This window comes from Halomonas sp. AOP13-D3-9, assembly GCF_052379125.1.
In the GTDB taxonomy this organism is placed as follows: Bacteria; Pseudomonadota; Gammaproteobacteria; order Pseudomonadales; family Halomonadaceae; genus Vreelandella.
Genome location: NZ_JBQSYH010000026.1, coordinates 1 through 56,767, shown reverse-complemented (window position 1 = coordinate 56,767; position 56,767 = coordinate 1). Strand labels below are relative to the sequence as shown.

Below are 56,767 nucleotides of genomic sequence, written 5' to 3'. Positions count from 1 at the left end.
ACCAACAGGGTATGGTGATCAACTGGGATAAAAGCGGTGCCACCATTAGCGCTGACGTCGAGGGCAGCGAGCTTTACCATGTGGCATTGAAGTTAACCAAGCGTGGCTTGACAGGGGGATGTAACTGCCCTGCCTCAGAAGGCATTGATTTCTGCAAACATTGCGTGGCCGTTGCCCTAGCCTACCGCGCCGAGCATGCCAAACAAGCACAGTTGGCAGAGGGCGACACGTCAGATCGCCTTCACGCTTACTTAGAGACGTTAGACAAACCCTCGCTGCTCGAAACGCTGCTAACGCTTATTGAAAATGACCCTGTGCTGCACCAACAGTGGTCATTGAAAGCGGATGCGGCACTTGGCGTCCTGGATCACAAGGCGCTGAAAAAACGCATCACCGCTGCGTTGCCCATCAATCGCGGGTTGTTCCGTTACTCTCAAGTGAGCCACTATTTCAGCAAAGCCGAAGCCGTTATAGAACAGCTTGCCGAGCAGGTGCCGCAACTGCCTGCAGAGAAAAGTTTGGCGTTGGTGGACTACGCACTCGCGCGCATGGATAAAGCCCTGGAAACCATTGATGACTCCGGCGGCTTCCGTTTCCACTGCGAACACCTCTTACACACTTTGCATATTCAGACCGTAAAGCGGCTCGACTGGCCTGCCGACAAGCTAGCAGGCTATCTCTATGAAAAATCGTTTGGCGGGGAAGAGGATCGATACCCACCCATTCCCGATGCCTATTTGGATGTGCTGAGCCAGGCGAGCCAAGATGCCTACCATGAGCGCCTGCAACAAGCCCTGGATGAGCTGCCGAACCAAGCGGCCACCATGGAATGGGAAGAGCGCTACCGTTTGATTCGCCTGCGCGATCCGTTACTCAAACGCGCACAAGCCGCAGGTGACCTGCCCGCTATACTGGCGCTATATCAGAAAACCATCAGCGATGAGAAGGATTGTCTAGCAGCCGCTAAACAGTGTATTGAGTATGAAGCCTGGGATCAGGTGGAAGCATGGCTAATTTCTGCTGCTAAGTGTGAGACAAAAAACGACTCTCGCTGGCGGCTTGAACGCAACCGGCTTGAGATCCGCCTAAAGCTGCACCGCGGCGAAGCAGACGCGGCGGCAGAGCAACAGTGGAATATCTATCAGCACACCCAACAGTTAGAAGATTACCGGCAGCTAGTAGCGCTAATGGAAACACATCAGCTAGCCAACGATTATCGCCAGCGGGCCTGTGACTGGCTATTAAAATGCATTTCCCAACCGTCGGAGAAGGTGCCCTTCTACCAATCACAGCGGGCAAAAGACAGCTTATTGGAAATTTACTTACACGAGGGACGTTTGGACGATGCCTATGCATTCTGCACTGAACACCAGGTATCTGCGCACCTGTTGCACCAACTAGCCCGAGCCCTGCCCTCCCCCGACGCTCGAATACAGCTGTACCAGAGGTTGGTACGGGTACATGTGGAACAAACCAATAAGCAGGGCTATCGACAAGGCATCGCGTTGCTTAAAGAGCTTAAAAAGGGCCTGGAAACATCGCCTCAATACGCCGCTTTTGCGCAACTGCTGACGCAGTTACGTAGCGAATTTAAGGCCAAGCGTAATTTCATCAAGTGGTTGGACGAAGCCTTTTCAGACACGCTCAAATAAGAGGTAGCCGTCAGCCAACTCAACCAGCGCGCCAAGCAACCCCTTAAGCGAATAGTATGGCTAAGAGGTGTATCATGCTGTTTATTATTAATAAAAGGGAACAAGGATGGCAGACCAACCTAGGCAGCTCTACTACAGCAATCCGGATAACATCACGGGGGCACGTGTTTCGCGCGATATGATGGTGACGTTATGCAGTGCTTTGGGGGAAGCGCTTGACGATCCAGATACGCGTCATTTCATTCGCAATACGCGTATTCCCAATGAGCGGGAACTCTACGGTACCTTTATCAAGGCGCTGCTCAGTGATGGCTTTAATAGCCAGATTGGCCACATTGCCACTGAAGTACAGGTATCTCGTCAGACAGATGAAGCAAGCGGCAAAGGCCGAGTGGATATCATTTTCGACTATCGCAGCACCAGCTTTCTCGTCGAACTGAAAGTCATTCGTGCTTCTGTGAATGGTCGTCAACCTGGTGAAGAAGATATAACCACTACACAGCGACTCGTTCGCCCGTGGCAGAAAGCCGTCAATCAGCTCATCGAGCTTGATGAAGCAAGCCTGGGAAAAGCACTAAAGAAGAAGGTTATCAAGCTTCCTATCGCCCTCTATCTGCATGTGGATAACAGACAGAAGGGCAATACGGATCAATGGGAAGCGCTCAGCTCTGCAACACACGAAAGAATCGTATCTCAGTTAGATACCGACGTGAATAACGATGTCCCAGCGAGCTACCACTTCAGCTACTTCCAGCCACTAACAGAGCCGGTAACCACATCACGCCGAAGAGGCTGCCTCGTTGAAGGAACGCCAGACGTAAGGCTTTACGGCTTTTCTATTATTGCGGCATGCCAGTAACAGTATCCGAATAATACCGTTTATTCCTTATGTGCCTCGCTCCAATACTGGATCGAGGCATTCGAGACGATTCCCTGCTCGGTACCAATACGTACCACGGCTTCCTGTACAGCTAACGCCAGATCGTACTGATGACAAAGTGCCAACGAACGAATCATCCGCGAGATACGTAGGTGATTATGCCCACCTGCTTTGAGCCAAATATGATCGCGGATATTGAGGCTCGGTTGGGCTGTAATGTTGAGCCCATCCCGCACTAAACCCAAAAAACTTAACATCACATCCAGCGACACACGCTGCTGCTCGCGTAACGCACTATCGTCTTGAAATACTTCACGCTCAACATCCGTCAGTAGCGGTGCAAAAGCGTTAAAACGGCCAGCCTCGGGAATGGGAAAAAGCCATTGAATATAATCATGGGTGTGCTCCAGCCAGAAGTGCGACAAGGCCCAAATGGCATTGATATAGCGCCCTTTATGATCCGGTGCCTCGCCACGGTAAAAAGCGATCAGCGGTGTAAGCTGGTGGCTCATAGCATTTCCTCGTGATTCCCTCAGTAATACAATGATACTTTGAAGTAACGACACCACTTTACGCGACTAGCTGTAAAGATTCCCGGATTCCCTAAAGCAAGGGATAGTAATGAACGCACCAACGCCCACAACGCTCTCCGTCAGCCAACTCAATCAGCGCGCCAAGCAAACCCTTGAGCGGGATGTGGGCGAGGTGTGGGTGGAGGGCGAGCTCTCTAACGTTTCCCGCCCCGCTTCCGGGCATGTCTATTTCACCTTGAAGGATGACCGAGCGCAGATCCGCTGCGCGCTGTTTCGTCAGCGGGCGCGGTTTGTTTCGGCGCCGATGCGCGACGGCGATCAGGTCAAGCTGCGCGGGCGGGTGTCGCTATTTGAACCCCGCGGCGATTATCAACTGATTGCCGAGGCCGTGCAGGCGGCGGGCCTGGGCGAGCTATTGGCGGCGTTTGAGCGCTTGAAAGCGCAGTTGGAGGGCGAAGGCGTGTTTGCCAACGCCCGGCCGCTCCCCTTTCCGCCGCGCAAACTGCTGATTTTGAGCTCCGCCACAGGGGCGGCCATTCGCGATGTGCTGGCGGTGCTGGAAGCGCGCTGGCCGCTGGCGGACGTGACGCTGATACCGGTGCCGGTGCAGGGTGCCGAAGCCGCCCCGGCAATGATTTCGGCTCTAGGGCTATTAAACCGCCAGACGAAGCTAGACCCGGATCGCGATGTCATCCTTATTACCCGCGGCGGCGGCAGCCTGGAAGACCTGTGGGCGTTTAATAACGAACATCTGGCACGAGCGATTTTTCACTCCCGACTGCCGGTGATGTCGGCGGTGGGCCACGAGGTGGATATCACCCTGGCGGATTTTGCCGCCGATATGCGCGCGCCTACACCATCGGCCGCCGCCGAACGCTTGGTGCCGGATCAAACCACCCTCAAGCGCCAGCTTGAACATCAACACGGCCGTTTACAGCGGGCCATGCAGGCACGCCTAGAGCGCGACAGCCAGCGGCTGGATACCCTGCGCGCTAAGCTGCGCCACCCAGGCGAGCAGCTCAACCGCCAGCGCCAGCATTTAACCGCCCTCAACCAGCGCTTAAACCGCGCTATGCAGCTAACGCTCACCCAGCAAAAAGCCCAGTTAACGCAATTGAGTAGGCGGCTAGCCAGCCAGGATATGGCCCGCTTGCACCGCGCAGAAAGTGAACGCGTGGGCCAGTTACAGCGCCGTTTGGGCAGTGCCATGCAGCGCCAGCTGGAAACTCGCCAAACGCGCTTAACCAGCGCCGCCCGTGAGCTAAACGCGGTCAGCCCGCTGGCGGTGCTAGGTCGCGGCTATGCGATTGCCCAGGATGAGCAGGGCCAGGTCATTCGTCGCGCGGAAGATACCCAGCCCGGCCAGAAGCTTAAATTGAAGCTGGGTGAAGGCAGGCTAAGCGTGGAAGTTAAGCGGCGTTTAAAGTCCGGGGGTTAAAGCGGGGGTTAAAGACCTAAGCTAAATGGCCGATACCTAATAACAATGAGGAGAGGATATCGCCATGAAGATTGGATTTTCGTCATTCACGTTTATTAATCAGCGCCAGGATAAGCCGCAGTTTTTAACGCCGACCCGCGTCGCCCCGCAAAAGAGCGAGCCTGCAGAAGACGACCCGTTCACAAAGCGTCTTAAAAAGCAGCAGGAAGCGTTGGAGAGTTTGGCGTCGCTACCGACTCCCAAGGAAGCCTCCCAGCAGCAGGCCAGCGATAAAGTGGGCTTCCTGCGCCAGCGGATTGAAATGCTGAAAGCCATGATGGCCTTCGCCTCGCCTGAACAGCTTAAAAACATGGCCAAGGAGCTCAAGAGCATCGCCCGTGAGCTTGCCGGTGCGGCTAAGCTGTTGAACAGCCAAGGGGGCGGTGGTGCTGGAATGACCGCGATCCCGTCAGTGATTTCGACGTCAGCAGTTGCATCGGCAGCAGCTCCACCAGCGGTCGCTCAACCCAGCGGCGCTGAATCAGCCGGGGCCCAGGCGGGTGGTGATGAGAGCGCCCAGGCAAGTGTGTCGAGCGACGCGCAGCAAGCCGAAGCCAATGCGCAAACAGCCGAAGATGATGCTGAAAAAGCCGCTGAGCAAGAGGCCGAGAAAGCAGCGGGCGAAACTGAAGGTGATGAAGCCACCGAGCTCGGCGTACTGACTGACGCGCAAAAAGAACTGCGCGAAGCCGTTAACATGCTCAAGATTAGGCTGAACGAAGAAGATAAAGAAGCCCGTCGTGAGCTAAAGAAAGCCGAAGAAGTCATGGAGAAGACGGATCACGCGGTTGCGGCATCAACCTCTGACGCCCTCTACTCTTCTTTGGGGCAATTGCTGCCTACCTCGCTAGGTGAGGTTTCCGTATTAACGCCCTCAATCAACATAGAGGTTTAGCGCTAATAGAAAAGGCGCTACTTGAAGCAGCGCCTGTGTTGTTTAGCTTATCGTTTGGAATCACTGCCTGACTTTTTATCGTCATCGGATTCCGGGTTCACATGATGGGTATCCGGCATCGGATTAGCCTCATCGTGATGATCGTCACGATCTTTAGGGGCTTTTTTGTCCTTCTCGGGAACTTGAGTCATCGCTTCTTCCTTACCGTGGTGGGTGAGCGAAAGAGTGGGAGGCGTTCGTGGTGCCTCCTATCCCTGGCTGACTTAACTGTAGCCCTTCCCCTTCAACTTGCAATTCACCCTCATAAGCACCCACGACATAACTGCAATTAAAAAATATTTAAAACAAACACTTAAAACAAGTAAATAGCTTTATAGCAGCTACATTAGCAATATTGATAGCATCAATAACCTGCCACTATCATTTCTCTGCATGACCAACCGTTTTATTGCTCAGCGTTCGCTTCCCGGTTTGCCGTTGTTACTACCTTGGTCTACGTTTACAGCGTGAAGGCACTCGAGGATACGAGGGTCTGAACAGTGGTTAGTAAGTGATGTTTTACGATAACTAATCCAAGTGCCAACCAGAGTGTGCCAACAATTGTGCCAACAATGGAGTGACCGCACATGAGTGATCAACACCAACCACCCCAGCACCAGGATAAACAGCCTGGTGATGAACACGCCATGCGCCCGGAGCCCGAATACATTCGTGAAAGCTACCGGGGCGCCGATAAGTTACTGGACAAGGTCGCGATTATTACCGGTGGCGACAGCGGCATAGGGCGTTCAGTGGCCGTTCACTATGCCCGCGAAGGTGCCGACAGCGTGATCGTGCACCTTAAAGAAACCCAAGATGCGGAAGAGACCAAGCGGCTGGTGGAAGCCGAAGGCCGCCGCTGTTTGGTGTTGAAAGGCGATGTAGCAGCACCAGCGTTTTGCCGTGAGATCGTTAAGCGCACCCTCAACCATTTCGGCAAAATCAATATCGTCATCAATAATGCCGCCGAGCAGTATGACTGGGATGACATTACCGAGATCCCTGATGATCAACTGCTGCGCACCTTCCAGACCAATATCTTTAGCCACTTCTATCTCACCAAATCTGCCCTGCCGCATCTCAGCGAAGGCGACACCATTATTGCCACCTCTTCGATCAATGCCTTTAAAGGCAACGATACGCTAATCGATTACACCGCCACCAAAGGCGCCATTCAAGGCTTGGTGCGCTCACTGGCGATGTCGCTGATGGATCGGGGCATTCGCGTTAACGCCGTAGCGCCAGGGCCGGTGTGGACGCCGCTGATTCCGGCCAGCTTTGAGGATGAGAAGGTGGCGTCATTCGGCGGCCAGGTGCCCATGAAGCGCGCCGGGCAGCCCAGCGAAATGGGGCCTGCGTACGTCTATTTGGCCAGCGAGGAGTCTTCCTATATGAGTGGCCAGACCATGCACCTGAATGGTGGCGTTATCTTAAATACTTAAGCATTTGTTATTAAGATATAGCGCGTATTACCGGGGTGGCTTTGAGCCACCCTTTTGTTAGAACACTGTGTATAAAATCTCGGCACCGCCAAATATTCCCGCTCGGGAATATTTCCTTCCAGAAAGCCTTTCTAAACACTAAAAATTACCGATCGGGAATAATCATAGCGTTTTGATCGCTAATATGGTCTATCATTACCGTACGGTAATTTTATCGGACAGTCGCTATGAGCTCCCAGATAGAGAGTGCAAAACGTATTCGCAACAGTGAAGAGCTGGGCAAGCTAGTTCAACAAACCCGGCGTGATCAATCATTGCTGCAAAGTGATGTTGCCGGGCTTGCGGGTACAGGCAACCGCTTTATCGTCGATCTTGAGCGCGGCAAGCCAACCCTGCAGCTACAAAAAGTACTCGATGTTTTGGATCTAATGGGATTGGAAGTGATTATACAGCGCAAAGGGAATCACCATGGCCGCCCATAGCGAAGCGCTTGACCTGTTCTGGGGGGAACTGCATGTCGGGCGTTTGCATAACACTCAGCCGTTGCGGTTTGACTATACCCAGGAATGGCTAGCCAATAACCAAGCGAATAGCCTTTCGCCCCAGCTACCGCTGACTCAACAACGTCATAGCGGCGATAGTGTGCTGGCATACTTCGAAAACCTACTGCCTGAAGGCGAGCTACGTCGCTATATTGAGCTACGCCACCACACCACCTCTGTTTTTGGTCTTTTAGGGTCGATTGGCGGTGATACGGCGAGTGGCTACACCTTGCTCCCACAAGGTGAAACGCCCCGCCCAGCCAGCTATCGCAAGACGCACTGGGAAGCTATAAACGACTTTCTGCATAACGACACCCAGAGTGAATTAACCGGGCAGCTTGCTCCCCAAGCGCGAATTTCATTAGCGGGCGCTCAAAATAAACTGCTGCTAATGGTACTCGCCGATGGCAGCCCAGCGTTGCCTGAAGGGGCCGCGCCTTCAAGCCATATTTTGAAGCCGGATATCCGTGGTTTGAAAGGCGTTTGGTGTTCTGCACTTAATGAAACGCTCTGTATGCAACTAGCCGCTGCATTAGCGCTAGGGGTAGCTGAAACTACCTTCCAGCCTCAAACACGCGCCTGTTTAGTTAAGCGCTATGACCGTTTTTATGATGAGCATGGCAACTTACAGCGTTATCACCAGCTAGATATTTGCCAGTTAGCAGGGACACCTTCCACCCTCAAATACGAAAGCGACGGAGGGCCTGGTCTCATTGAGTGTCGGCAGTTACTTCAGGCGGCGGGTGTTCCCGCTAAAGACCTGCTGCGTTTTTCGCAGTGGTTTTTTTTCAACCTGTTTATTGGTAACAATGACAGCCACGCCAAAAACCTCTCTATATTGCAAACGCCGCAGGGCGTTCAACTAGCCCCGTTTTACGATCTCATGTGCACGACGCTCTATAGCGGTCTCTCTAACCGCTTTGCTTTTCGAGTGTCAGGCATTGATCAGCCCGGCAGTATCGAACGCTCACACCTTGCGTCACTCGCCCAGGCGTTGGGATTTAAACCTGCTTACTTCATGAGTTTAGGCGCACGTCTCGCCGATGAGATACTCAGCGTTTTACCCGCTGTGATAGAGGCTCTGCAGGAGATCGCAACGCCAGGTACAGAGCATGTATTGTTAGAGCGCCTGTCTCGGCGCATCAAACAAAACTGCCAAAAAATGACAAAACGCTGGTCGGCTTAAGTAATGATCTACCCAGGGCAATATGCCTGACTGACCTCGCCTCTCACTGCCGCCTGGGAATAGCGGTCGCATAGGTATTGAGATAAGAGAGGTGTTCATCCGCCTGTTGCAACGCCTCTAGCGTCTTAGGCCGGTCGAATTCCGCCAATAAACTGCACAGCACTTCCGAGACTGCTAACGCGGGAGTTAACGTATGGAAGAAACTATCGCTTTCCGTGGGGCAAAAAACAGCCTGCTCTGACAGCGCTACCAGCGGCGACACTTCACTATCGGTGATCGAAACAATGCCCACCCCCTGCTCTTTTGCCAATTGGGCCAGTTCCAGCGTATCACTTGCATAAGGCTTGATGGAGATAACGAGCAATACATCCTCAGACATGGCACGAATTAGCCCATCTCCGCCGGTTCCTCCAGGCCCATCCAGGTGAACCGAACGCTCGCCCAGTAGGGTCATCACGTAATGGAAGTGCCAGGCAACGGCATGGCTGGAACGTAAACCTAACACATAGACCTTTCTCGCTGACCTCAGCCGGTTGGCGGTGGCTTCCAGCCGTCGCAGCGAATCAGGCTCGCAGAGCTTGGCAAGCTGGGCGCTTAGCCCTTGCAGCATATGCGAGGCGGTAGCGCTTGCCCCCCTTTCACAGCCTTTCCCCTCCCGCTGGCGAACCTTGGCCGCGAAGCCATCGCCTCCCTGACGCAGCGCCGCCGCATGCTGCGCCCGAAGCTCATCGTAACCTGGCAACCCCAAGTACTTGGCAAGCCTTGTCATAGTGGCGGGCTGCACACCCGCATAGCGCGCCACCTCACGCATGGAGACCAGCGCCACTTCTTCAGGATGCTCAAGCACATAGCGAGCCGCCTTTTGCAGCTGCGCAGACATGGCATCGTACTGGGCAATTATCTGCTCTCTTAGCGAATCGCTTGGCTGCATAGTGGTTGGCTCTGTGAAGAAATAAGGGTTGGCTTTGTGAGAAAATGATCCACATGATTCATACTATATTTAAATGATTTATTTGTTGCAAACATCTTTATGAGTGTGCCAATCTCATTGTCATATGAATTACTCACCGTCTGATAATGAGGGCCAGGGGCTATGACGCGTATTCTTCACCGTGGTATCGGCGGGGCACTGCCCCATGCAGCGTCGGCGCAGGGTGTCTATATCACCGATACCACCGGGCGTCGCTACCTGGATGGTTCGGGAGGTGCGGCAGTCACCAGCGTCGGTCACGCCCACCCGGAAGTGCTGGCGGCCATGCGCGCGCAGATCGATAGCCTCTGTTACGCCCACACCTCCTTCTTCACTACCGATGCCGCCGAAGCGCTTGCCGAAAAACTGGTGGCTTTAGCCCCCAAGGGGCTGGATTACGTCTACTTGGTGTCGGGTGGGTCAGAAGCCGTTGAAGCGGCGCTGAAAATGGCGCGGCAGTACTTTGTAGAGATTAATCAGCCCCAGCGGCGGCATATCATTGCCAGGCGTCAGAGTTACCACGGCAACACTATCGGTGCATTGGCCACCGGTGGCAATGCCATGCGGCGCCAGCAGTTTCAGCCCCTCCTGCCAGAGACCCACCATGTATCGCCCTGCTATGCCTATCGTGACAAGGGCACCGATGAGACGCCCGAGGCCTACGCGTCACGGCTTGCCGAGGAGCTTGAGGCAAAGATTCTGGAACTTGGCCCTGACGAAGTCATGGCCTTCGTTGCCGAACCCGTCGTTGGCGCCACTTTAGGGGCGGTGGCCTCTGAGGCAGATTACTTCAAACGCGTGCGCGCCATTTGCGATAAATATGGCGTACTGCTGATCCTCGACGAAGTGATGTGCGGCATGGGCAGAACCGGCACGGTATTCGCCTGTGAACAGGATGGGGTAACGCCGGATATCGTCACCATCGCCAAGGGGTTGGGCGGCGGCTATCAGCCTATCGGGGCGGTGATGCTATCGGCCAACATCTACGCCAGTTTTGCTAATGGGTCTGGGCTGTTTCAGCATGGTCATACCTACCTTGGTCACCCTGTCGCCGCCGCAGCCGCCAACAAAGTGGTTGAGATCATCGCCCGGCCGGAGACGCTGGCGAACGTAAACGCCATGGGCACGAGACTGCAAAGCGGCCTGGAATCGGCGCTCGGCGCATCGCCCCATGTGGGCGATATTCGCGGCAGAGGCTTGTTTCGCGGCATTGAGTTGGTGGCGGACAGAGAGAGCAAAGCGCCTTTCGATCCGGCTCGCAAGCTTCACGCCAAGATCAAGCGCCAGGCCATGGCCCGTGGCCTGATCAGCTACCCGATGGGCGGCACTATTGATGGCATTCACGGTGACCATATCTTGCTGGCACCGCCCTATATCATTGCGCCTGATGAAGTCGATCTGATGATTGAGCGTATTGCCGGGGCCATCGACGCGGCCATCGCTGAGTAATGATGAAAGAACAACGATCTCAAATAACGATCTGACTGGAGCTAACCCATGACACCCTCCCCCTGCCCGCCTGTTTCCGACGCTGATTGGCCTGAGGAGATCGCGGATTTACGCGAAGGCTTTGCTGGCGCACTCAACGTCTATCGCACCATGGCCCATCACCCGGCCCTGCTGGAAGCGTGGGCGCCCTTGCGCCAACACGTTGTTAAGGAGAATGCGTTAGGCCCGGAATTGACCGAAGTGGTGATTCTACGCGCAGGCCTGCGTATGGGGGCGGAATACGAGTGGGCTCACCATGTCAGTCGTGCACTCGCCCTGGGGTTTTCCGAACAGCGGATCAATGAGATTCGCGGTAACCCCGAAGGCATCGATGGTCTTATCGTTAATGCCGTGGATGCGCTGTTCGACGAGCGCATGCTAGCCCAGGAGCAGGAAGCAGCACTTGCTGAGGCGATCGGGCGTAAGGCGGTGATCGACCTGATCGCCATGGTAGGTTTCTATTCAGTGCTGGGCTATCTGCTTAACACCTACGACACGCCAATTGATGACAATATTCAGCAACAAGCGCAAAAAATGCCGGCGCTGTTTTCAATAGCGCCGGGTTCCAGCTCATAAAACAGCTGAGCTAACGGTTACCCCTTTTAAAAAGCGGGTTATGTTAGTTGCTTCACCAGCACCTTCGATTTGCGGGCGTGGTTGTAGGTTTCGCGTTTTAGCGGGGGTAGGTCTTCCAGGCTGGCAGCGCGGAAGCCGTGCTCTACAAACCAGTGGGCGGTATGGGTGGTGAGCACGAATATTTCCGTCAAACCGCGCTGGCGGGCGCGGCGCTCCATGGCTTCCACCAGGCGCTCGCCGCGCTCGCCGCCGCGGTAGCTGTCGTGCACTGCCACGCAGGCGAGTTCGGCAATGGTGGTATCCGTAAATACATGCAGCGCCGCGCAACCAATCACCATGCCGTCGCGCTCGATCACCATGTAGTCATCAATTTCGTGCTCCAGGCGCTCCCGGGAGCGCGCCACTAGCATCCCTCTCCGCTCCAGCGGCTCCAGCAGCTCCAACAAACCCGCCACATCGTTAAGCGTGGCCGGGCGCAGCTGTTCATAGCGGTGCTGAGTAATCATGGTGCCCACGCCGTCCCGGGTGAACAACTCACCCAGCAGGGCATCGTGGTTGCGCCAGGAAAGCAGGTGCGTGCGTGCCACGCCTTCCCTAGCGGCGGTGCAGGCGGCCTGTAAATGGCGGGCTAACTCGCTGCCTGGAACAGCGTGGGTTAAACGCGGCTCGGCTTCCGCTGGAGAGAGCTGGCGCAGCAGCGCGCCCTGCTCATCCTCCAAGCCTTCGGACTCACCCAGCAAAATCAGCTTGTCGGCTTTTAGCGCCACGGCGGCATGCTGGGCCACCTCGGAGGCGTCCAAATCGAACACCTCACCGGTGCTAGAGAACCCTAGCGGCGGCAGTAATACCAATGAGCCTTTTTCCAGCAAGCCTTCGATGGCGCTGGCCCGCACCCGGCGTACTTCACCGCTGTGGTCGAAATCGACCCCTTCCCTTACGCCGAGCGGCTTGGCGGTCACCAGGTTGCCAGAAATCACGCTGAGTTCTACGCCGTGCAACGGCGTGCTGGGCAGGCCAAGGGAGAGCCGCGCTTCAAGCCATAGCCGCTGGTGGGCAGCGACCTGCTCAACATGGGCCATCACCGCGCGATCCGCGACCCAGCGGCCATCGATACGCGTGGGCTCTACGCCGGAGGCAGTCAACGCTTCATGCACCTGAGGGCGAATGCCGAACACGACAACCAAACGCACGCCCAGGGTATGCAGCAGCGCCAAATCCTGAATCAGCTGCTCCCCTCGGCCAGACGCCATCGCTTCGCCTTCAATTAAGATGACAAAGGTTCGCCCCCGGTGAGCATTGATGTAAGGGGAGGCGTTACGAAACCAATCGACAAAGGGGAAGCGCTTATCCAAGGGCCGCTCTCCGGCAGCAGGTGAAAGAAAAATCAGACGTTTACCACATCCAATCAGGTTACTTTACCAGAGCACAAAAAACAGCGGCACCTTCTAATGCAAATCTGCTCAATCTAATGCAGATACATATGAAGATGCCGCTGTGATTTTATTGCTTAGGTCGTTCTTAATGCGTTCGAGCTTTGGCGTACTGCGCTTTTGTTAGTTTATTTATGAGCCGAACATGCCTTTGAACATAAAGAAGAACAGAATCGCGAGACCGGCCCCGGCGGGCAGCGTAATCAGCCACGACGCCGCAATTGTGCCGATAACCCGTAGGTTGAGGGCTGCCATACCGCGCGCAAGGCCGACGCCTAAAATGGCCCCTACCAGCGTGTGGGTCGTCGAAATCGGCAGGCCAGTGCCCGAGGCCAGCACCACCGTCGTGGCTGCCGCCAGGGTAGCGGCAAAGCCACGGCTGGGGGTCAGTTCCGTAATCCCGGTACCCACGGTAGCGATGACCTTATGACCGTAGGTGACCAAACCCACCACGATGCCGCTGCCGCCAAGTACCAGCACCCACCAGGGCACCAGCGCAGAGCCGCCAATTTCACCGCCGGTTTGCACCACGCTGATGACTGCCGCCAGTGGCCCAACCGCATTCGCCACATCGTTAGAACCATGGGCAAAGGCCATGGCGCAGGCGGTGAAGATCATCAGCACGCCGAACACACGCTCAACGTTGGCGTAGCCGAAGTGGTCGTTGGTATTGTGCTCGAACTTGATACGCCGCTGCATGATCAGGCCAATGCCCATGATCACCAGGCCCAGCAGGATCGACAGCAACAGGCTCTGATTGAAGGTTAGATCCAACCCCACATGAGATAACCCTTTGGTCAGCGTGACCATCGAAACAATGAAACCTACCAGAAACACATAGCCGGGTACGTAGCGTTTGGCGGCAGTGAACGGGTTGGCGTCCTCGAAAATCAGGTGGTGTACCGATTTAAACAGCACGAAACCGATGGTGCCTGCCAACAAGGGGGAGACCACCCAACTGGCGGCAATCTTGCCTACCGCGCCCCAGTCCACCGTGGCAGGGCCTAGCCCTGCGACCGCAAAGCCTACAATCGCGCCGACAATCGAGTGCGTCGTGGAAACCGGCCAGCCTTTCATGGAGGCTACCAGCAGCCATGTTCCCGCCGCCAGCAGTGCTGCCAGCATGCCGTAGACCAGCAATTGCGGGTCGTCCTGGAGCAGCTCGGGGTCGATAATACCTTTACGGATCGTATTGGTAACTTCGCCACCGGCTAGCCAGGCACCCAGGAATTCAAAAATGACCGCAATCAGGATGGCCTGCTTGATGGTGATCGCTTTCGACCCCACCGAGGTTCCCATGGCATTGGCGACGTCGTTGGCACCCACGCCCCAGGCCATGAAAAAGCCAAACAAACAGGCCAGGATGATAAAAATTTCACCGTGCTGGGCAATAATCAGCATGAAAGTCCCCTTAGCGGGCAGTCAGGATCTGCAGACGGCTACCTACGCGCTCGGCGCGGTCGGATAGTTCGCCAACCCATTCAATGATCTTGTACAGAAAGATCACATCCACTGGCGGTAGCTGGCTCTCAAGCGCAAACAGCTGACGGCGAATGGTGATCTGTTGATCATCGGCTTGGTGTTCAAGGGTATGCAGTTCACGGATCATCTTCTGCATCACATCGGAGACGTTTTTGCCAAAGCCGGACTCCAGTAGGTCTTTGAGCTCTTCCAATGCTTGGCGTGCTTGCGCCACACAGGCAATGCTGGTGCGGATGTAGTTGCGCATCGGCTCAGCCAGCTCATCCGGCACGCGCATTTTACGCCCCAGCATAATGCCGGTAATGTCACGCACCTTGTTGGCGATCTTGTCCTGCACGCTGATCAAATCAAGCAGATCGGAGCGCGACACCGGAAGAAACATGGTGTTGGGCAGGTTCAACCGCAGCTCTGTTTTCAGCGTATCGGCGTCGTGCTCTAAGCGGGTGACGTTTTCGCGCAGTTCTTCCGCTTTGTCCCAGTCATCAGCTAGGGTTGCTTCAAAAAATGGCAACAGCTGATCGGCACACTCATTGGCCTTGACGATATGCGCCAATAACGGCTGGAATGGCGAGCGGCCAAACATCGAAGAAAAAGGGTTGGAGGTAACCATAATGCCTTTGAGCCTGTTTTCGGGGAGCCTGGAAATGGCGGCGCCAGTATAAAGAGTGCGCCCGTCGCCGTCATGAAAAGTTCACAAATGTAATCAAATATTCATCTAAATGTCACGATAACGAGGTGGCTAGCGTCATGAAAAGTCCAACCCCCATGGAAGTGGAACTGAAATTAGCCCTTGCCCCTCAAGGGCCTGCGGCGCTTGCTCAACACCCCCATCTCGCTTCTCACCCCAAACGTAAGCAAGCGCTGACCAACACCTACTTTGATACCCCCCAGGGCGATTTGGCCAAGGCACGCATTGCGCTGCGCCTGCGCCAGGTGGACGGCCAGGTGCTGCAAACGGTAAAAACCGCCGGACAGGGCGGCGGCGGGCTCTCGGAGCGCGAAGAGTGGGAGTGGCAGGTGGCTGGCCCTCAGCTGGATCTCGCTTCAATCGCCAAACTCCCCCCTTTTCAAGGCGAGCTTCGTCATGTGCTGGATGCCCTGGCACCCCAACTCAGCACCGATTTCACACGGCGTAGCTGGCAGCTAAAAGCGGGTGTACAAGGCCAGGAGAGCCATATCGAGCTGGTGTTGGATGAGGGCGAGATTATTAGCGGTGGCCACCGCACGCCCATTCGCGAGGCAGAGCTGGAATTAAAAGGCGGCGAGCCGGAAGCGCTGTGGGAGTTGGCCTTAACGCTGGCTGAGCGAGTGCCGCTGCGGCCTTCGGACAGCAGCAAGGCATCCCGTGGCAATGCCCTTAGCGCCCAACACTGGCCGCTCCCCGAAGCCCACTCTCCGGCAGAGTGGCTACACCGCGCCACGCTGGCGCTGGACGCCTACCACGACAGCCAACAAGCCAGCTTTCTTAGCGATGCCCAGCAGGCGCTGAACACTCTCGCCGAGCACCCGGAACTGGATGATACCGCACGCGGCTATGCCCAGGCACTTTTCGGCGGGCTGGATAAGCATGGCCAGCCCAATACGGCCTACGGTAAAGCGGCGTTGGCACTCGCCCATCGCTTGGCGTACCAAACCGCGCTACGCTAGCGGTTTAGCGCTCTATTTAGAACGGCATTGAGGCCCACTTCAGGATGATGCAATGAATTTAAACTTAACCCCTGGCGCGGAAGGCCTGCGCACGCGGCTGTTTCATATTATTTTTGAGTCCGACACGCCGGGCGCTAAAGCGTTTGATATCGCTTTGATCGTGGCCATTCTCATCAGCGTTGGGGTTATCCTGCTGGGCAGCATAGAGAGCTATGCAGAGCGCTACGGGAGGCTATTTTTTTACGTTGAGTGGATACTTACGCTGCTGTTCAGCCTTGAGCTGATTGTGCGCATCTACTGCCTGGAGCGCCCGTTACTCTATTTAAAAAGCTTTTATGGCATCGTCGATCTGATCGCGATTCTACCCACTTGGCTCGTGCTGCTGGTGCCCGGCGCCCATGGGTTGGTGATTGTGCGCATCCTCCGCGTGCTGCGGATTTTCCGAATTTTGCGCTTGATGGAGTTTGTCGGCGAAGCCGGCCTGTTAATAGATGCCCTTAAACGCAGCCTGCGTCAAATACTGCTGTTTTTCTTCTCTATTTTTATGGTGGTGACGCTGTTCGCGGCGCTGATGTACACCATTGAATCCCCCGAAGCGGGCTTTACCAGTATTCCCATGTCGATGTACTGGGCCATTGTGAGCATGACCACGGTCGGCTACGGCGATATCGTGCCCGCAACATCGCTAGGCAAAGCGATTACCATGATTCTGATGCTACTCGGCTACTCGATTATCGCCGTACCCACCGGGGTATTCTCCGCCCAGGTAATCCGCTCGATTCGTGAGGATCGCTACTCAGAGGAAGCCTGCCCCGGCTGCGGGCATGACCGTCATGAGAAGCGTGCCCACTACTGCCTGCGCTGCGGCACTTGGCTAGACGAAGACAGCGAAGACCCGCGCAAGAAAGACGCCGACAAAAAAGACGACCAGGAAGACAAAAACGCGCCCCAGGACAGCTAAACCTAGGGCGCGCAGCGTTTATTCAGTGCGGGATGGAGTGGTTATTTAACCGATCACTCCACTTCGTGGGGAGCTTCCCAGGCGTCTAACTCGGCATCGCTCCAGGCGCCGTAGGTCGCGTTGGGGAACACAATCCAGTCATTGCCAAACCGCTCGGCATTATCCTCAACTAGCTCGTGCTGCTGATCCAGGTCGGCACCGGCGAAGTCACCCGCGAAATCGTGTAGCGAGTCGCCTAGCTGCATTACCAGGGTGTGGTTATCTACCACCTCTGCGCGGCGCTCCGCCTTAGCAGGCCCCAGCAACATCACGCTCTGTTCCGAGACTTGGGGCAGCTCTAGCGCTTCTAGGGTGGCGATGGTATCAGCCTCGTTCTCCTGGTAGCGGTCAGAGACGTAAAAAATGGCCACGCCCTGCTCGTCCGCAAAATCCAGAAACGCTTTGGCGCCCGGCATCAGACGCGGCTCGCCTTCACGCTCCCAATGCTTCCATGTATCCCAGGTGGTGTAGTCATGGCATGCCTGCATGTCGCGAACCAACAGCGCGCTGTTGTCCAGTACCGTTTCATCCAGGTCGGTAATGATCGCCAAGTCGTCGCTGCCGCCATGCGCTTCAATCTGATCCTCAAGCCGGTAGGTGGCGAGGGCAAACCCCTGACGCTGAAGAGCTGCGGCTTCAGCAGACTGCTGTTGATAACGCAGGCCCATTTTATAGGCTTCCTGGGCACACAGTTCTGCGTCATCGCTAGCCGCTTGGCTGGTCAGTGGTAAAGCGGTAAGACTGGCTAGGGCTGCAAGGGTGCAGAGGCGAGAAGGGAATGGCATCGTCATTGAATGATCTCCTGGGCTAGGCGATCTCAAAAAGACGAGGCGATTCCTCGCCTTAAAGGATCACGATTTATTATCGAAAAGAACCGTGAGGATCATATTTTATTTTCATTGAACATTCAAATAATGAAAAACAGGCAAACTCCCTGCTCATTAAAGCTAAAAGCAGGGATTTGCTCTGAAAAGTGTCTTAGACAACGAAAGGAGAAATATCGCCGCGCCCTTCACGGATGATTGTCGGCGGTAGTTCGCGCAGGTCGATGACGCTGGTGGGGTCTAAGTGGCAGGCGCCGCCGTCGATAATGGCATCCAGGTGGGCGCCAAAACGCTCGCGAATCTCTTCCGGGTCGTTCATGGGCAGGTCATCGCCTACCGGGATCAGCGTGACGCTCATTAATGGCTCGCCCAGTGCGGCCAGCAGCGCGTGGGTAATGCGGTGATCTGGCACACGCACACCAATGGAGCGGCGCTTGGGGTGCAGTAATAGGCGCGGCACCTCGGATGTGGCATCCAGAATATAGGTGTAAGGCCCAGGCGTGTGGGCTTTCAACAGCCGGAATACATCGTTATCCACTTTGGCGTAAGTGCCGATCTCCGAGAGGTCGGAACACACCAGGGTAAAGTTGTGTTTATCATCCAGCGAACGCAGCCATTTGATCTTCTCGATGGCTTTCTTCTCACCCAGATGGCAGCCAAGGGCATAGCCCGAATCAGTGGGGTAGGCCACAACACCACCTTTACGAATGATCGCAATGGCCTGATCAATCAAACGTTTCTGCGGGTTTTCCGGGTGAATCTGAAAATATTGACTCATGGGTATCTCCTGTCCGTAGGCCCTGAACATACAGCATAGCTGACTTATTTTTGAACTGGCCGTGCTGTGAAATGACCGGGCAGTGATTTAACCGACCGCCAGCAGGCCGGGTGACGCATCACGCAAGTGCACTAGCCGCGGGTGCTGCCATATAGGCGGCGCTGCGGTACGCGGCACTAAACTCATACTGCCGGGAGCCGCGTGGCTACCTGGGAAGTGAAAGTCGCTGCCCATGGAGGCGTAAAGGTCGCGCTCCACTAGCTGACGCGCCAGGTCGCGGGTGCTATCCGGGTTCTGCTGACCGCTGACCAGTTCAACCGCCTGGCCGCCCGCGGCCTGGAAAGTATCCATCAACAGGCCCCGCTTGCGCCGGGTTAGGCCGTGGCGCAGTGGATGGGCAATGACCGCGACGCCTCCGGAACCGACAATCCAGCCCACCGCTTCGCTGATTTCCGGCCAGTGGGCTTTAACATCGCCCTTTTTGCCGCTGCCCAAATAGCGCTTAAAGGCGCTGGCCCAATCGGGCACCACGCCTTCCGCCACCAGCGCGCGGGCAAAGTCCGGGCGGCCCAAGGGGCGGTCGCTGCCTGCGTGCAGGCGGGCTTTTTCCAGCGCGTTGGATAAACCGACTTTTTCCAACCTTTCAGCGATGACTTCAGCGCGCTGAATGCGCGCTTCACGCTGCTGAATCAGACCTTCTACCATTGCCCCCTGCAGGCCGCCAGGCATTAGCGCCACCACGTGGATATTGACACCCTGCCAGCGTGTGGATAACTCACAGCCGGGGATAAGACACAGCCCTGCTTGCTCCGCCGCGCGACCCGCTTCTTCAATGCCGTCCATGGTATCGTGGTCAGTGAGCGACATGTGCGTTAAACCACGTTCGGCACACAGGGTTACCAGCTCCGTGGGCGTTAACGCGCCATCAGACGCGGTCGAGTGCATGTGCAAATCAACCGGGTAGCGCTGATCGGCATCAAAGGTATAAGGAAGTCGAGGCATAAGCATGACGCCGTGTGGCCAGTTTGTCAGAATGCGCTTTTCAGCTGTGAATAAAGTCTTCGCAATGGGTAAGATATGGTGCGCGCTTATGCCAGTGCGGTCAATTAACGGTCACTTTGCATCCTCGTTTAATCAAGGAGTTATCCCCAAATGCTATATGCCATTATGAGTGAAGATGTGCCCAATAGCTTAGAGCGTCGCTTAGCGGCTCGGCCCGACCATTTAGCGCGCCTGGACGCGTTGCGCGATGAAGGCCGCATGGTACTGGCAGGCCCTCACCCTGCCATCGATGCTGAAAACCCCGGCGATGCAGGCTTTTCCGGCAGCTTGGTAGTGGCAGAGTTCGACAGCCTGGAAGACGCCAAGGCCTGGGCTGATGCCGACCCATACATTATTGCAGGGGTCTATGCCAAGGTAATTGTTAAGCCGTTCAAGAAAGTTATGCCTTGACGCCAATAGGCGAGTGTGGAGGGTTCGTCGGCTTTTTCACAGAGCCTGTGGAAAACTCTGTGCAAACCCGGCGGACGCTTTTCGCTAAGCCAGAGATTACGCCAGCGCTGACAAATTGATCATTTTTTAACCATCTCTACCTCAATACGGATAACCGTGTGACCCAACGTTCAAACGCCTTGCCTCCGCTGGCGGCATTAACGACGCCCGCGCTTACCTGGAACGAGGGCGCTCCCCACGCAACCGCCTTTGATGACATCTATTTCACCCGTGGCGATGGGCGCGCTGAGACCGAGCATGTGTTCCTGGGGGCCAACCACCTTCCCGAACGCTTTGCCGCCTGGGAAGCCGCGCGGCCTTTTGTGATTGGCGAAACCGGCTTTGGCACCGGGCTTAATATGCTCTGCGCCTGGGCCTGTTTTGAACAACACGCCCCTTCTTCTGCACGACTGCATCTGTTATCCACAGAGAAGTTTCCCCTCGAGCTTAGCGCCCTTGAACAAGCATTAGCGAGCTGGCCCTCCCTTGCCACTTATGCACAGGCACTTTGTGCCCAGTGGCCCGCTGCCGTTAGCGGTATTCATCGTCTGCACTTAACGGAGCGCGTCACCCTGGACCTGCATTTTGGCGATACCACTGAGCGCCTGGAGCAGCTGGATGGCCAGGTCGACGCCTGGTTTTTAGACGGCTTTGCGCCGTCTAAAAACCCCGATATGTGGCAGCCTGAACTGTTTAACGCCATGGCCGCCCGTTCGCGCCCCGGTGCTACTTTCGCCACCTTTACCTGTGCAGGCATCGTCAAGCGGGGCTTGAAAGCGGCGGGCTTTAGTTGGAAGAAAGTGCCGGGCTATGGCCGCAAGCGGGAAATGTTGGCAGGCAGCATCGAAACCCCGCCTGCGGATAACCGCCGCCAGGCCACGCCCTGGTTTACCCCACCGCCTGCGGCACCGGCCAAGCACGCTGTGATAATCGGCGCAGGGTTGGCGGGAAGCAGCGTAGCAGCAGCGCTGGCACGGCGGGGCATTAAGGTAACGGTGGTGGAGCGCGAAGCCCCCGGCGCGGGCGGTTCGGGTAACCGCCAGGGCGCGCTGTATGTAAAGCTCGCCGCCGAGACCAACCACCAAAGCCGGGTTTATCTCGCTGGGCTGCTATATAGCCAGCGCTGGCTAACGCAGCAACACGCTAAACAACCCTTGTGGCAGCCTTGCGGCGTGGTGCAGTTGGCAAGCAGCGATAAAGAAGCCCGCCGCCAGCAGCGCTTTATCGAGCAACACCCGCTGCCATCTGAAGTCGTCACTAGCATGGAGAACCCGACGTTAACCGAAACGGCGGCAATCACCATTAACGCTTCCCACGGGCTTTATTATCCACAGGCGGGCTGGGTAAGGCCCAAGGCGCTGTGTGAGCACTTGCTTAGCCAACCAATTAGCATGCAGCAAGGTGAGGTTAGCTCCCTTACCCAGCGAGAGAACGGCTGGAAGGTCAACTTGGCCGATGGCAGCACGTTGGAGGCAGATCAGGTGGTGATTGCCAGCGCGCATTTGGCTAGCCGTTTTGCGCAAACGGCTGAGCTGCCGCTGCAGTCGGTGCGTGGTCAGATTAGCGAGCTAACGCTACCCGATGCGGTGGCGGGCCCTAAACGCGTAGTATGTGCTGGCGGCTATGTGGCGCCAGCTCTAGATGGCGTGCTGACCTTCGGCGCCAGCTTTGTGCCCAATAACGCGACGACTGATGTGACGGTTGACGACCATCAGCGCAATATCGATGAGCTACGCCAAACGCTGCCCGCGTTGGTGGAGGAGTTGGCACAGGCAGGTATTGAGCTAACGCCGGAACAGCTTCAAGGCCGCGCGGCGGTTCGGGCAGCAAGCCCCGACAAAACCCCTTACGCGGGGCCGGTGCCGGTGGCAGCAGCATGGCGCGCTGACTATGCATTACTCAGCAAAGATGCCACCCGGGTGGCGGATACGCCAGGTGAGCACTACCCGGGCCTGTGGATATCCACCGCCCATGGCTCGCGGGGATTAGCCAGCGCGCCACTTTGCGCCGAGGTGATCGCCTCACGAATATGCGATGAGCCAATGCCGCTGGAAGCACCGCTGGTCGATCACCTACACCCAGGGCGACGAATTATCAGCGCGATCATTCGGGGCGAGAACATCTAGAAGAAGATTTAGATATCGCCCTCTTCCTCGTCGTCGGCGACATCGCGGCCAAACGACCGCCACTGGGCCAGGGTCATCACTTCGGTCATCTCTAGCTCAAGGTCATGGGCAATAATCAGCTCATTGCGCTCTAGCTGCTTTTTAAGCTCGACTACCCAGCCGTGCATGCCCTCGCCCGTGGTATCGGTGGTGTCGTAGCCCTGACGGGTCACAAACGCCTCTAGCAGGGCATTGAGGGTATCCGGTGGCAGCATTCTGGCGGGTACTTCAATAAAACGGCTCATTAGCGCTGCTCCCACTCTGCCAAACGTTCAATAAAGGTAGCTTCGTCGACGACTTCCACGCCCATCTGTTCGGCTTTGGTCAGTTTACTGCCCGCCGCTTCGCCAGCAACCAAACAGGTGGTCTTTTTCGATACGCTGCCTGCCACCTTAGCACCCAACGCCTGAAGCCGCGCCTTACCTTCATCGCGGGTCATGCTCTCCAGCGAGCCGGTGAGCACCCAGGTCTGGCCTTCCAGTGGCGTTGGACCTTGGGTGACCTCCGCTTCTTGCCAGGTAATGCCTGCGTCAATCAGCGCGGCAATGGTTTGCTGATTGTGGGGCTGACGAAAGAAGGTATGCACATGGGCGGCAACAATCGGGCCGACATCGTTAACCGCTTCCAGCGCTTCCAACTCAGCGGCTTGAATGGCGTCTAGGGTACCAAAGTGATTGGCCAGGTTGGCCGCTGTGGCCTCGCCTACTTCACGAATTCCTAACGCATAAATAAACCGCGCCAAGGTGGTCGACTTAGCGGTTTCAAGCGCGTTGACCAAGTTAGTGGCGGACTTCTCGCCCATACGCGGCAGGCTTTGCAACTGCTCGACGGTTAAGTGGAACAGCGCCGCGGGGGTTTCCACCCAGTCTAAATCGACCAACTGCACGATCAACTTTTCGCCCAGGCCGTCAATATCCAGCGCTTTACGGCTGGCGAAGTGCTTTAGCGCCTCTTTGCGCTGCGCCGCGCAATAAAGACCGCCAGAACAGCGCGCCACCGCTTCGCCTTCAAGGCGCTCGATATCCGAACCGCACACTGGGCAGTGTTCGGGAAAAACAATCGCCCTTGCATCCGCTGGGCGCAGCTCGGTATGGACACTCACCACTTGGGGAATCACATCACCGGCCCGGCGAATCGAGACCGTATCACCAATCATTACGTCTAAGCGCTTAATCTCATCAGCGTTGTGCAGCGTGGCGTTAGAAACCGTCACACCGGCCACGGTGACTGGTTCAAGTCGCGCCACGGGAGTAATCGCCCCGGTACGACCGACCTGGAATTCCACATCGTTAAGGGTGGTGACCTCTTCCTGCGCCGGATACTTAAATGCCACCGCCCAGCGCGGCGCACGGGCCACAAAGCCAAGCTCGCGCTGGTGGCGCAGATCGTTCACCTTGATCACTACGCCATCGATATCGAACCCGAGACCGTCGCGCTTCTCGCCCAACTGCTCGCAGTAGTCGGCAACGGCCTGGGGGCCTTTGACGACTTTTAGCTCTGCACTGGCACGAAAACCTAACGTGGATAACCGCGCCATTAATTCACTGTGAGTCGTATCCCCTAGATCCGGCTCCAAGCGCGCAGCCTGGTAGGCATGAAACTCGAGCGGTCGTTTTGCCGTAATGCGCGGATCCAACTGGCGCAGGCTGCCTGCCGCCGCGTTGCGGGGGTTGGCAAATACCTTACTGTCCTCTTGCCGGGCACGCTCGTTCAGGGCTTCAAAACCCGCATGGCGCATAATCACCTCGCCCCGCACTTCGAGCAGCGCGGGCACGTTGTTGCCCAGCAGCTTTAACGGTACCGAGCGCAGCGTACGCAGATTAGAGGTAATACCTTCCCCGGTACGGCCATCGCCTCTCGTTGCCCCGCTTACCAGTACGCCCTGTTCGTAGACTAGCGAGACGGCTGCGCCATCCAATTTTGGCTCGCAGGTAAACTCAACGTCGTCTGCGGCGCATTCAAGGCGCTCGGCAACTCGCTCGGCAAAGGCGTGGATATCGTCACGGCTAAAGGCATTATCCAGCGACAGCATGGGGATCGCATGGGCTACCGAGGGAAAGCCATCCGCGGGGGCAGCGCCAACGCGCTGGGTGGGCGAGTCAGGCGTGACCCGTTCTGGATGTTCGCTCTCCAACTGCTGCAAGCGCTGAAATTTGCGATCGTAGTCGGCATCTGTGAGCGTCGGTTCATCGAGCACGTAGTAACGGTAGTTGGCCTCGTCCAGGGCGGCCCGCAGTTGGGTAATCTCTTCCAGCGGTTGTGAATCAGACTGACTCATTTGAATGGGTTCCAGACTCGCAGCAAAAGTGCAAAAATTTGAAAATACAAAATGTGCTGCGTATTGAACAGAAACACCCGCCTTCTGGCAAGAAGGCGGGTGTTACGCAGCAAGTGAAGCGTCGTCGGTTAATGGTCGCCGTTTAGCGCGCTTGCATCTGACGATGCAGCCTATGGCGGCGCTCAAACTCACGCACCCGCTGACGGGCGAATTCGATTGTTTGCGCGGTCATTACGCTGCGGTTTTCGTCTTTCAGCTCACCGCCCATATGGCGTACCACGACCATGGCGGTTTCTACCATCGCCTCAAAGGCGGCTGAGCTATCAACAGCGCCGGGCAGCGGCATCAGCAGCGTGATACCGGGGGTCATAAATTCACCCATCTCTTCGATGGGGAAAGTACCCGGCTTAACTACGTTAACCATCGAGAACTGCAGTTCGCTGTCGTCGCTCTCGGTCTCAAAGCGGTGGAAAACGCCCATCGCACGACTGTAGCGCAACCCACACACCATCATCAGGTCGAGCAGTTTGGTGCCGTCGAAACCTTCTGGGTCTCTGGAGAGAACGCTAATCACCACGACTTCTTCTGCGTTGGTCAGCGTCTCTTTGGCATGTTCACCGTTTACGTCGTGACGTAAGGCTTTTTCTAGCGTTGGGTGAACACGGACTCTCTCATTGGCCTCACGTTCGCCGATAACTTGGCTGTCATCAGCGTCGAAACGTTCGTCAGAGTTGTGTGCGTAGTTCTCTGCGTCAGCAGCATACTCGCTTGCGTAGCGACGAGCCTCTTCGTCAGCGACACGCTGCTGGGCGGCGAGCCTGTCTGCGGCGGCCGCATTGGCCGCGGCTTCTTCTTCACGAGCTTGCGCCTGCTCTTGAGCAAGGCGCGCACGCTCTGCGTCTGCGGCTTCTTTGGCTTCACGCCGTTGCTCTGCTTCCAGCGCTTTGCGCTCAGCCTTCTGCTGCGCCAAGGCTTTATCACGCACTGCTTTTTCGGCTTTTTTGCGCTGCTTCTCTTTACGCCGCGCAATCAAACGACGCTTTAGTGAGCGCCCCATGCCTTCAAAGTCGACTAAGCGATACTCATCAACTTCATCATCGTCTAACTCATCTTCTTCGCCTGCTGTGTCAGAACGCAACTGACGCCGCTTAGGCGAGTGCTCATTGGCATGCTTGGCAAATACGGCGTCTTCTGGCTCCGCCCGCAGTACCGGCTCTTGCTCAGACTCTGATGCATGTTCTGGTTCAGAGCGATGCGGTGTCGCCATTTCAGTATCTGCTTCGCTGGCAGACAGCGAGATGGCGTCAGAAGCGGCGGGTTGAGTCGCTTCAACTTCAGTTTTAACAACATCAGTTTTAGCCGCTTCAGTTTCAGCCGCCGCTGCACTGGGCGTCGCAGCAGCGTATGCAGGCTGCTGAGGTGCAGCCGCCTTGTCATGAGACATTTCAGCGGGCGAAGAGTCAGTCATTGAGATACTTGGCTCGCGGCGCTCCTGTTCTGACGCCTGCGTAGTAACCGGCCGTTCTGCTTTAACCGCAACACTGGGCGATGGTTGCGCACTTGATGCCGCTTTATCTAGTTTGTCTGCCTTATCTGCTTTGCGCTTGGCCGCTTTAGCAGAGGCTGAACGTCTAAACTCGGAAAGCACTCTGGAGGGTCCAGGATGCTCTTGACGTTCTAACTTTGGTTTATTACCTAAGCCACTATAGTCTGCCGGTTTAACAACTCGAGCACCGCCATTAGGAAGTTCCCAATTGATCTCCGCGGCTTTAGCAGCCTCATCGGGATCATCTAGTGAACTGCCAGAAGGGTCTCTCTCCGCCTGATCTAGACGGGGTACACGTCGCTGACGTTGAAGCCTTCGCGCACCGTCAATAACGATGAGCGATACCAACGCCAGCCCTAATATGATTAGCCACTCTCTTAGTTCCATGTCGAACGTTCCATGGTCGTCTTGCCGTTTGCTAAGGCACTGGGTCTAAAAAGGCATGCCTGAATTTGGATAACTGTAACTGCTATTTAATAAGTACTTGTCACCAAGCATAGCGCGATTATGGTGAAAATGGCCAATTTTTGCTGCATTTAACGCGATTTTCACGCCTTGGCAAAATTCTGACACTATTTAAGGCGAAGAATTCTGACCTTAACTTCAAACAAAAGTGCCACGATCATTAGATCTAACATCTATGATTAGCTTTATAAAGGAATCCTAGATGCAAGAAAAGCCGTTTTGACAACCGCCTCATCCACCAGAGTATATTCCCTCTATAAGCCGTTTAACCATCTCGCCCGCGCTATTGATAGGGGTAATATAGTTAAGTTGAACGCTTTAGGACATTTTTTTACGCATTTAGCCAACAAAAGATTACCCACTTGGCGTTTGTCTCTCCCACTCTGTCGCTCGAAATACACTCTTCAGCGCTTACTCAGAATACTGCCACAGCTTTGCTTGGCGAGTTTGGGAGAGAGTGAGTTTAATCAACCAACGCCGCGGCTTCTTCAATACCCACGGAAACCATGCGCGAAACGCCGGGCTCCTGCATGGTGACCCCCATCAGGCGCTCGGCGGCTTCCATGGCAATTTTGTTGTGGGTGATGTAAATAAACTGAACGTTTTCAGACATCTCCTTCACCAGCCTAGCGTAACGCCCTACGTTGGCGTCATCCAGTGGGGCGTCAACTTCGTCCAACATACAGAACGGCGCGGGGTTAAGCTGAAAGATCGCAAATACCAGCGACAGCGCGGTCAGCGCCTTCTCGCCACCCGAGAGCAGATGAATGGTGCTGTTCTTTTTACCCGGCGGGCGAGCCATAATTGCCACGCCGGTTTCCAGCAGATCATCGCCGGTCAATGTCAGCCATGCTGCCCCGCCACCGAACACCCGGGGAAACAGGGCTTGCAGCCCGGCATTGACCTGATCAAAGGTTTCCCGGAAGCGCACACGGGTTTCTTGGTCAATGCGCTTTATCGCCCGTTCAAGCGTTTCCAGTGCTTCGGTAAGCTCAGCGTGCTGCGCTTCCAGATAGTTACGCCGCTCGGCTTGCTGATCGTACTCCTCAATGGCAGCAAGGTTAATCGCCCCCAAACGGCGAATTTTATCCGTGGTGCTTTCCAGACGTTCTTGCCAACGTGTCTCAGTGGCCTCCTGAGGCAGCTGTTCGGCAAGGGTTTCGACGTTATGGCCTAATTCAGCTAGCTGCTCGTCCTGAGTAGCGGCTTTGAGCGCCAGCGCCTGTGCATCCATTCGCCGCTGCTGTAATTGCTCGCGGCTCTGTTCCAGGTTGCGCTCGTGCTGCTGGCGGGCCAGTTCATCATTACGCAGTTGCTCTGCCAGTGCCTGGGCCTGTTGACGAGTCGCGTTTAAGCGCCCCTCCTGCTGCTCGCGCTGGTGCAGCAGCTCTTCGAGCTCTTCTCCCGCCAGTTCATCGGGCTCGATCAACATTTCCCGCGACTCTTCTAGCTCGGCAATACGCAGTGATAGACGCTCTTCAGAGTCGCTGGAGCGCGCCTGCTGGGAGCGCAGGCTATCGCGCTCGGCACTTAAACGCTCCCGCTCAAGTGCCAGCGCCTGCTGCTGTGCTTTGAGCGGGGCTAGTTGCTGAGTTAACTGGTCACGCGCTTCGCGCTGCCGGTTGCGCTGCTCAGCGCTGGCTTCCCGCGCTTGCGCTGCGCTTTCCAGCTGTTCCATCGCCACGTCCCAGCGGGCGCGTTGCTCGTCGATGGTAAGCGCTAACTCTGCTTCATCCTCTTGCAACTGGGCAAGTTCAGCATCAAGTTCAGTGGCACGACTCTCTAGATGTTCCAGGCGCTGAGCCAGGCTGCGCTCTTTGACCGCCAACTGCTGCAGGGTGGCAGCGTGGGCACGCTCCTGTTCGGCCTGCTGCTCACGGGCCTGTTCCAGGGTTTCAATGGTCTCACTGGCCGCCTCACACTGCGCTTCTGCCAGCGCCAGCGCTTCTTCTTCACTTTCGTGCTGGGCGGTCAGTTCTGCGTAGCGGCGGCGCGTTAATAGCAGCCCGTCGATACCTTCGCCGTTGGCCTGCTGGTTCAGCCAGCCGCGGCCCAGCCAAACGCCATCCTGGCTCACCACGCTTTCACCTGGGGCCAGGTGCGCTACCTGCGCCTCCGCTTGTTCTGCCGTTTGCGTATAGTGAATGCTTGCTAACCATTCGCCCAACGCACCGGCGCCTGTGACCAAACGGTCTAGTCGCTGGCCAGAGGTTGAGGCGGCTGGCGGCGTTTGATCAATCAGCCGCCACTCCGTGGCTAGGGCTTCAGGTAAAGCGGCCAGTTGGTGACGGTCCACCAGGCGGGCATTGAGCCAGGGCGCGAGCAGCCAGGACACCAGCGTTTCCCAGCCGGGCTCAACCTGCAGCGCTTCACCCAGCTGCGGGGCATCCGCCAAGCCATGCGCTTCCAAGCTCGTGCCAATAGCAGGATCGTGATCCACCAGGGCAGCATCAATCAACGCTTGAAGTGAGGCCAACTCACCCTGGCGCTGACTTAGCTCGGCGCGCTGGTTGTCCCGCGTCTGAGTGGCCTGCTGGTAGGCTGCTTTAGCATCGCCGTAGCGCTGTTGCCATTGATCGCGCTGGGTTTGAAAGCCTTCCGCCTGTTCCTCTGCTTCGGTTAACTGGGCCTGACACACCGCATGCTCTTCGCGCAGCGCAGTGAGATCGGCGACCTCGCTGCGCTGCTGGCGGCGGCGCTGATTTTCCGCCTGCAAGCGCGCAATACGTTGTTCAAGGTCTCGTAGTTGATCCTGACTGCGATCCGCATCGCGGCTGGCATCTCGCCAGCGCGTTTCGGCATCGGCCCACTGCTGCTCGGCGGTTTCCAGCGCGGGGGAAGCGTCGGCCAGCGCCTGCTCCAGGCTTTCGAGCTGCTCTTCCAGCGCTTCGTGTTCGGGGAGTAGATCGTCAAAGCGCTCGTCAATGGCGGCTAAACGCTCCTGATCGCCTTCGCTAACGCGGCGCTGCTCGTCCAATTCGCGCCGGGCCGTGGCGATATCGCTGGCCAGCTGGGTTTCACGGCTGCGGCGGTGGGCCTGATCCTGCTCTAAACGCGCAATCCGCGTGGTGGTTTCAAAGAACTGCTGCTGGTGGCGGTCAAGCACTTCCGAAAGTTCGTCGTGCTGCTCGCGAGCTTGTTCCAGCCGGGTTTCGCACTGGCGTACGCCGAAGACATCTTTTTCAACGGCTATTTCCAGTTCGCGGACGCGGCTCTCCTGGTGGGACTGCTCCGCCCGCAAGGTGCGACCACGCAATAGCGCAAGCTCGCCCTTGAGCCGATACTCCTGCTCCTTTAGGTCTTGATAGCGCTTGGCGGCTTCGGCCTGACGCTTGAGGCGCTCTAGCTGTTTATCCAGCTCTTCACGAATATCGTCAAGGCGCTCGAGATTCTCCTGGGTGCGCCGCATGCGGTTTTCGGTTTCCCGGCGGCGCTCTTTGTATTTGGAGATTCCCGCGGCTTCTTCCAGCGTCGAGCGCAGGTCGTCGGGGCGCGCTTCGATCAGCCGCGAAATCATCCCCTGGCCGATAATCGCGTAGGAGCGCGGGCCCAGGCCGGTGCCCATAAACAGGTCGGCGATATCCCGGCGGCGGCACTTCTGGCCGTTAAAGAAGTAGTTGGATTGTCCATCACGAGTGACCAGGCGCCTTACGGCAATTTCCGCATACTGGGCGTAAACACCGCCCATGCCACCGTCGCGATTGTCGAATTTGAGTTCTATAGAGGCTTGGCTAATCGGTTTACGGCCGGTGGAGCCGTTAAAGATAACGTCAGCCATGGATTCGCCGCGCAGGGTTTTGGCGGAGGACTCCCCCATGACCCAGCGCACGGCGTCAATAATATTGGATTTACCGCAGCCATTGGGGCCTACGATGGCGGTCATATTGCCATCGAAGGGCACCGTGACGGGGTCCACAAAGGATTTGAACCCGACTAAGCGAATCGACGTTAAGCGCATACCGAGGCGACGTTCCCGTTGCGGTTATTCAAAGACACGGTTAATCACCACTTCAGCCGCTTCATCTTCAGCTATCGGGCCGATGCTGACGCTCTCAAGGTCACCAAACAAATCCCCCGGCTGGGGCGTTGCTTGGCCGGAGGGGGAAACGCGCACCACTAAGCGCGCTTCACGTACCTGGGAGATCTGCGCCTGGGGTGACATCGCAGTGCTATCGTCTAGCGTTACCGTCATGGGCAGTTCAGAGACTTGCGCGCGCACCACAGCCAGAGGTGGCAACTCGCCTTCAAGATCGCGGGCAGTGATAAACACCGTGTCGTTATCGTTAACACGTCCAGCGAGCTGTTCGTCTAACGCAACGCGCACCCGAATGCCATTGCCTTCGGCTACAGCCTCTTCAGGTTCAATGCCCATGCGCTCCTGAGCCACACGAATACCGTCGCGCAGCGAAGACACAGTGTTAGGGTCTTCAATGTTGGCGATTGCCCGGCGCCAGTGATCGATGGCCTGCTCATAATCGCCGTTGTCGAAGGCATTAATGCCTAGCAAGCCCAGTACGGTAGGCTGGCGGGGATCCTGTTCCAGAGTTTCATCGACCAGCGCCTGCACGTCGTCGGTCAGTTGGCGCTCGGCCATAAAGAAACGAATTTGCGCCAGTTGCGCAAGCAGCGGCGGAATCCGCCCTTCAATCTCGATCAGGCGCTCCAGGGCGTCCACGGCTTTGGGCATTTGTCCGGTTTCGCGGTAGAGCGGAAACAGCGTGCTCCACACATTGGGATTATCCGGTTGGCGCTCGGCCTGCTCCTCCATGCGTTCGAGATACATGGTAAGCGAGCCATCAGGATCGTTCTGTACGTCTTGTTGCACTGCAAATAGCACCAGGTCGCCTTCCGCGCCTTCTTGCTGGTACCAAATGACGCTAACGGCCACGACAGCGAGCATCACTACGGGCACCACAATACGGCCAGCACTGGCTGACTTGAGCGGCCGACGCTCGCTATAGGCGGTATCTTCCAGCAGGCTACGTTCAAGCTCCAGACGGTCTTCGTCGAAGCGAGCAGCATCGATATCACCACGCTCCCGGGCCGCTTCCAAGGACGCTAGGCGGCGCTTAAAAATCGCCACGTTCTGCTCGGCGGAGGTGTCGTTGGCTTCAAAGTCGTGCTGCTGGTCGTGCAACGCACGCGCTTTTCTTAGCGGCGATACCAGCAGCCACAGCGCGGGGAGCAGTAAAACGGCAATCGCAATCCAAAGCAGCGTCATGAAGACCTCTTACGGTTAGTCAGCGCGTCTATACGCTGGCGCTCTTCGGCGCTCAATGCTTTAGCAGAGGCGTTACGGCGGGCACGAACCATCATGACGACCACAATAGCGCCCAGTAATACCAGGGCGATGGGCAGGCCCCACAAAAGATAGGTGCGGCTCTCTAAACGCGGGTTGTAGAGAATATATTCGCCAAACCGCTGCACCATGTGATTGATGATTTCGATATCCGACTGGCCATCTTGCAGCAGTTGATAAACCCGGTCGCGCATATCTGCCGAAATGGGGGCATCGGAGTCATTGATCGCTTGGTTTTCACACAGCGGGCAGCGCATGGAAGCGGTCAAGTCGTGATAACGCTTCTCGGTGACTGGGTCGTCAAACTCGCGCAGTTCGATACCCCCCGCCACTGCGCCAAACGCCATGACTAGCAGTAGTAGCGCTGTTAGGGTTCGCATTAGCGCCATTTTTCCACCTCCGGCAGAATCCGCTCGCGCACGTCTTGGGGTGATACATAGCCTTTATGGTGGTAGCGAATCACCCCGTCGGCATCGACCAGAAAGGTTTCCGGGGCGCCATAAACGCCGAGATCAAAGCCTAGATCGCCCTCTGGATCAAAAATATTAACTTCAAACGGGTCGCCAAATTCGCTGAGAAACTCCCGGCCCTTCTCGCGAGTGTCGCGGTAGTTAACCCCGACCATGCGAATGCCCCGGTCAGCCAACTCCAGCAGTTGCGGCATCTCCTGCTTACAGGCCGGGCACCATTCGCCCCATACGTTGACCAGCGTCACTTCTCCCTCTAACAGCGTTTGGTCAACGCGTCGATTCTCATCGCGCAGCGTGGCGGCTTCAAAGGCGGGGAACTCCCGTGCCATCAGCGCTGAATCTCGCTGGGAAGGGTCCAGCGAAAGGCCATGGAAAAAGAACAGCGCCAGCCCTAAAAAACACACTGGCAACAGCAGTAGCAATAGTCGTCGCTTCATACAGTCGCCTCCCGTGCGCTACTGCCCTGGCTGGCCACGTTCGGCGCTTCACGGGTGACCGTGGCGCGGCGGTAGCGCTTGTCGAGCACCGCCAGTACACCACCGAACGCCATCAGCAGTGCACCTAGCCACAGCCAGCGGACAAAGGGCTTGTACTGCACCCGCATCGCCCAACTGCCATCGCCAAGATTTTCACCCATGGCCACATAAAGGTCTCTGAACAGCCCAGGGCGCAGAGCCACCTGGGTCATCGGCATACCGGTCGCCAGGTAAAGGCGCTTCTCGGGCCGCATGGTAAAGCTGCGACCTGACTCGCCCCGCTGAACCTGAAGGATAGCGGTGTCCGCCAGGAAGTTAGCCCCGCGACGCTCGGTTAACTCGGTCATGGTGAACTGATAGCCCGCCACTTCGACCGTGGTGCCCGGCGACATACGTACATTGCGCTCGATGTTGTAGTTGGAAACAACCGTCACGCCAACAATCGTAACCGCAACGCCGATATGCCCCAACACCATGCCCCAGTAAGCCAGGGAGAGCTTGCGGGCACCGGCGACAAACGAGCCGGCATGGCGGGTTTTATCGAACACATCACGCACCATCGGCAGCACAATCCAGAGTGCAGCGACGATACCCAGCGAGACAAACAGGTTCCATTCACCGCGATACAACAACGGCATTAATATACCCAGCACCAGCGCGGCAACGCCTGCCAGCCACAGTTTACGGATAAGGTCACGTGCCGCCATGCTTTTCCAGCGTGTTACCGAGCCCAGCCCCATAAAGATGCACATCACCACGGTGAGCGGTACAAACAGGGCGTTAAAATAGGGCGGGCCTACGCTTATTTTACCCAACCCCAAAGAGTCCAGGATGAGCGGATAGACGGTTCCCAACAGCACGGTGACGGTCATAATCACCAGGAAGATATTATTGACCAGCAGCAGCGCATCTCGGGAGAGCCAGTTAAAGCCTACTTTATGGCTTACTCGCGGGGCGCGCAGGGCAAATATCAGCAGTGATAGCGTGACCGTAATGGCCAGCAGCATCAGGATAAAGAAACCTCGGGCCGGGTCGTTGGCAAACGCATGCACCGAGGTCAGCACCCCGGAGCGCACCAGGAAAGTCCCCATCAGCGATAGCGAGAAGGTCGAGATCGCCAACAGCACGGTCCAGCTTTTAAACGAGCCACGTTTTTCGGTGACCGCCAGCGAGTGAACCAGCGCGGTGCCCGTTAGCCAGGGCAGTAGCGAGGCGTTTTCGACCGGATCCCAGAACCACCAGCCACCCCAGCCAAGTTCGTAGTAGGCCCACCAACTACCCAGCGCGATACCTACGGTCAGAAACGCCCAGGCGATATTCGTCCAGGGCCGTGCCCAGCGCGTCCAGGCGGCGTCTAATCGCCCGCCCATGAGCGCCGCAATGGCAAACGCAAACACTACGGAAAAACCGACGTAGCCCATGTAAAGCATCGGCGGATGCACCACCAGCCCAAAGTCTTGCAGCAGCGGGTTAAGGTCGGCGCCATCCTGGGGCATATCGGGCAGTAGCCGCTCGAAGGGGTTCGATGTGATCAGAATAAATAGCAAGAAGCCGACGCAGACCATGCCCATCACGCCCATGACCCGCGCGACCATATCCCGCGGCAGGTTGCCGGTGAATAGGCTAGCCGCAAAGCCCCAGCCCGCGAGCATAAAGCTCCATAGCAGCACCGACCCTTCGTGGTTGCCCCACACGGCGCTGAACTTGTAGTACCAGGGCAGCAGCGAGTTGGAGTTATTGGCCACGTTGGCCACGCTAAAGTCGTCGAGCATATAGCTGGCGGTTAAGCAGCCGTAAGCAATGGCAATAAACACAAACTGCCCCACCGCCATGGGTTGACCGTAGGCCATCCACAGTGGGCGCCTAGTCGCCGCACCGGCCAGCGGCATCACTGCCTGCACCATCGCCATAAGCAGCGCAATGATAAGGGCAAAGTGGCCAATTTCAGGAATCAGTTTGATCAGCATGCGTGCTCCAAATTGGGCTATCTACCCTAATATTCGCTTGCCTGGGGTACGCCTTCTTCGTCCAGGCGTTTGCCCACCTCGGCGGCTTTAGCTTGGTAATCGGCAGGCGAGTAGCCCGCTTCTTCCAATGCTTGGGCCACTTCAGGGGGCATATAGTTTTCATCGTGACGGGCAAGGACTTTGTCGGCATACAAGCGACCATCGGCCTGAAGTTCACCCACAACAACAACGCCTTGTCCTTCACGGAACAGATCCGGCAGGATGCCGCTGTAATAGACCTCCAGGTCATCGACATAATCGGTGACGGTAAATTCGACGTCCAGGCTTTCAGGGTCACGGGAAACCGAGCCCTCTTTGACCATGCCACCGGCGCGAATCTGCCGCTCCATGGGCGCATCGCCCTGGGCAATCTGTACCGGGCTAAAAAACAGGTTAATGTTCGCGCGTAGCGCGTACAGGGTTAGCCCCACGGCAATCGCGGCCAGCGACACAATGCCCAGAATAACAAACAGTTTCTGTTTACGTTTAGGCGTCATTGGCCACTCCCCTCACTCTGTTTTCGCGTCTTGCGCGACGCTTCAAGCCTTTCAGCAGTTGGCGTTGCTCTGCACGTGCATGCCAAACGATGGCGAGCAACAGCAGCGCGGTAACGCCCCAGGCAGACCATACATAAGGCGCGTGGCCACCCATGGCGAGAAATTCAGCAAGTGAGTCAAATGCCATTAGCGAGCCTCCTCGGCCTGTACGTTAACCACCTGGCCGTTGACCAGATCCTGCACCCAGCGTTTGTTAGCTTCGCGGCGCAGAATCTCGCTGCGCGTGCGCATCAGCGTTAAGGCAATAAAAAAACTGTAAAAACCCAGCACCATAATCACCAGCGGCAGCCACATCTCGGTCGGCATACTCGGGCGCGACGTCAGGGTAAACGAAGCGGGCTGGTGCAGGGTGTACCACCAATTCACCGAGTATTTGATGATGGGAATATTGATCACCCCCACCATGGCCAGCACCGAGGCTGCCCGTGAAGCGCTATCGCGACGGGTAAACGCGCCGCGCAGGGCAATCACGCCCAAATACAAAAACAGCAGGATCAGCATGGAGGTTAGCCGTGCATCCCACATCCACCAGGTTCCCCAGGTGGGCACGCCCCACACGGCGCCGGAGAACAGCGCCACAAAGGTCATTGTTGCGCCAAGAGGGGCCATCACCGCCGCCGCCATATCAGCGACTTTAATTTTCCAGACCATAAACACCAGGCCGGATACTGCCATGGCGATAAAAATGGATTGGGCTAAAAAGGCCGCAGGCACATGAACGTATATAATTCGGAAGCTATTACCCTGCTGGTAATCCGCCGGGGCAAACGCTAGCCCCCACAGCGAGCCAACGACCAATAACAGCACCGCCGCGGCCCAGAACCAGGGCTGCAGCTTGGCGCTAATGGTGTAGAACCACTTGGGTGATCCCAGTTTATGTATAAAGGCCCACATAGCGTGTCCTGTCCTTAACCGTTGATACTGATACGCAGCGATGCGGCAATCGCCCACGGCGCCAACATGAGTGAGGCAGCGAGCAGCGCGCCCAGGATAGCCAGATGGGCAGCGACGCCGTCTCCGAAAATGGCGGCCTGCACCGCACCGGCGCCAAAAATGAGCACCGGGATATACAGCGGTAGCACCAGCAGCGAAAGCAGCACCCCGCCCCGCGCCAAGCCGACGGTTAACGCCGCACCAATCGCGCCAATCAAGCTCAAGCTTGCCGTGCCCAGGGCAAGCGACAGCGCCAGCACGGCGTAACTACCCGCTGGCAGCGCCAGCATAATACCCAATATTGGCGCCATCAGCGCCAACGGTAGGCCTGTCAGCAGCCAGTGCACGGCCACTTTGGCCAAACTCAGCGCGGCTAACGGCTGCGGCGCCAATAACAGTTGTTCCAGACTGCCATCGTCATAATCGCTACGAAACAGGCTGTCTAATGACAGCAGCGCGGCTAACAGCGCCGCCACCCACAGCAAACCCGGCGCAATGACCGCTAACAACTCAGGGTCGGGCGAAATCGCGATCGGAAACAGCGTGATCACCAGGGCAAAAAACACCAGCGGGTTGAGCACCTCGCCACGGCGTCTCAGCAACAGCGTTAAGTCACGCGCTAGCGTGGCCTTCACGGCGATCATCAAGCCACCTTTGTGCTCACGCAGTGGCACTGCTAGCACCTGTTGGGTGGTTTCTGAAACTTGTGAAGAGCTATTTGAAGTACCATGTGAAGCGCCATGTAAAGAGCTGTGCAACCCTTTCTCCTTTCCCCTTTACTCGAGGGATATCCGTCTCAACAACGGTGAGGCGGTTAATTCGTGGTGTGTCGTTACCAGCACACAGCCCCCCGCCTGCGCGTGGGCCACAAGCTGTCTTTCCAGCTCAGCGACGCCGTGACGGTCTATCGCGGTAAAAGGTTCATCCAACACCCAGAGAGACCGGGGCGTCAGCGTTAAGCGCGCCAGCGCCACGCGACGCTGTTGGCCAGCAGAGAGTTGCCCTGCAGGCACATCTTCAAAACCTGCCAGACCAACCCGCTCAAGGGCACCCAGGCGCTGATCCTCGTTACCGTTTTCCCCGCTGAGCGCCTGATACCATGCCAGGTTTTCTAACGGGGAAAGCCCCAACTTAATACCTGGGGTGTGCCCTAAATAGAGCAAATTAGCCAGGAAATGTTCACGCGCCTCTTTCATCGCAGCGCCATTCCAGAAAAGCTCGCCCTGATAGTCACTGAGCTGCCCGGAGAGGATTTTCAGCAGGCTGGTCTTACCACTGCCATTGGGCCCCTCGATACGCACAATTTCACCGCTGCGAATATCTAGATCCAGCCCTTGAAACAGCCAGCGGTCGTCACGTTCACAGGCAAGCTGTCGGGCTTGTAGACACAGGCTCAAGCGTCTCTCCTGGCATATTGATTTTGCGTCGAACTCTACACGTAAAGCCCCTTGCTCGCCACTCACACAATGCGGCGCTGGGTCGCAGCGTGATCCCCATCAAAGAGGGTTAAGACTAATTACTGCTAGCACTGTATGCAAAAACAGGTCTATACTAAAAACCACTGTATGAAAGAACATGCAATGGAGACTTCATAATGACCCTATCGATGGCAGCACCTACCGCTACGTTCGGCCGCATGCAAGCAGTACCACGTCCCTATGCGATGTCAGCTAACGTTACCCGACGCAATACCTATGCGCTCAAAGTGCGCGGCAATGCATTGTGTGATTGCAACTTATTCGATGGCGATGTCATTATTATCCGGCGCTATCAACACGATACCCAGATAGAAACCGCCGTTGCCGAAATTAACCAGCAAACAATCGCCTTGAAGCAGCTCTCTATCAGCCGCTTTGGCGTTGAGCTATGGCCAGAGGATACTCAGCAGCCAGCGCTTTTTTTGCATAACCGGGATATTCAGGTGCTCGGCATGGTAATGGGTGTGAAAAGTGAGACTACCTTCACGGAGCATTAATGCGCTATCGGGTTCCCGAGCTACCCCCTGCGTCATGGCATACGGCTGACATTGAAGTCGAAAAGAGCCAATTTATCACCTGGGTCTGCTACGCCCCAGATATCAATGCATTCACTAGTCTGTTGAATGCGGCAAAAACCGCGCACCCTAATGCCAGCCACCACTGCACTGCCTATATTGCCGGGCCACCCGGCGAGCAAAATCTGATTGGCTTTTCCGATGATGGTGAGCCAGGCGGCACCGCTGGCCGACCCATGTATCAGGTTCTCCAGGGCAGCCAACTGGGCCAGATTGGCTGTGTGGTGATTCGTTATTTTGGCGGCACCAAGCTAGGCACCGGCGGTTTAGCCCGCGCCTACGCCCAGGCGGTTAGCCATGCCCTTGAGACGCTACCTACACGGGAAGTGGTTGAGCGCGACAGCTACACCCTGCGACTCACCTTTGCTAATGAAGCGATTGCCCGCGCCTGGTGCGAAGAAGGTGCGATCCCTATTGAGCAAGCCGACTACGATGGTGATGGCGTGCGCCTGACCATTGGCTGGCCACGGGACTGTCCATTTGATCTTACTCCACTGGAAAACCGTTTAAAGAGTGCTATCCATATTATCACTGACTAGCTCCCTGACTAGAGCACCCATCTAAACTCAACATCCCCTCTAGACTAAACAATACGCCTATAAAAAACGCGACATACAGAAAGTGTCAGTATGCCGCGCTCTGTTGACCCACTATTAAAACAGGCGGTTAACACCTGCCTTAAGCGTTACCCCAGGTACTTGATCATTACGCCTGCGGCGACTGCCGAGCCAATCACACCCGCCACGTTGGGGCCCATGGCGTGCATCAGCAGGAAGTTATGCGGGTTCGCCTCAAGCCCCACCTTGTTAGCCACTCGCGCGGCCATCGGCACAGCAGATACCCCCGCGGCGCCGATCAAGGGGTTGATGGGCATTTTGCTCATCAGGTTCATCAGCTTGGCCATCAATACCCCGGCGGCCGTGCCAATGCCAAAGGCAACAATCCCCAAGCCTAATATCCCCAGCGTCTCGAACGACAGGAAACTCTCAGCCATCAGCTTGGAGCCTACCGACAGGCCGAGGATAATCGTGACGATATTAATCAGGGCGTTTTGCGCGGTATCCGACAAGCGCTCTACCACACCGCACTCGCGCATCAGATTACCGAAGCAGAACATGCCCAGCAGCGGAGCGGCATCGGGCAGAAACAGCGCGACCAGAATCAACAGCACCAGTGGGAAGACCACTTTTTCCAGCTTGGAGACCGGCCGCAGCTGAGTCATCTTGATCTCACGCTCTTTCTGGGTGGTCAACAGACGCATAATCGGCGGCTGAATCAGTGGCACCAACGCCATATAGGCGTAGGCGGCCACGGCGATAGCCCCCAGCAGCTCCGGCGCCAGCACGCTGGATACGTAGATGGAGGTCGGGCCATCGGCGCCACCAATAATACCAATGGCGGCAGCCTGATTAAGCGAGAAGTCCATCACCCCCATCGAGGTAAGCAACACGGCGCCAAACAGGGTGGCAAAAATACCGAACTGAGCCGCTGCACCTAAAAACAGCGTCCGTGGATTGGCCAACAGCGGGCCGAAGTCGGTCATGGCGCCCACGCCCATAAAGATAATCAGCGGTGCAATGCCCGAGCCAATCGCGACCTTGTAGAAGCTATAGAGCATGCCGTCGCTGTAGCCAACGCCCACGGCAATATCCCGTGCGGCGCGAAGTTCATCGGGCGCCGCAGCATCGTGAGCGATGATATGCAACGCCTCCCGCCATGCGTCTGCGTTCGATAACGGATCGAGACTAGCACCCAATGCTGCCGCCATCTGCTGCAGTACCGCAGGCTTGGCCACCTCAATCGCTTGGTCGAGCGCTGAAATGGCCAGCCCGGCCTCAGGAATATTGGCGAGAATGCCGCCAAAGCCAATGGGTACCAGTAGCAGCGGCTCAAACTTCTTATAGATCGCCAGGTAGAGCAGCAATAGCCCCACGACCATCATGACCGCTTGGCCAAGCTCTAGGTTGTACAGCCCCGAGCCTTCCCATAACGTTACTAATTTATCCATTACTTTTTATCCATTACCGGGGGCCCTTAGAGCTCGATCAGCGTGTCGCCTACGACGACGCTATCGCCTTCGCTGACGTTAACCTTAGACACAGTGCCTGCACTGCTGGCACGCACCTCGGTTTCCATTTTCATCGCCTCAAGGATGATCACCACATCGCCTTCTGCGACGTTGTCGCCGGGGCGTACATTAACCTTGAAAATATTACCGGCCAGCGGTGCATCGATGCTCTCTCCACTACCGCCACCGCTCGGCGCAGGCGCTTCGCTAGAGGATGGCTGAGCCGACGCCGTGCCAGAGGCAGTTTGCTCTTGCACTTCGCCCAGCTCACCGCCTTCAGAGACCTCTACCACGAAGGCTTTGCCGTTGAGTTTCACGGTATAAGTTTCCGGGCCTTGGCTTGCGACCGGCGCTTTGCTTTCCACCTTGGCGGGCGTCTTTTCGGCGTTTGCTTCAGCTGCTTGGGGGACAGGCTCAAAGGCGTCGGGATTGTCGCGATTTTTGAGGAACTTCAGACCAATCTGCGGAAACAGGGCATAGGTCAGCACGTCATCCACTTCGCGCTTACCTTCGGCCAAGCGGATGCCTTCAGCGCTGGCTTTGTCTTTCAGCTCGGTGGCCAGCCTGTCCATCTCCGGCGAAAGATTATCCGCCGGGCGACAGGTAATCGGCTCACCGCCTTCCAGCACGCGCTTTTGCAGCTCGGCATTAAAAGGCGCTGGCGCGGCACCATACTCCCCTTTAAGCAGCGCCTGAACCTCCTTGGAGATCGACTTATAGCGCTCGCCCATCATCACGTTCATCACCGCCTGAGTGCCGACAATTTGCGAAGTGGGTGTGACCAGCGGAATAAAACCCAGGTCTTCGCGGACGCGGGGGATCTCGCTTAGTACGTCGTCCAGCTTATCGCCCGCACCCTGCTCTTTGAGCTGGCCTTCCATGTTGGTCAGCATACCGCCCGGCACCTGAGCAATCAGAATGCGCGAATCAATACCGCGCAGTGAGCCTTCAAAAGCAGCGTACTTCTTACGCACTTCGCGGAAATAACCGGCAATATCTTCCAGTAGCTCAAGATCCAGCCCCGTATCGCGGCCGGTATCTTTCAGCATTGCCACCACGGACTCGGTGGGACTGTGGCCGTAGGTCATCGACATGGACGAAATCGAGGTATCGACGTTATCAATGCCCGCTTCCACTGCCTTCAAAATGGTTGAGGTCGAGAGACCAGTGGTGGCGTGGCAGTGCAGGTGCACCGGAATCGATAGCTCTTTCTTGAGCCGGGTGACCAGATCGAATGCCGTATAGGGCGTCAGTAGCCCCGCCATATCCTTGATAGCCAATGAATCCGCGCCTAAGCCAGCAATGGTTTTGGCGAGATCAACCCAGCTATCCAGGGTATGTACCGGGCTCACGGTGTAAGAGATGGTGCCCTGGGCGTGACCTTCGACGTTACGCACCGCCTGAATGGCGCGCTCAAGATTACGTGGATCGTTCATGGCATCAAAGACGCGAAAAACGTCAACGCCGTTGGTTTTCGCCCGCTCAACAAACTTATCGACAACGTCATCAGCGTAGTGGCGGTAGCCCAGCAGGTTTTGACCACGTAGCAACATGGCCTGAGGCGTATTGGGCATGGCCTCTTTTAACGCACGAATACGCTCCCACGGATCTTCGCCCAAATAACGAATGCAGGCATCATAGGTAGCCCCACCCCAGGTTTCCAGCGACCAGTAGCCAACGCGATCCAGCTTTTCGGCGATCGGCAACATATCGTCCAGGCGCATACGCGTGGCAAACAGCGATTGATGGGCATCGCGCAGCACGACATCGGTAATGCCTAGAGGGCGTTTTATTTCGTTCATGGTCTTGGCTCACAGTAGAGAGTTGTAAGTTTGTAGTAAAAATAACAAAAAAATAGCCAAAAGAGGGCTGAAATGGAAAAAATTGAGAAAGTTAGCGACGCCGCGTTGAGCGGTAACGGTGCACTGCAGCACTGATAACGGCCATGACCTCATCACTTTGATCAGAGGGAGCCGAAGGTTGCGACGTTTTTTTACCCGTATTAATAGCGACGGGAACAGGTTGAAAACGCCCGATAAGCTTCGACATCAGCGTGACGCTAATAACTAAAACAGTAAGAAAAACAAACACTACGCCCATACCGAGCGCCATCAATGCCAACCCATCTTGTAATAGTTCTAGATCCTGCATAAGACGCTCTCCTTTCTTAAAGTACCGTTCAAGCACTGTTTTACGCACATCATTACGCCAATACATCGAAAGGCGCTTGGCGCAGTAAGGGGAATACACTAACCTGCCACACTCAGAATAGAATGCAATGGCGCGATAGTGGAAGTCATGGTTGTTAATTTACTACAAAACGGCAGAATCGGCCTAGCCCCGATGGAAGGGGTAATCGACGCGCTGACTCGTGACCTGTTAACCCGCCATGCCGGGTTCGACTGGACGGTTACCGAGTTTGTCCGCGTTGTGGATGCCCGCCTACCACCAAGAGTGTTTTATAAGCACTGCCCCGAGCTTACCCAACCGCCTGTCGCAACGCCGAGCGGCATTCCCGTGCACTTACAGCTGCTGGGCTCAGACCCTGCTGCTCTGGCCGCCAACGCGCGCCAGGCGCTTAGCTTAGGCGCAGTGAGTGTCGACCTTAATTTCGGCTGCCCTGCCAAGCTGGTTAATCGGCACGATGGCGGCGCTTCGCTACTACGCCAGCCGGATCGCGTCTATAAAGCGGTTAAAGCCGTTCACGACGCTTTAGAGGGAGCCATCCCGGTGACCGCCAAGATTCGCCTGGGCTTCGCCAATCGCCGCTTAGCGGTTGCTTGCGCCCAGGCCACTGAAGCGGGCGGCGCCGCGCAGCTAGTAGTCCATGCGCGCACCCGAGACGAGGGCTACCGCCCACCGGCGCACTGGGAGTGGATCGGCAAAATTCGCCGACAGGTGAATATCCCGGTTGTCGCCAATGGCGATATCTGGACGTTGGAAGATTACTGGAAGGCCCGCACGCTGTCCGGGTGCCGCGATGTGATGCTAGGGCGTAGCGCACTGGCCGACCCTTGGCTGGCGCCCCGTATTCGCCACTGGCTGCAAACCGGCGAGCGACTGCCCGCAAGCAGCTGGGCCATGCGCGCCAGCGTACTCAAAGAGTACGCCGCCCTGCAGCGCCAGCAGCTGCCTGACCGGGTCGTTGTCTCGCTAGTGAAGCAATGGCTCGCCCAAATGCGCCAAGGCAGCAGTGAGGCCGAAGAAAATTTTCAGCGTGTGAAGCGCCTCACCGAGTTGGATCAGTTGCTCGACAGCCTAGTGGTTGACGATCACCACGTCGCGCTAGCTTAGGCCACCACTTGATCGGGCAAAAAAAAGCGCCCTACCGCAAAGCGGGGGCGCTACACACGATCGCAAGACCGGGGTGCGAGCCTTATCCGGTCAGGCTTGAAAATAGGCGGTTAGGCTAAGAACAGGTAATAAAGCTGGAAACAGAAAACCCGCCCTCAAAGAAAGAGAGCGGGTTTTGGAATCTGGCGCGCCCGGGAGGATTCGAACCTCCGACCCCCTGATTCGTAGTCAGGTACTCTATCCAGCTGAGCTACGGGCGCGTAATAGTTTGCTAATACTTAAATTTACCAAGCAACCACTTATCGAGACACTGGCGATTTATCAAGACACTGACAATGGCTAATAAGCAGCTAACAGAAAGGTGGCGCGCCCGGGAGGATTCGAACCTCCGACCCCCTGATTCGTAGTCAGGTACTCTATCCAGCTGAGCTACGGGCGCATACCTTCTAACATGCAATTGGCGGAGAGAGAGGGATTCGAACCCTCGATAGGGCTATAAACCCTATACTCCCTTAGCAGGGGAGCGCCTTCAGCCACTCGGCCACCTCTCCTTAACGGCACGGCGCGAATATTACCGATTTAGCTTTCTTGTGTCTAGTCCCCTAAGGTTTTTTTTCGCACCGGCCATACCTTACATATAAACTTACGCTTTAAGCATCGTTTCATCATGCAAGCCTGCAAGTCTTATTCCACTTCGTTTTCACTGTCTCGTTCACGCTGAATTCGCTGGTAAATCTCTTCACGGTGAACTGCCACATCTTTCGGCGCATTGACGCCAATACGTACTTGATTGCCTTTCACACCTAGCACGGTGACGGTGATTTCATCACCGATCATCAGGGTTTCGCCAACACGGCGAGTTAGGATGAGCATGGCTGATCTCCTTTTCAGACGTTTTATGCAACGGGATATGTCAGCCGGAGGCAACACCATGCCATTATGCGGCATAGCGCTGCCTGTCACCAATGTCCGGCTCCATGACACCTTAACCTCCCGTTGAAAGAAAGCTCACCACCACACGGCAGCAAGTACCCCTTCAGCGTAGAAGGTTTAAGGCATTAATGTTATTCAGATTCGATATCTGACTTATCTAAACCAAAAGCTTTGTGCAATGCGTTAACAGCCAGCTCCATATGTTTCTCATCAATCACGACTGAGATTTTAATCTCAGAAGTGGAGACCATACGGATATTGATATTCTCGTCGGCTAGAACGCGGAACATTTTAGACGCCACACCCGCATGAGAACGCATCCCAACACCGACCAAAGACACTTTAGCAATATTGTCGTCGCCGCGCAGCTCACCGCCGCCCAAATCAGGAATCACCGTCTCTTCAAGCAGTTTCTTAGTGGCCTTGTAATCACCCTTAGCAACGGTAAAGGTAAAGTCGGTATAGTCACCGGCCGGCGCCACGTTCTGCACGATCATATCAACTTCGATATTGGCATCGGCAATGGGACCTAGAATGCGCGACGCTACCCCTGGTACATCCGGCGTATTGAGTAGGGTTAGTTTTGCTTCATTCTTGGTAAAGGCGATACCGGAGATCAGTGGTTCTTCCATAGCGTCCTCGTCTTGGTCAGCTTCTGCAACAATTAGGGTACCGGGGCCATCTTCAAAGCTCGACAGCACCCGCAGGGGTACGTTGTACTTACCGGCAAACTCTACCGCGCGGATCTGCAGCACTTTAGAGCCGAGACTGGCCAGCTCCAGCATCTCTTCCACGGTGATGCTGGTTAAGCGCTGCGCCTTGGAGCATACGCGGGGGTCGGTGGTGTATACCCCGTCAACATCGGTGTAAATCTGACACTCATCGGCGCCGAGAGCAGCGGCTAGCGCCACACCCGTGGTATCGGAACCACCGCGACCCAGCGTGGTGATATTGCCGTCTTCATCAACCCCTTGGAACCCGGCCACAACCACTACCTGCCCAGCTTCAAGGTCGGCCTTCAGGTCGTCGGTTTCGATGCGCTGGATACGCGCCTTGGTATAAGCGCTATCGGTGTGAATGCCTACCTGGGCGCCAGTGTGGGAAGTAGCAGGCACGCCGATTTGCTGAAGCGCCATGGCGAGTAGGGAAATAGTCACCTGCTCACCGGTCGACAGCAGCATATCCATCTCGCGCGGTGCCGGATCCTCGTTAAGCGACTGGGCCATATCGGTAAGGCGGTTGGTTTCGCCGCTCATGGCGGAAACCACGACCACTACCTGATGGCCTTGGTCGCGAAACCCCTTAACCTTTTCCGCTACGGCCTTGATACGCTCGACAGAGCCCACCGAAGTGCCGCCGAACTTCTGTACGTATAGTGCCATATGCCGTTTTTCCTATGCGTTCGGGAATGGAGGGTGAAAGTGTTATAAGTTTTAAATAATAAGGCCGGTAGCAATAATGCCACCGGCCTTAAGGTTTAGCTAAGAACGTTTTCCAACCATGCCGGTACGCTCTTCAACGCATCCGGCAAGGCGTCGGGTTGACTACCTCCCGCTTGGGCCATATCAGGACGGCCTCCGCCCTTACCGCCTACCTGAGAGGCGACATGGTTAACCAGCTCACCGGCTTTCACACGGCCAGTCAGATCCTGGGTGACCCCTGCGATCAGGCTCACCTTGCCCGCCGCCTGGTCGGCAACGCCAAGGATAATCACCCCGGAGCTGAGCTTGTTCTTAAGCTGATCAAGGACGCCGCGTAGATCTTTGCCTGACACGCCATCCAGCTGCGTTGCCAGCAGCTTAACGCCGTTGATCTCCTGCACCTGACTCAGCATGTCGCTACCCGCAGCGCTGGCCAATTTGGCCTTAAGCTGCTCAAGCTCTTTTTCCAGGCTCCGGTTACGCTCAACCAGTGATTCTACCCGCGCTTCAAGCTGCTCTGGCTTGGTCTTCAAACGTTCGCCAAGGCGCTCAAGGCGGGCTTCCTGCTCGCGGAAGTAGGCCAGCGCATTTTCGCCGGTGATTGCTTCGATACGGCGCACGCCGGAAGCAATGCCTACTTCGCTTATCACATGGCAGCAGCCAATATCGCCACTGCGTGTGACATGCGTTCCACCACACAACTCGATGGAGAAATCGTCTGCACCGATGGTCAACACCCGCACGTTCTCGGCGTACTTGGCTTCAAACAGCGCTGCCGCACCCTTGGCCTTGGCTTGATCCAGGCTCATTTGTTCGGTTTTGGTCGGCGCATTGGCCAGGATCTGCTCATTGACCAAGCGCTCGACTTCCGTCAACTGCTCAGCGGTCATCGGCTCAAAGTGGCTAAAGTCGAAGCGCAGGCGCTCAGCGTTAACCAGCGAACCTTTCTGCTGCACGTGATCACCCAGCACCATACGCAGCGCTTTGTGTAGCAGGTGGGTGGCCGAGTGATTGCGGATGGTGGCCGTACGCAGGCTGGCGTCCACTTCGCCGCGTACGCTGGCTCCGATACTTAGCGAGCCTTCAACCATTATACCCTGGTGAAGGTGATGTCCACTCTGCTTCTGGGTATCGGTGACCTGGAAACGGCCGCCATCGACATACAGATAGCCGGTATCGCCCACCTGACCACCTGACTCGCCGTAAAACGGCGTGCGATCTAGCACCACGACGCCCTTCTGCCCGGCTTCCAAGGCGGCCAGTTCGTTGCCTTCGCTGTCGACCAGCGCCGTTACCTTGGCCTGATCTTCCAAGCGGTCGTAGCCGGTAAAGGCTGTTTCGCCTTCCAGTTCAATAGAGGCACTGTAGTCGGCGCCGAACTGACTAGCCGCCCGGGCACGCTCACGCTGGGCCTCTAAAGCTTGTTGAAACCCGTCTTCGTCGAGGGTAACGCCGCGTTCACGGCACACATCGGCGGTGAGATCGAACGGAAAGCCGTAGGTGTCGTAAAGCTTGAAGACGGTTTCACCCGGCAGTACCTTGCCGTCCAGCTCCGCCAGGGCCGCGTTCAATAGCCCCATACCGTGATCCAGAGTACGCGCAAACTGCTCTTCTTCTTTTAGCAGCACGCGGGCAATTTGATCGCTCGCTTCACGCAGTTCCGGATAGGCATCGCCCATCTCAGCGTCCAGCGCCTCGACCAGCTTATGGAAGAACGGCTCCACCGCACCCAGCTTGTGGCCATGGCGAATCGCGCGGCGAATAATCCGACGCAGCACATAGCCGCGCCCTTCGTTGGAAGGCAGCACGCCATCAACAATCAGGAAGGCGCAGGAGCGGATATGGTCGGCAATCACGCGCAGCGAAGGCGTGGCGGTATCCGGGTGGCCGGTGGCTTTGGCTGCGGCCTGGAGCAGGTTCTGGAACAGGTCGATTTCGTAGTTGGAGTGCACGCCCTGCATCACAGCGGCGACCCGCTCCAGCCCCATGCCGGTATCGATAGAGGGCTTGGGCAGCGGGTTGAGCGTGCCGGCAGCATCGCGATCAAACTGCATGAAGACCAGGTTCCAGATTTCGATATAGCGGTCGCCATCCTCTTCCGGGCTGCCCGGCGGGCCACCCCAAACCTCTGGACCATGATCGAAGAAGATTTCAGAGCTGGGGCCGCAGGGGCCGGTGTCACCCATTTGCCAGAAGTTATCTTCATCCAGCTTGGAGAAACGCTCGGGATCGATGCCGATCTCATCTTTCCAGATGCGTTCGGCTTCGTCATCGCTGACATGCACCGTTACCCACAGCTTGTCTTTAGGCAAGCCCAGCGTTTCGGTCAGAAATACCCAGGCAAAGCGAATGGCGTCGCGCTTGAAGTAGTCACCAAAGCTGAAGTTACCCAGCATTTCAAAGAAGGTGTGGTGACGCGCGGTATAGCCGACGTTGTCCAAATCGTTATGCTTGCCGCCCGCACGCACGCAGCGCTGCGCAGAGGTCGCGCGCACGTAAGGGCGCGGGTCACGGCCTAGAAACACATCTTTAAACGGCACCATGCCGGCATTGGTAAACAGCAGCGTCGGGTCGTTACCCGGCACTAAGGAGCTAGTGGGTACAATCGTATGCCCCTGCTCTTCGAAGAAGGTGAGAAAGGCCTGTCTAATCTCTGCGCTTTTCATAGGGTATCCGTAACAAGAAAGCGTGATGTCCCAGGGCGCTGTTGCCGCTACCCTCAGGGGTCGCAAAGCAGCCATTATAGCGCAGTTGTCAAACGACTAAAGCCGCACTTAGTGGCAGAAAGGCAAACAACTGGCGACAGAAGGGCAACAACGATGTGAACAACCAGATCGACAAGCGTATTAGAGCGCTACTCGAAATGTAAGAGGGGGGTTGTTTTAGCGGCTGGAGAAAACGTACTACAGACAGGAGAGCGCGTAGCGGATTTGCTCAAAATCGAAGCCACGGTTGGCGAGAAAGCGCTCGCGGCGAGCGCGCTCTTTGGGTGTCTCACCGGGGCTATCGAAGCGCCGCGCCAGGGTTTCCCGGGCCAGCTCAAACCAGTCGACCTGCTCGCCCTCCTCTACCTCTTCAAAAGCATTATTAAGGGTTTCCTGGTCAACGCCGCGCTGGCGCAGCTCGCCTTTAATACGAATCACGCCCTGCCCACGCAGAATACGTGAACGGACGAAACTGGCCGCAAAGCGAGCGTCAGACTGCAGACCTTGTTCGATCAGAGCGTCTAGGCACTCATCAATAGCGTCGTCGTCGAAGGATTTTTTCTTTAGCCGTTGAGCAAGCTCGGCGCGGGAGTATTCGCGCCGAGCCAGCAAGCCAATGGCGATGTCACGGGGCGTAGCATCGCGTTGGGAGGTGAATGCCATTAAGCCGCCTTAAAGCAGATCGTCGTCGCCCGCTTCTGCTCCAGCCGCTGCTTCGGCAGGTGCGTCATCCTTGTCTTTTTTGGGGTCAGGCTTGGCTAGCAACTGCTCACGAATCTGCGTTTCGATTTCGAGCATAATGTCCGGGTGCTCTTCCAGGTAGAGCGCTGAATTGGCTTTGCCCTGACCGATTTTCTTACCTTTATAGCTGTACCAGGCACCGGCTTTATCGACAAGATTGCACTGCACGCCCAGGTCGATGACCTCACCGGCGTGGTAGATCCCCTTGCCATAAAGAATCTGGAACTCAGCCTGGCGGAATGGCGGTGCTATTTTGTTCTTGACCACTTTCACGCGGGTTTCGTTACCGGTGACTTCGTCGCCGACTTTCACCGAACCGGTGCGCCGTATATCGAGACGTACGCTGGCGTAAAACTTAAGCGCGTTACCGCCCGTGGTGGTTTCAGGGCTACCAAACATAACGCCGATCTTCATGCGGATCTGGTTGATAAAAATCACCAGGCAGTTGGCGTTTTTGATATTACCGGTGATTTTGCGCAGCGCCTGAGACATCAAACGCGCCTGGAGGCCAACGTGGGAATCGCCCATCTCGCCTTCGATTTCAGCGCGCGGCGTCAACGCAGCAACCGAGTCAATAACAATTACGTCAACACCGCCGGAGCGAACCAGCATGTCGGTAATTTCAAGCGCCTGCTCGCCGGTGTCCGGCTGCGAAACCAGCAGGTCATCCAGGTTAACGCCCAGTTTTTCTGCGTAGCTGGGGTCAAGGGCGTGCTCGGCATCCACGAAGGCACACACTTTGCCCTGCTTTTGTGCCTGGGCAATCACTGAAAGGGTCAGGGTGGTTTTACCCGACGATTCTGGACCAAAGATCTCGCACACACGGCCAAACGGCAGGCCGCCGATGCCGAGGGCGATATCCAGACCCAATGAACCGGTGGAAACCGACGGCATGACGACACGCGGCGCGTCGCCGAGACGCATAACGGTGCCCTTGCCGAATTGACGGTCAATTTGGGTGAGTGCAGCGTTTAGCGCTTTAGTGCGGTTGTCATCCTGAGCCATTCAGAGATTCCTCATAACAAGCTGTATAATTAGCCAGTAGTATGCCAAAGATTACGCCGTAAACAAATCCTTGATCGCGCTTTCTCTCATCTATTTTCATAAGGGCCTTTTTTCGTAAGGACCTTTTTCTTACGACGGGTTTGTCTTGCTCGCTTTCTCGCGCTCATTCAGCCGCGCCACCAGCCCTACCAAGGCCTGACGTACAGCCTGCTCGCGCACCGACTGACGGTCACCAGGAAAGTGGAAACATTCGGCCTCCTGGGCAGCGGTATCTCCCCAGGCCAGCCAAACCGTACCCACCGGCTTTGCATCGCTGCCGCCATCCGGCCCAGCCACACCGCTAACGGCAACGGCTAAGCCCGCGCCACTTTCACGGCAGGCGCCCGCCACCATGGCATTAACCACCGCTTCGCTTACCGCACCATGTTCGGCAAGCGTGGCCTCAGGCACTCCCAATAAGCGCGTCTTGGCGCCATTCGCGTAGGTCACATAGCCAGTCGCAAAATAAGCAGAGCTCCCCGCCACCTCGGTAATGGCACTGGCAATACCGCCCCCGGTGCATGATTCAGCAGCGGTCACTTCCACACCCAACTGTTTACACAACCGACCCAACCGCTGAGCCAACAGGGTCAAATCAAGGCTTTTCAGGCTAGTTTCGCTGGGCACTATCGTCGCTCCTTCAAGTGTGTCGTCTGTTCAGGTAAGTCGGGGTTGTCGAAGCTAAGCATTCATGCCAGCAGTGTAGCCAACACATCAGCCTGCTCGGCAAATTTCTTCGCATTGGATTTTTTCAGCTGCACTAAATTGCGCAGTTTCCAACGAATACCCGGAAGATGCTCTAGATGAGCAATATTCATCAGCGACCAATCAGGCTCCCCAGCCACTAGCGATAACAAAAATCGACGTTCGCTTTCGTCTAGCCCCATCCGAAGCTCGCTTATCATTCGCTCGCGTGTTGTGAGCAATGCTTCGAGCGTCACGGGCTGGGACGTCATCCCATCGAAATTTTGTTTATAGTCATAGCCGATATCCCTCCGCTGTGGACATAAAACCTCATGCACCGGACGGTTGTGACTGGCTAAGTAAACAACGAAGGCGCGGCGGATGCCGGGGGTGATCCCCTCATTTTCGAAAAGTTGAGCCACATCGAATAGATCACGTGGGTGCTGACGATCCAGAGCGGCGACCAGCTTGCCGCCATAGAGATCCTCCAACGAAGCGACGGGTATTTCCAGATCGGCCATCAATACATCACTGGCGACAGAGGTAAGAGAAGCTCGACGCACGGGCTGCACAGCTCCACGTAGCACAAAATTAACTTCGACTTTAACCTCTACGTCTCCTCGTCGCACCAGCAGCTTAGTCTCACCGGCTTCGGCAGGGGGTAAATGTGTTTGGAATCCCTGTTTATTCAACCGATCAGCCGACTGCCGAATAGCATCATTAATCCTCGCTAGTGCTTGCTGACGCGGTAGCCTGTAATCACAAAATAGCAAGTCGAGATCAACTGATAAACGCGGCATATCGCGCACAAAAAGATTGATGGCCGTACCACCTTTCAGCGCAAAGGTATCATCCACGAATACCAGTGGAGCGACTTGCGTAAGTAGGCGTGCTGTATCGAGATACGTAGGATTCATGGCTTTAGCACCAACAGACCATCAGCAGATTTAGACACCCAAGGCCGGTCACTACCAGTCGGCAGTATACTTGGATCAAGCTTGTCAGCCCACGGCAGCCCCCCTTCCCGGCCAAGCTGTAGGCAAAGCCTTACTGTTTTAACGCTGGAGCAACACTGCAAAAGCTCTTGCAGCACTTTAACGCGCAAACTATAGGAACTTTCAACCAGTTCCTGGGCTTCCTGCAAGGGCTGCCGCAAGCCAATTTCACTCAACAGCTCCAGCAACGCTCTTTCTGGCGACGAAACCAGCGGTGCCCCATCCCGCCTTTCAAAGGGGCGAACGTGCCGTAATGCATCGGGGTGTTCATCGAAAATGCGCTTGCGGTGATAATCGGCCGGGAAACGCTCTACAAACCAGCTCGGCAGGTGTCCGTCAGCCCAACCGTATAAGCGTAAAGTAGGCTGTTGCGCGAGGTACTGGCGCACTCCGTACCAGTCGAGCGCCGACTTACCGCCAACGTGAAGTCCCTTAAGCTTGTGTTGCAGCAAGAGCAGGCAAGGGTTCAACTGTAGCTCATCGTTTGGTCGGCAGTAGACGCCACGTGCCAAACGCAGTAGCCAGCCTGCTCGTACATAGTACACAGCAAGGTCTGCCGAAATACCCAGAGACATCAGATCGGCTGCGGTAAAAGGCGCCCCTGGAGTCAGCTTGGTATAGAGAGCTTTTAGTTTGCCTGAAATATTCGTAGCCATGCTACGTTTTATACACCTTTTCCAAATAGAGATCTATTTAGCTTAACCTTCATAATCGTAGTCTGGCTACGATAACCTGAATTTTTCCAAACCACCTTGGTAACACTCAAACACAGCATATTGGGGAGTCGAATATGTCGTCAGGCAAATAGCGGACATTTTTTCAGGCTAGTTTCGCTGGGCACTATCGTCGCTCCTTCAAGTGTGTCGTCTGTTCAGCGTAGAATACTGCGTTTAGCTTGCTTAAAGAAATTGCCCATGCCGTAAGCCGAGATGGCTTACGCCACGCTCAATCAGGACGCCCATGTCACAGGCCATTCCCCCCAACACGCCAATGATCACCCAGTATTTAAAGATCAAACGCGAGCACCCCGAGGTGTTGCTGTTTTACCGCATGGGTGATTTTTACGAACTGTTTTTCGACGACGCCAAGCGCGCCGCCGCGCTGCTGGATATTACCCTTACCCAGCGCGGCCAGTCGGGGGGTAAGCCGATCCCCATGGCGGGTGTACCCTACCACAGCGCTGAAGGCTATCTAGCCCGCCTGGTCGCTGGCGGCGAGTCGGTGGCCATCTGCGAACAGATTGGCGACCCCGCTACCAGCAAGGGCCCCGTTGATCGTCAGGTGGTGCGGATCGTCACCCCCGGCACGCTCCACGATGAAGCGCTGCTAGATGCCCGCCGCGACAACGTACTGGTGTCAGTCTCCCCCGGTAAAGAGAGCTGGGGGCTTGCCTGGCTAGAGCTCTCCAGCGGGCGTTTTAACGTGCTGGAAGTGGAGAGCGAAGCCGAGATGCTCGCCGAGCTTACTCGCCTCTCCCCCGCGGAGCTGCTGGTGCCCGAAAGCCTGACGCTACCCGATGCCTGGTCACAAAAACGCAGCCTGCGCCGTCAGGGTGAGTGGCTGTTTGACCTGGAAAGCGCCACCCGCAGCCTATGCGACCAGTTTGAAGTGCAGGATTTACGCGGCTTTGGCTGCGCGCATTTAACTACTGCGCTCATTGCTGCCGGGGTGCTGATCGATTACGCCCGGGACACCCAGCGCTCACGCCTACCCCACGTGACCGCCATCAGCGTTGAGAACCGCGACGACGCGGTGGTGATCGACGCCGCCAGCCGTCGCAATCTGGAAATCGACATCAACCTCGGCGGCAGTAGCGACAACACCCTGGCCAGCGTGCTGGATACCTGCACCACCGCCATGGGCTCACGCTTACTCAAACGCTGGCTCAATCGCCCGCTGCGGCAACGTGAGATCGTCCAGGCCCGCCACGCGGGTGTGGCGCTACTTAGTCTGGATGCGGCCTATATGGCGCTTCGCGAGACGCTAAGCGATGTAGGCGATGTGGAGCGCATCCTGGCCCGAGTGGCACTGTATAGCGCTCGCCCCCGGGATTTGGCGCGGCTGCGCGATGCACTGGTAACGCTGCCTGAACTGGAACAGCAGCTTAGCGAGGTAGAGAGCGGCAGCGCTTTGGACAACCTGCGCCCGCATATTCGTCCCTACCCGGAAATGGCCGATATGCTCAGCCGCGCGCTGGTGGAGAACCCACCGGTGGTGATCCGCGATGGCGGGGTGATTGCCGACGGTTTTGATGCTGAGCTCGATGAGCATCGCGGCATGGCTGAGAACGCTGGTGACTATCTTATTCAGCTAGAACTTCGCGAGCGTGAGCGCACCGGCCTTGCCAATCTCAAAGTGGGCTACAACCGCGTACACGGCTACTTTATCGAACTACCGCGTTCACAAGCCCAGCAGGCGCCTGCCGACTATATTCGCCGCCAAACGCTGAAAAACGCCGAGCGGTTTATTATTCCCGAGCTCAAAGAGTTTGAGGATAAGGCGCTATCGGCCAAATCTCGTGCGCTCACTCGCGAAAAATGGCTTTATGACCAGCTGCTGGGCGACCTTAACAACAGCCTTCACGCGCTACAAAGCACCTCTCAAGCGCTGGCCGAGCTGGATGTGCTGTGCGCCTTTGCTGAACGCGCCGAAGCGCTTAACTGGGTGCGCCCAACGCTGAGCGAAACCACTGGCATTCAAATCGATGCGGGACGGCACCCGGTAGTGGAGCAAGTCAGCGAAACACCCTTTGTGCCTAACGACGTAACGCTCAACCCTGACCAGCATATGCTGATTATTACCGGCCCCAACATGGGCGGTAAATCGACCTATATGCGTCAAACGGCACTTATCGCTCTGCTGGCCCACTGCGGCAGCTTTGTACCGGCTGATGCCGCCGAGATCGGCCCGCTGGATAGGATCTTTACCCGCATTGGTTCGTCAGATGATTTGGCGGGCGGCCGCTCTACCTTTATGGTGGAGATGACCGAAACCGCTAATATCCTGCATAACGCCACCCAGCAAAGCTTAATTCTGATGGACGAGATTGGCCGCGGCACCAGCACTTTTGACGGTTTGTCGCTGGCCTGGGCAAGTGCCGAGTATTTAGCCAAAGGGCGTGCCTTAACGCTGTTTGCCACCCACTACTTTGAAATGACCGCCCTGCCCGAACATGCTGAAGGGGTAGCCAATATTCACCTAACGGCCACCGAGCACGGCGACAGCATCGTGTTTATGCACCGCATAGAAGCGGGCCCGGCCAGCCAGAGCTACGGCTTACAGGTGGCGCAGTTAGCGGGTGTGCCTAATCATGTGATCAAACGCGCCCGTGAAAAGTTAATGAGCCTGGAGCAGCGCGATGTGGATAATACGGCGCAAGCGCCTCGCACCGCGCCGCAGCAAAACGATCTATTCGCCGCTGCGCCACACCCAGTGGTGGAGGCATTGGAAAACGTCGATATGGATGGTTTAACGCCAAGGGAAGCACTAGCGCTGTTGTATCAGTGGCGAGACCTGATCTAATAGTACTCATAAACTTGGAAGGCCGTAAGTGAGCTTCTAGTGCCAGGGCAGGTTGGAGCGAGGGTCTTTTTCCAAGGCCGGAAAATATTCCCGACAATTTCCGGCATTTCCGCCATCCATGGCGGTCAGATGGAAAAGTAGCGCCCAGGGATGGGTTTACAGCGCCCTCGCGGAAACCTGTACTGGCATTGCTAGCAACTGGAATCATATGGCGCTTGCCGACAGGTAGGCGCACCTCTAGAATGTCGCTCAAACTTTTAGCTTATAAAAAACGGCTGATTTATAACCATTCACGATTGACCATGGCTGGGAGTTACCCGGCCCTGCAAGAGGGATAGCAAGATGACGTTTGTCGTTACCGAGAACTGCATCCAGTGCAAATACACCGACTGTGTGGAAGTCTGCCCGGTCGACTGTTTTTACGAGGGCCCGAACTTCCTGGTCATTCATCCTGACGAGTGTATCGACTGCGCGCTGTGTGAGCCCGAGTGCCCCGCCGAGGCGATATTCTCCGAGGATGAGTTGCCGGATGGGCAAGAGGCCTTTATCGAGATTAACGCTGAAATGGCCGAAGTGTGGCCCAACATTGCCGAACGCAAAGATCCGCTGCCTGACGCCGAAGAGTGGGATGGCAAGCCTGGTAAGCTGGAGAAATTAGAGCGCTAAATTTCGCTCTACGCTTTTCAGCTCCATTTTCAAGTTCCATTTTTCTTAAAGCCAGCGTCCACGCTGGTTTTTTTATGGTTTAGACAAACACTTGCACTGGCAAATTCCAGACAA

Annotated in this window: 51 protein-coding genes and 3 tRNA genes (1 of these 54 cut by a window edge); 18 read left to right on the top strand and 36 right to left on the bottom strand. The window is 56.4% G+C overall.

The window, feature by feature from the left end; all coding sequences use genetic code 11:
- Together ACT3UM_RS22510 and ACT3UM_RS22505 are read left to right on the top strand one after the other, a co-directional pair.
- Window positions 1-1,652, top strand: the 3' portion of a protein-coding gene (locus ACT3UM_RS22510; RefSeq protein WP_498902274.1) for an SWIM zinc finger family protein. 79 nt of this gene lie to the left of the window's left edge; the window shows 1,652 of its 1,731 coding nt (coding positions 80-1,731); its start codon lies beyond the left edge, outside the window; its stop codon occupies window positions 1,650-1,652.
- Between the two features lie 106 nt (window positions 1,653-1,758).
- Entirely contained in the window at window positions 1,759-2,511 is a 753-nt protein-coding gene (locus tag ACT3UM_RS22505; protein WP_498902273.1) for a hypothetical protein, read from the top strand.
- A 20-nt stretch (window positions 2,512-2,531) separates the two neighbouring features.
- Here ACT3UM_RS22505 and ACT3UM_RS22500 read toward each other — a convergent pair whose 3' ends face one another.
- Window positions 2,532-3,044, bottom strand: coding sequence for an opioid growth factor receptor-related protein (locus ACT3UM_RS22500; protein ID WP_498902272.1), 513 nt, complete (start codon window positions 3,042-3,044; stop codon window positions 2,532-2,534).
- Window positions 3,045-3,153: 109 nt separating this feature from the next.
- On the opposite strand from ACT3UM_RS22500, the gene xseA reads away from it, so the two are divergent.
- A complete protein-coding gene (gene xseA, locus ACT3UM_RS22495) occupies window positions 3,154-4,503 on the top strand; it encodes an exodeoxyribonuclease VII large subunit (protein ID WP_498902271.1) in 1,350 nt (449 codons plus the stop codon).
- A gap of 64 nt (window positions 4,504-4,567) precedes the next feature.
- Window positions 4,568-5,437 (top strand): hypothetical protein, encoded by an 870-nt coding sequence (locus tag ACT3UM_RS22490; protein ID WP_498902270.1) that lies wholly within the window; start codon window positions 4,568-4,570, stop codon window positions 5,435-5,437.
- A gap of 47 nt (window positions 5,438-5,484) precedes the next feature.
- Here the strand turns inward: ACT3UM_RS22490 and ACT3UM_RS22485 are convergent, their stop codons facing one another.
- Complete coding sequence (locus tag ACT3UM_RS22485) at window positions 5,485-5,628, bottom strand: hypothetical protein (protein ID WP_498902269.1); 144 nt, start codon at window positions 5,626-5,628, stop codon at window positions 5,485-5,487.
- A 435-nt stretch (window positions 5,629-6,063) separates the two neighbouring features.
- Between ACT3UM_RS22485 and ACT3UM_RS22480 the strand changes: the two genes are divergently transcribed.
- The 3 genes from ACT3UM_RS22480 (at window position 6,064) to ACT3UM_RS22470 (ending at window position 8,646) form a co-directional block, all read left to right on the top strand.
- Window positions 6,064-6,918 (top strand): SDR family oxidoreductase, encoded by an 855-nt coding sequence (locus ACT3UM_RS22480; RefSeq protein WP_498902268.1) that lies wholly within the window; start codon window positions 6,064-6,066, stop codon window positions 6,916-6,918.
- A gap of 227 nt (window positions 6,919-7,145) precedes the next feature.
- The gene (locus ACT3UM_RS22475) at window positions 7,146-7,400 is read left to right on the top strand and encodes a helix-turn-helix domain-containing protein (RefSeq protein ID WP_498902267.1); all 255 of its coding nucleotides are present in this window, start codon (window positions 7,146-7,148) and stop codon (window positions 7,398-7,400) included.
- Window positions 7,387-8,646 carry a type II toxin-antitoxin system HipA family toxin gene (locus tag ACT3UM_RS22470; RefSeq protein ID WP_498902266.1) on the top strand — a complete coding sequence of 420 codons (1,260 nt, stop codon included), beginning with the start codon at window positions 7,387-7,389 and terminating at the stop codon, window positions 8,644-8,646. Before ACT3UM_RS22475 ends, ACT3UM_RS22470 begins: the two co-directional genes overlap by 14 nt.
- Before the next feature lie 43 nt (window positions 8,647-8,689).
- Here the strand turns inward: ACT3UM_RS22470 and ACT3UM_RS22465 are convergent, their stop codons facing one another.
- Window positions 8,690-9,577, bottom strand: a complete 888-nt coding sequence (locus ACT3UM_RS22465) for a MurR/RpiR family transcriptional regulator (RefSeq protein ID WP_498902265.1) — start codon at window positions 9,575-9,577, stop codon at window positions 8,690-8,692.
- A gap of 162 nt (window positions 9,578-9,739) precedes the next feature.
- On the opposite strand from ACT3UM_RS22465, the gene ACT3UM_RS22460 reads away from it, so the two are divergent.
- Window positions 9,740-11,065 (top strand): aspartate aminotransferase family protein, encoded by a 1,326-nt coding sequence (locus tag ACT3UM_RS22460; RefSeq protein ID WP_498902264.1) that lies wholly within the window; start codon window positions 9,740-9,742, stop codon window positions 11,063-11,065.
- Between the two features lie 48 nt (window positions 11,066-11,113).
- Entirely contained in the window at window positions 11,114-11,680 is a 567-nt protein-coding gene (locus ACT3UM_RS22455) for a carboxymuconolactone decarboxylase family protein (RefSeq protein WP_498902263.1), read from the top strand.
- Window positions 11,681-11,718: 38 nt separating this feature from the next.
- Here the strand turns inward: ACT3UM_RS22455 and argA are convergent, their stop codons facing one another.
- From argA to ACT3UM_RS22440, 3 genes are all read right to left on the bottom strand, one after another.
- On the bottom strand, window positions 11,719-13,032 hold the full coding sequence (gene argA / locus ACT3UM_RS22450; protein WP_498902262.1) for an amino-acid N-acetyltransferase: 1,314 nt from the start codon (window positions 13,030-13,032) through the stop codon (window positions 11,719-11,721).
- Between the two features lie 210 nt (window positions 13,033-13,242).
- Window positions 13,243-14,511, bottom strand: a complete 1,269-nt coding sequence (locus ACT3UM_RS22445; RefSeq protein WP_498902261.1) for an inorganic phosphate transporter — start codon at window positions 14,509-14,511, stop codon at window positions 13,243-13,245.
- A gap of 10 nt (window positions 14,512-14,521) precedes the next feature.
- Entirely contained in the window at window positions 14,522-15,202 is a 681-nt protein-coding gene (locus tag ACT3UM_RS22440) for a TIGR00153 family protein (RefSeq protein ID WP_498902260.1), read from the bottom strand.
- Window positions 15,203-15,339: 137 nt separating this feature from the next.
- Here ACT3UM_RS22440 and ACT3UM_RS22435 point away from each other — a divergent pair, with 137 nt between their 5' ends.
- Window positions 15,340-16,239 (top strand): CYTH domain-containing protein, encoded by a 900-nt coding sequence (locus ACT3UM_RS22435; protein WP_498902259.1) that lies wholly within the window; start codon window positions 15,340-15,342, stop codon window positions 16,237-16,239.
- A 52-nt stretch (window positions 16,240-16,291) separates the two neighbouring features.
- Complete coding sequence (locus tag ACT3UM_RS22430; RefSeq protein ID WP_498902258.1) at window positions 16,292-17,200, top strand: ion transporter; 909 nt, start codon at window positions 16,292-16,294, stop codon at window positions 17,198-17,200.
- A 53-nt stretch (window positions 17,201-17,253) separates the two neighbouring features.
- Here ACT3UM_RS22430 and ACT3UM_RS22425 read toward each other — a convergent pair whose 3' ends face one another.
- From ACT3UM_RS22425 to ACT3UM_RS22415, 3 genes are all read right to left on the bottom strand, one after another.
- Entirely contained in the window at window positions 17,254-18,030 is a 777-nt protein-coding gene (locus tag ACT3UM_RS22425; RefSeq protein ID WP_498902257.1) for a 5'-nucleotidase, lipoprotein e(P4) family, read from the bottom strand.
- Between the two features lie 187 nt (window positions 18,031-18,217).
- Window positions 18,218-18,841: an L-threonylcarbamoyladenylate synthase gene (locus tag ACT3UM_RS22420; protein WP_498902256.1), complete on the bottom strand. Its 624-nt coding sequence runs from the start codon at window positions 18,839-18,841 to the stop codon at window positions 18,218-18,220.
- Window positions 18,842-18,928: 87 nt separating this feature from the next.
- On the bottom strand, window positions 18,929-19,849 hold the full coding sequence (locus ACT3UM_RS22415; RefSeq protein WP_498902255.1) for a PHP domain-containing protein: 921 nt from the start codon (window positions 19,847-19,849) through the stop codon (window positions 18,929-18,931).
- Between the two features lie 144 nt (window positions 19,850-19,993).
- Here ACT3UM_RS22415 and ACT3UM_RS22410 point away from each other — a divergent pair, with 144 nt between their 5' ends.
- Both ACT3UM_RS22410 and mnmC read left to right on the top strand, forming a co-directional pair.
- Complete coding sequence (locus ACT3UM_RS22410) at window positions 19,994-20,293, top strand: YciI family protein (protein ID WP_498902254.1); 300 nt, start codon at window positions 19,994-19,996, stop codon at window positions 20,291-20,293.
- A gap of 158 nt (window positions 20,294-20,451) precedes the next feature.
- Window positions 20,452-22,458, top strand: coding sequence for a bifunctional tRNA (5-methylaminomethyl-2-thiouridine)(34)-methyltransferase MnmC2/FAD-dependent 5-carboxymethylaminomethyl-2-thiouridine(34) oxidoreductase MnmC1 (mnmC, locus tag ACT3UM_RS22405; RefSeq protein ID WP_498902253.1), 2,007 nt, complete (start codon window positions 20,452-20,454; stop codon window positions 22,456-22,458).
- Between the two features lie 8 nt (window positions 22,459-22,466).
- Here mnmC and ACT3UM_RS22400 read toward each other — a convergent pair whose 3' ends face one another.
- The 13 genes from ACT3UM_RS22400 to ccmA all read right to left on the bottom strand — a co-directional run bounded on the left by ACT3UM_RS22400 (window position 22,467) and on the right by ccmA (window position 37,924).
- Window positions 22,467-22,742, bottom strand: coding sequence for a YheU family protein (locus ACT3UM_RS22400; RefSeq protein ID WP_233975499.1), 276 nt, complete (start codon window positions 22,740-22,742; stop codon window positions 22,467-22,469).
- Window positions 22,742-24,775 (bottom strand): NAD-dependent DNA ligase LigA, encoded by a 2,034-nt coding sequence (ligA, locus tag ACT3UM_RS22395; RefSeq protein ID WP_498902252.1) that lies wholly within the window; start codon window positions 24,773-24,775, stop codon window positions 22,742-22,744. The genes ACT3UM_RS22400 and ligA overlap by 1 nt, the downstream gene beginning before the upstream one ends.
- A gap of 142 nt (window positions 24,776-24,917) precedes the next feature.
- A complete protein-coding gene (zipA, locus tag ACT3UM_RS22390) occupies window positions 24,918-26,708 on the bottom strand; it encodes a cell division protein ZipA (RefSeq protein WP_498902251.1) in 1,791 nt (596 codons plus the stop codon).
- Window positions 26,709-27,249: 541 nt separating this feature from the next.
- Complete coding sequence (gene smc, locus ACT3UM_RS22385) at window positions 27,250-30,744, bottom strand: chromosome segregation protein SMC (RefSeq protein ID WP_498902250.1); 3,495 nt, start codon at window positions 30,742-30,744, stop codon at window positions 27,250-27,252.
- 24 nt (window positions 30,745-30,768) lie between these two features.
- On the bottom strand, window positions 30,769-32,007 hold the full coding sequence (gene ccmI / locus ACT3UM_RS22380; RefSeq protein WP_498902249.1) for a c-type cytochrome biogenesis protein CcmI: 1,239 nt from the start codon (window positions 32,005-32,007) through the stop codon (window positions 30,769-30,771).
- Window positions 32,004-32,474, bottom strand: a complete 471-nt coding sequence (locus ACT3UM_RS22375; RefSeq protein WP_498902248.1) for a cytochrome c-type biogenesis protein — start codon at window positions 32,472-32,474, stop codon at window positions 32,004-32,006. Before ACT3UM_RS22375 ends, ccmI begins: the two co-directional genes overlap by 4 nt.
- A complete protein-coding gene (locus ACT3UM_RS22370; protein ID WP_498902247.1) occupies window positions 32,465-32,992 on the bottom strand; it encodes a DsbE family thiol:disulfide interchange protein in 528 nt (175 codons plus the stop codon). The genes ACT3UM_RS22375 and ACT3UM_RS22370 overlap by 10 nt, the downstream gene beginning before the upstream one ends.
- Window positions 32,989-34,998 (bottom strand): heme lyase CcmF/NrfE family subunit, encoded by a 2,010-nt coding sequence (locus ACT3UM_RS22365; protein WP_498902246.1) that lies wholly within the window; start codon window positions 34,996-34,998, stop codon window positions 32,989-32,991. The genes ACT3UM_RS22370 and ACT3UM_RS22365 overlap by 4 nt, the downstream gene beginning before the upstream one ends.
- A gap of 26 nt (window positions 34,999-35,024) precedes the next feature.
- Entirely contained in the window at window positions 35,025-35,534 is a 510-nt protein-coding gene (gene ccmE / locus ACT3UM_RS22360; RefSeq protein ID WP_498902245.1) for a cytochrome c maturation protein CcmE, read from the bottom strand.
- Window positions 35,524-35,721, bottom strand: coding sequence for a heme exporter protein CcmD (gene ccmD / locus ACT3UM_RS22355; RefSeq protein ID WP_498902244.1), 198 nt, complete (start codon window positions 35,719-35,721; stop codon window positions 35,524-35,526). Before ccmD ends, ccmE begins: the two co-directional genes overlap by 11 nt.
- The gene (locus ACT3UM_RS22350) at window positions 35,721-36,488 is read right to left on the bottom strand and encodes a heme ABC transporter permease (protein ID WP_498902243.1); all 768 of its coding nucleotides are present in this window, start codon (window positions 36,486-36,488) and stop codon (window positions 35,721-35,723) included. The genes ccmD and ACT3UM_RS22350 overlap by 1 nt, the downstream gene beginning before the upstream one ends.
- 14 nt (window positions 36,489-36,502) lie before the next feature.
- Complete coding sequence (gene ccmB / locus ACT3UM_RS22345) at window positions 36,503-37,171, bottom strand: heme exporter protein CcmB (protein WP_498902283.1); 669 nt, start codon at window positions 37,169-37,171, stop codon at window positions 36,503-36,505.
- Window positions 37,172-37,303: 132 nt separating this feature from the next.
- On the bottom strand, window positions 37,304-37,924 hold the full coding sequence (ccmA, locus tag ACT3UM_RS22340; protein ID WP_498902242.1) for a cytochrome c biogenesis heme-transporting ATPase CcmA: 621 nt from the start codon (window positions 37,922-37,924) through the stop codon (window positions 37,304-37,306).
- A gap of 197 nt (window positions 37,925-38,121) precedes the next feature.
- Here ccmA and ACT3UM_RS22335 point away from each other — a divergent pair, with 197 nt between their 5' ends.
- Together ACT3UM_RS22335 and ACT3UM_RS22330 are read left to right on the top strand one after the other, a co-directional pair.
- Entirely contained in the window at window positions 38,122-38,502 is a 381-nt protein-coding gene (locus ACT3UM_RS22335; protein WP_261377656.1) for a LexA family protein, read from the top strand.
- Complete coding sequence (locus ACT3UM_RS22330; RefSeq protein WP_144810524.1) at window positions 38,502-39,119, top strand: IMPACT family protein; 618 nt, start codon at window positions 38,502-38,504, stop codon at window positions 39,117-39,119. The genes ACT3UM_RS22335 and ACT3UM_RS22330 overlap by 1 nt, the downstream gene beginning before the upstream one ends.
- Before the next feature lie 146 nt (window positions 39,120-39,265).
- Here ACT3UM_RS22330 and ACT3UM_RS22325 read toward each other — a convergent pair whose 3' ends face one another.
- From ACT3UM_RS22325 to ACT3UM_RS22315, 3 genes are all read right to left on the bottom strand, one after another.
- Window positions 39,266-40,588 (bottom strand): sodium ion-translocating decarboxylase subunit beta, encoded by a 1,323-nt coding sequence (locus ACT3UM_RS22325; protein WP_498902241.1) that lies wholly within the window; start codon window positions 40,586-40,588, stop codon window positions 39,266-39,268.
- A 26-nt stretch (window positions 40,589-40,614) separates the two neighbouring features.
- Window positions 40,615-42,450 carry a sodium-extruding oxaloacetate decarboxylase subunit alpha gene (gene oadA / locus ACT3UM_RS22320; RefSeq protein ID WP_498902240.1) on the bottom strand — a complete coding sequence of 612 codons (1,836 nt, stop codon included), beginning with the start codon at window positions 42,448-42,450 and terminating at the stop codon, window positions 40,615-40,617.
- Window positions 42,451-42,541: 91 nt separating this feature from the next.
- The gene (locus ACT3UM_RS22315) at window positions 42,542-42,799 is read right to left on the bottom strand and encodes an OadG family protein (protein WP_498902239.1); all 258 of its coding nucleotides are present in this window, start codon (window positions 42,797-42,799) and stop codon (window positions 42,542-42,544) included.
- Between the two features lie 147 nt (window positions 42,800-42,946).
- Between ACT3UM_RS22315 and ACT3UM_RS22310 the strand changes: the two genes are divergently transcribed.
- Window positions 42,947-43,942, top strand: coding sequence for a tRNA dihydrouridine synthase (locus ACT3UM_RS22310; protein ID WP_231896759.1), 996 nt, complete (start codon window positions 42,947-42,949; stop codon window positions 43,940-43,942).
- 183 nt (window positions 43,943-44,125) lie between these two features.
- Here ACT3UM_RS22310 and ACT3UM_RS22305 read toward each other — a convergent pair.
- From ACT3UM_RS22305 to ACT3UM_RS22255, 11 genes are all read right to left on the bottom strand, one after another.
- Window positions 44,126-44,202 (bottom strand) — tRNA-Arg (locus ACT3UM_RS22305).
- Window positions 44,203-44,304: 102 nt separating this feature from the next.
- Window positions 44,305-44,381, bottom strand: a tRNA-Arg gene (locus tag ACT3UM_RS22300).
- Window positions 44,382-44,400: 19 nt separating this feature from the next.
- A tRNA-Ser gene (locus ACT3UM_RS22295) sits at window positions 44,401-44,493 on the bottom strand.
- A 133-nt stretch (window positions 44,494-44,626) separates the two neighbouring features.
- Complete coding sequence (csrA, locus tag ACT3UM_RS22290; RefSeq protein WP_035576792.1) at window positions 44,627-44,815, bottom strand: carbon storage regulator CsrA; 189 nt, start codon at window positions 44,813-44,815, stop codon at window positions 44,627-44,629.
- 191 nt (window positions 44,816-45,006) lie between these two features.
- Window positions 45,007-46,257 (bottom strand): aspartate kinase, encoded by a 1,251-nt coding sequence (locus ACT3UM_RS22285; protein ID WP_498902238.1) that lies wholly within the window; start codon window positions 46,255-46,257, stop codon window positions 45,007-45,009.
- 95 nt (window positions 46,258-46,352) lie between these two features.
- Window positions 46,353-48,962 (bottom strand): alanine--tRNA ligase, encoded by a 2,610-nt coding sequence (gene alaS / locus ACT3UM_RS22280; RefSeq protein WP_498902237.1) that lies wholly within the window; start codon window positions 48,960-48,962, stop codon window positions 46,353-46,355.
- Between the two features lie 237 nt (window positions 48,963-49,199).
- The gene (locus ACT3UM_RS22275; RefSeq protein WP_498902236.1) at window positions 49,200-49,664 is read right to left on the bottom strand and encodes a regulatory protein RecX; all 465 of its coding nucleotides are present in this window, start codon (window positions 49,662-49,664) and stop codon (window positions 49,200-49,202) included.
- A gap of 9 nt (window positions 49,665-49,673) precedes the next feature.
- Window positions 49,674-50,747 (bottom strand): recombinase RecA, encoded by a 1,074-nt coding sequence (gene recA, locus ACT3UM_RS22270; RefSeq protein ID WP_498902235.1) that lies wholly within the window; start codon window positions 50,745-50,747, stop codon window positions 49,674-49,676.
- 129 nt (window positions 50,748-50,876) lie between these two features.
- Window positions 50,877-51,416: a CinA family protein gene (locus tag ACT3UM_RS22265; RefSeq protein ID WP_498902282.1), complete on the bottom strand. Its 540-nt coding sequence runs from the start codon at window positions 51,414-51,416 to the stop codon at window positions 50,877-50,879.
- A 59-nt stretch (window positions 51,417-51,475) separates the two neighbouring features.
- A complete protein-coding gene (locus tag ACT3UM_RS22260) occupies window positions 51,476-52,387 on the bottom strand; it encodes a nucleotidyl transferase AbiEii/AbiGii toxin family protein (protein ID WP_498902234.1) in 912 nt (303 codons plus the stop codon).
- On the bottom strand, window positions 52,384-53,121 hold the full coding sequence (locus ACT3UM_RS22255) for a type IV toxin-antitoxin system AbiEi family antitoxin domain-containing protein (RefSeq protein WP_498902233.1): 738 nt from the start codon (window positions 53,119-53,121) through the stop codon (window positions 52,384-52,386). The genes ACT3UM_RS22260 and ACT3UM_RS22255 overlap by 4 nt, the downstream gene beginning before the upstream one ends.
- Before the next feature lie 304 nt (window positions 53,122-53,425).
- Here ACT3UM_RS22255 and mutS point away from each other — a divergent pair, with 304 nt between their 5' ends.
- Both mutS and fdxA read left to right on the top strand, forming a co-directional pair.
- Window positions 53,426-55,987, top strand: a complete 2,562-nt coding sequence (gene mutS / locus ACT3UM_RS22250) for a DNA mismatch repair protein MutS (RefSeq protein WP_498902232.1) — start codon at window positions 53,426-53,428, stop codon at window positions 55,985-55,987.
- Window positions 55,988-56,329: 342 nt separating this feature from the next.
- Window positions 56,330-56,653: a ferredoxin FdxA gene (fdxA, locus tag ACT3UM_RS22245; protein WP_007111508.1), complete on the top strand. Its 324-nt coding sequence runs from the start codon at window positions 56,330-56,332 to the stop codon at window positions 56,651-56,653.
- The last annotated feature ends 114 nt before the right edge of the window (window positions 56,654-56,767 follow it).

What these genes read in the sequence shown, in the direction of transcription:
- ACT3UM_RS22505 (WP_498902273.1), top strand. Translation starts at nt 1,759, where the DNA reads ATGGCAGACCAACCTAGGCAGCTCTACTACAGCAATCCGGATAACATC.
- ACT3UM_RS22500 (WP_498902272.1), bottom strand. Translation starts at nt 3,044, where the DNA reads ATGAGCCACCAGCTTACACCGCTGATCGCTTTTTACCGTGGCGAGGCA.
- xseA (WP_498902271.1), top strand. Translation starts at nt 3,154, where the DNA reads ATGAACGCACCAACGCCCACAACGCTCTCCGTCAGCCAACTCAATCAG.
- ACT3UM_RS22490 (WP_498902270.1), top strand. Translation starts at nt 4,568, where the DNA reads ATGAAGATTGGATTTTCGTCATTCACGTTTATTAATCAGCGCCAGGAT.
- ACT3UM_RS22485 (WP_498902269.1), bottom strand. Translation starts at nt 5,628, where the DNA reads ATGACTCAAGTTCCCGAGAAGGACAAAAAAGCCCCTAAAGATCGTGAC.
- ACT3UM_RS22480 (WP_498902268.1), top strand. Translation starts at nt 6,064, where the DNA reads ATGAGTGATCAACACCAACCACCCCAGCACCAGGATAAACAGCCTGGT.
- ACT3UM_RS22475 (WP_498902267.1), top strand. Translation starts at nt 7,146, where the DNA reads ATGAGCTCCCAGATAGAGAGTGCAAAACGTATTCGCAACAGTGAAGAG.
- ACT3UM_RS22470 (WP_498902266.1), top strand. Translation starts at nt 7,387, where the DNA reads ATGGCCGCCCATAGCGAAGCGCTTGACCTGTTCTGGGGGGAACTGCAT.
- ACT3UM_RS22465 (WP_498902265.1), bottom strand. Translation starts at nt 9,577, where the DNA reads ATGCAGCCAAGCGATTCGCTAAGAGAGCAGATAATTGCCCAGTACGAT.
- ACT3UM_RS22460 (WP_498902264.1), top strand. Translation starts at nt 9,740, where the DNA reads ATGACGCGTATTCTTCACCGTGGTATCGGCGGGGCACTGCCCCATGCA.
- ACT3UM_RS22455 (WP_498902263.1), top strand. Translation starts at nt 11,114, where the DNA reads ATGACACCCTCCCCCTGCCCGCCTGTTTCCGACGCTGATTGGCCTGAG.
- ACT3UM_RS22445 (WP_498902261.1), bottom strand. Translation starts at nt 14,511, where the DNA reads ATGCTGATTATTGCCCAGCACGGTGAAATTTTTATCATCCTGGCCTGT.
- ACT3UM_RS22440 (WP_498902260.1), bottom strand. Translation starts at nt 15,202, where the DNA reads ATGGTTACCTCCAACCCTTTTTCTTCGATGTTTGGCCGCTCGCCATTC.
- ACT3UM_RS22435 (WP_498902259.1), top strand. Translation starts at nt 15,340, where the DNA reads ATGAAAAGTCCAACCCCCATGGAAGTGGAACTGAAATTAGCCCTTGCC.
- ACT3UM_RS22430 (WP_498902258.1), top strand. Translation starts at nt 16,292, where the DNA reads ATGAATTTAAACTTAACCCCTGGCGCGGAAGGCCTGCGCACGCGGCTG.
- ACT3UM_RS22425 (WP_498902257.1), bottom strand. Translation starts at nt 18,030, where the DNA reads ATGACGATGCCATTCCCTTCTCGCCTCTGCACCCTTGCAGCCCTAGCC.
- ACT3UM_RS22420 (WP_498902256.1), bottom strand. Translation starts at nt 18,841, where the DNA reads ATGAGTCAATATTTTCAGATTCACCCGGAAAACCCGCAGAAACGTTTG.
- ACT3UM_RS22415 (WP_498902255.1), bottom strand. Translation starts at nt 19,849, where the DNA reads ATGCTTATGCCTCGACTTCCTTATACCTTTGATGCCGATCAGCGCTAC.
- ACT3UM_RS22410 (WP_498902254.1), top strand. Translation starts at nt 19,994, where the DNA reads ATGCTATATGCCATTATGAGTGAAGATGTGCCCAATAGCTTAGAGCGT.
- ACT3UM_RS22400 (WP_233975499.1), bottom strand. Translation starts at nt 22,742, where the DNA reads ATGAGCCGTTTTATTGAAGTACCCGCCAGAATGCTGCCACCGGATACC.
- ligA (WP_498902252.1), bottom strand. Translation starts at nt 24,775, where the DNA reads ATGAGTCAGTCTGATTCACAACCGCTGGAAGAGATTACCCAACTGCGG.
- zipA (WP_498902251.1), bottom strand. Translation starts at nt 26,708, where the DNA reads ATGGAACTAAGAGAGTGGCTAATCATATTAGGGCTGGCGTTGGTATCG.
- smc (WP_498902250.1), bottom strand. Translation starts at nt 30,744, where the DNA reads ATGCGCTTAACGTCGATTCGCTTAGTCGGGTTCAAATCCTTTGTGGAC.
- ccmI (WP_498902249.1), bottom strand. Translation starts at nt 32,007, where the DNA reads ATGACGCTGCTTTGGATTGCGATTGCCGTTTTACTGCTCCCCGCGCTG.
- ACT3UM_RS22375 (WP_498902248.1), bottom strand. Translation starts at nt 32,474, where the DNA reads ATGGCGCTAATGCGAACCCTAACAGCGCTACTACTGCTAGTCATGGCG.
- ACT3UM_RS22370 (WP_498902247.1), bottom strand. Translation starts at nt 32,992, where the DNA reads ATGAAGCGACGACTATTGCTACTGCTGTTGCCAGTGTGTTTTTTAGGG.
- ACT3UM_RS22365 (WP_498902246.1), bottom strand. Translation starts at nt 34,998, where the DNA reads ATGCTGATCAAACTGATTCCTGAAATTGGCCACTTTGCCCTTATCATT.
- ccmE (WP_498902245.1), bottom strand. Translation starts at nt 35,534, where the DNA reads ATGACGCCTAAACGTAAACAGAAACTGTTTGTTATTCTGGGCATTGTG.
- ccmD (WP_498902244.1), bottom strand. Translation starts at nt 35,721, where the DNA reads ATGGCATTTGACTCACTTGCTGAATTTCTCGCCATGGGTGGCCACGCG.
- ACT3UM_RS22350 (WP_498902243.1), bottom strand. Translation starts at nt 36,488, where the DNA reads ATGTGGGCCTTTATACATAAACTGGGATCACCCAAGTGGTTCTACACC.
- ccmB (WP_498902283.1), bottom strand. Translation starts at nt 37,171, where the DNA reads ATGATCGCCGTGAAGGCCACGCTAGCGCGTGACTTAACGCTGTTGCTG.
- ACT3UM_RS22335 (WP_261377656.1), top strand. Translation starts at nt 38,122, where the DNA reads ATGACCCTATCGATGGCAGCACCTACCGCTACGTTCGGCCGCATGCAA.
- ACT3UM_RS22330 (WP_144810524.1), top strand. Translation starts at nt 38,502, where the DNA reads ATGCGCTATCGGGTTCCCGAGCTACCCCCTGCGTCATGGCATACGGCT.
- ACT3UM_RS22325 (WP_498902241.1), bottom strand. Translation starts at nt 40,588, where the DNA reads ATGGATAAATTAGTAACGTTATGGGAAGGCTCGGGGCTGTACAACCTA.
- oadA (WP_498902240.1), bottom strand. Translation starts at nt 42,450, where the DNA reads ATGAACGAAATAAAACGCCCTCTAGGCATTACCGATGTCGTGCTGCGC.
- ACT3UM_RS22315 (WP_498902239.1), bottom strand. Translation starts at nt 42,799, where the DNA reads ATGCAGGATCTAGAACTATTACAAGATGGGTTGGCATTGATGGCGCTC.
- ACT3UM_RS22310 (WP_231896759.1), top strand. Translation starts at nt 42,947, where the DNA reads ATGGTTGTTAATTTACTACAAAACGGCAGAATCGGCCTAGCCCCGATG.
- csrA (WP_035576792.1), bottom strand. Translation starts at nt 44,815, where the DNA reads ATGCTCATCCTAACTCGCCGTGTTGGCGAAACCCTGATGATCGGTGAT.
- ACT3UM_RS22285 (WP_498902238.1), bottom strand. Translation starts at nt 46,257, where the DNA reads ATGGCACTATACGTACAGAAGTTCGGCGGCACTTCGGTGGGCTCTGTC.
- alaS (WP_498902237.1), bottom strand. Translation starts at nt 48,962, where the DNA reads ATGAAAAGCGCAGAGATTAGACAGGCCTTTCTCACCTTCTTCGAAGAG.
- ACT3UM_RS22275 (WP_498902236.1), bottom strand. Translation starts at nt 49,664, where the DNA reads ATGGCATTCACCTCCCAACGCGATGCTACGCCCCGTGACATCGCCATT.
- recA (WP_498902235.1), bottom strand. Translation starts at nt 50,747, where the DNA reads ATGGCTCAGGATGACAACCGCACTAAAGCGCTAAACGCTGCACTCACC.
- ACT3UM_RS22260 (WP_498902234.1), bottom strand. Translation starts at nt 52,387, where the DNA reads ATGAATCCTACGTATCTCGATACAGCACGCCTACTTACGCAAGTCGCT.
- ACT3UM_RS22255 (WP_498902233.1), bottom strand. Translation starts at nt 53,121, where the DNA reads ATGGCTACGAATATTTCAGGCAAACTAAAAGCTCTCTATACCAAGCTG.
- mutS (WP_498902232.1), top strand. Translation starts at nt 53,426, where the DNA reads ATGTCACAGGCCATTCCCCCCAACACGCCAATGATCACCCAGTATTTA.
- fdxA (WP_007111508.1), top strand. Translation starts at nt 56,330, where the DNA reads ATGACGTTTGTCGTTACCGAGAACTGCATCCAGTGCAAATACACCGAC.